Annotated in this window: 40 protein-coding genes and 5 pseudogenes (2 of these 45 cut by a window edge); 21 read left to right on the top strand and 24 right to left on the bottom strand. The window is 70.8% G+C overall.

Annotation, left to right across the window (positions count from 1 at the left end; genetic code table 11):
• On the bottom strand, window positions 1-350 hold the 5' end (the start) of the coding sequence (locus Pflav_RS23165) for an SCO2525 family SAM-dependent methyltransferase (RefSeq protein ID WP_173038148.1). The gene continues 424 nt to the left of window position 1, outside the view; 350 of the gene's 774 nt are visible here — the first part of the coding sequence; it begins with the start codon at window positions 348-350; its stop codon lies off the left edge, out of view.
• 112 nt (window positions 351-462) lie between these two features.
• Window positions 463-2,433, bottom strand: a complete 1,971-nt coding sequence (asnB, locus tag Pflav_RS23170; protein ID WP_173038150.1) for an asparagine synthase (glutamine-hydrolyzing) — start codon at window positions 2,431-2,433, stop codon at window positions 463-465.
• A 64-nt stretch (window positions 2,434-2,497) separates the two neighbouring features.
• On the opposite strand from asnB, the gene Pflav_RS23175 reads away from it, so the two are divergent.
• Entirely contained in the window at window positions 2,498-3,940 is a 1,443-nt protein-coding gene (locus Pflav_RS23175) for an aminopeptidase P family protein (protein ID WP_173038152.1), read from the top strand.
• An 884-nt stretch (window positions 3,941-4,824) separates the two neighbouring features.
• Here Pflav_RS23175 and pulA read toward each other — a convergent pair.
• Window positions 4,825-7,830, bottom strand: a complete 3,006-nt coding sequence (pulA, locus tag Pflav_RS23180; protein ID WP_232071804.1) for a pullulanase-type alpha-1,6-glucosidase — start codon at window positions 7,828-7,830, stop codon at window positions 4,825-4,827.
• 206 nt (window positions 7,831-8,036) lie between these two features.
• Here pulA and Pflav_RS23185 point away from each other — a divergent pair, with 206 nt between their 5' ends.
• The 5 genes from Pflav_RS23185 to Pflav_RS23205 all read left to right on the top strand — a co-directional run bounded on the left by Pflav_RS23185 (window position 8,037) and on the right by Pflav_RS23205 (window position 16,733).
• Window positions 8,037-8,951, top strand: coding sequence for a serine/threonine dehydratase (locus tag Pflav_RS23185; RefSeq protein WP_173038154.1), 915 nt, complete (start codon window positions 8,037-8,039; stop codon window positions 8,949-8,951).
• A gap of 302 nt (window positions 8,952-9,253) precedes the next feature.
• A complete protein-coding gene (locus Pflav_RS23190) occupies window positions 9,254-12,058 on the top strand; it encodes an aconitate hydratase (protein WP_173038156.1) in 2,805 nt (934 codons plus the stop codon).
• A gap of 181 nt (window positions 12,059-12,239) precedes the next feature.
• Window positions 12,240-12,899, top strand: a complete 660-nt coding sequence (locus Pflav_RS23195; protein WP_173038158.1) for a hypothetical protein — start codon at window positions 12,240-12,242, stop codon at window positions 12,897-12,899.
• 2 nt (window positions 12,900-12,901) lie between these two features.
• Complete coding sequence (locus tag Pflav_RS23200) at window positions 12,902-16,426, top strand: AAA family ATPase (RefSeq protein WP_173038160.1); 3,525 nt, start codon at window positions 12,902-12,904, stop codon at window positions 16,424-16,426.
• Window positions 16,427-16,481: 55 nt separating this feature from the next.
• The gene (locus tag Pflav_RS23205; RefSeq protein ID WP_197938711.1) at window positions 16,482-16,733 is read left to right on the top strand and encodes a DUF2630 family protein; all 252 of its coding nucleotides are present in this window, start codon (window positions 16,482-16,484) and stop codon (window positions 16,731-16,733) included.
• Between the two features lie 34 nt (window positions 16,734-16,767).
• Here the strand turns inward: Pflav_RS23205 and Pflav_RS23210 are convergent, their stop codons facing one another.
• Window positions 16,768-17,433: an HAD family hydrolase gene (locus Pflav_RS23210; protein WP_173038163.1), complete on the bottom strand. Its 666-nt coding sequence runs from the start codon at window positions 17,431-17,433 to the stop codon at window positions 16,768-16,770.
• A 67-nt stretch (window positions 17,434-17,500) separates the two neighbouring features.
• Window positions 17,501-17,869, bottom strand: coding sequence for a nitrilase-related carbon-nitrogen hydrolase (locus Pflav_RS23215; RefSeq protein WP_173038164.1), 369 nt, complete (start codon window positions 17,867-17,869; stop codon window positions 17,501-17,503).
• Between the two features lie 59 nt (window positions 17,870-17,928).
• On the opposite strand from Pflav_RS23215, the gene Pflav_RS23220 reads away from it, so the two are divergent.
• From Pflav_RS23220 to mug, 6 genes are all read left to right on the top strand, one after another.
• Window positions 17,929-18,501 carry a TetR/AcrR family transcriptional regulator gene (locus Pflav_RS23220; RefSeq protein ID WP_173038165.1) on the top strand — a complete coding sequence of 191 codons (573 nt, stop codon included), beginning with the start codon at window positions 17,929-17,931 and terminating at the stop codon, window positions 18,499-18,501.
• Window positions 18,502-18,524: 23 nt separating this feature from the next.
• Window positions 18,525-19,400, top strand: coding sequence for a TIGR04222 domain-containing membrane protein (locus Pflav_RS23225; RefSeq protein ID WP_173038166.1), 876 nt, complete (start codon window positions 18,525-18,527; stop codon window positions 19,398-19,400).
• Window positions 19,397-20,233 carry an MbnB/TglH/ChrH family RiPP precursor modification enzyme gene (locus Pflav_RS23230; protein ID WP_173038167.1) on the top strand — a complete coding sequence of 279 codons (837 nt, stop codon included), beginning with the start codon at window positions 19,397-19,399 and terminating at the stop codon, window positions 20,231-20,233. Before Pflav_RS23225 ends, Pflav_RS23230 begins: the two co-directional genes overlap by 4 nt.
• Window positions 20,230-20,592: a hypothetical protein gene (locus tag Pflav_RS23235; protein ID WP_173038168.1), complete on the top strand. Its 363-nt coding sequence runs from the start codon at window positions 20,230-20,232 to the stop codon at window positions 20,590-20,592. The genes Pflav_RS23230 and Pflav_RS23235 overlap by 4 nt, the downstream gene beginning before the upstream one ends.
• 96 nt (window positions 20,593-20,688) lie before the next feature.
• Window positions 20,689-21,450: an SDR family oxidoreductase gene (locus Pflav_RS23240; RefSeq protein WP_173038169.1), complete on the top strand. Its 762-nt coding sequence runs from the start codon at window positions 20,689-20,691 to the stop codon at window positions 21,448-21,450.
• On the top strand, window positions 21,447-22,004 hold the full coding sequence (gene mug / locus Pflav_RS23245; protein ID WP_197938712.1) for a G/U mismatch-specific DNA glycosylase: 558 nt from the start codon (window positions 21,447-21,449) through the stop codon (window positions 22,002-22,004). The genes Pflav_RS23240 and mug overlap by 4 nt, the downstream gene beginning before the upstream one ends.
• Here the strand turns inward: mug and Pflav_RS23250 are convergent.
• From Pflav_RS23250 to Pflav_RS23260, 3 genes are all read right to left on the bottom strand, one after another.
• Window positions 21,986-23,923 carry an ABC transporter ATP-binding protein gene (locus Pflav_RS23250; RefSeq protein ID WP_173042592.1) on the bottom strand — a complete coding sequence of 646 codons (1,938 nt, stop codon included), beginning with the start codon at window positions 23,921-23,923 and terminating at the stop codon, window positions 21,986-21,988. The genes mug and Pflav_RS23250 overlap by 19 nt on opposite strands.
• 99 nt (window positions 23,924-24,022) lie before the next feature.
• Window positions 24,023-24,787 carry an enoyl-CoA hydratase/isomerase family protein gene (locus Pflav_RS23255; RefSeq protein ID WP_173038171.1) on the bottom strand — a complete coding sequence of 255 codons (765 nt, stop codon included), beginning with the start codon at window positions 24,785-24,787 and terminating at the stop codon, window positions 24,023-24,025.
• A 46-nt stretch (window positions 24,788-24,833) separates the two neighbouring features.
• Complete coding sequence (locus Pflav_RS23260; RefSeq protein ID WP_085066491.1) at window positions 24,834-25,061, bottom strand: helix-turn-helix domain-containing protein; 228 nt, start codon at window positions 25,059-25,061, stop codon at window positions 24,834-24,836.
• A 139-nt stretch (window positions 25,062-25,200) separates the two neighbouring features.
• Here Pflav_RS23260 and Pflav_RS23265 point away from each other — a divergent pair, with 139 nt between their 5' ends.
• Entirely contained in the window at window positions 25,201-26,385 is a 1,185-nt protein-coding gene (locus Pflav_RS23265) for a hypothetical protein (RefSeq protein WP_173038173.1), read from the top strand.
• Between the two features lie 742 nt (window positions 26,386-27,127).
• On the opposite strand, the gene Pflav_RS23270 is transcribed toward Pflav_RS23265, so the two are convergent.
• On the bottom strand, window positions 27,128-28,726 hold the full coding sequence (locus Pflav_RS23270; protein ID WP_173038175.1) for an ABC-F family ATP-binding cassette domain-containing protein: 1,599 nt from the start codon (window positions 28,724-28,726) through the stop codon (window positions 27,128-27,130).
• Window positions 28,727-28,907: 181 nt separating this feature from the next.
• Here Pflav_RS23270 and ypfJ point away from each other — a divergent pair.
• Window positions 28,908-29,815: pseudogene (gene ypfJ, locus Pflav_RS23275) on the top strand (KPN_02809 family neutral zinc metallopeptidase).
• A 2-nt stretch (window positions 29,816-29,817) separates the two neighbouring features.
• Here ypfJ and Pflav_RS23280 read toward each other — a convergent pair.
• Complete coding sequence (locus tag Pflav_RS23280) at window positions 29,818-30,465, bottom strand: acVLRF1 family peptidyl-tRNA hydrolase (protein ID WP_173038177.1); 648 nt, start codon at window positions 30,463-30,465, stop codon at window positions 29,818-29,820.
• A 27-nt stretch (window positions 30,466-30,492) separates the two neighbouring features.
• Here Pflav_RS23280 and Pflav_RS23285 point away from each other — a divergent pair, with 27 nt between their 5' ends.
• Together Pflav_RS23285 and Pflav_RS23290 are read left to right on the top strand one after the other, a co-directional pair.
• The gene (locus tag Pflav_RS23285) at window positions 30,493-31,167 is read left to right on the top strand and encodes a DNA alkylation repair protein (RefSeq protein WP_173038179.1); all 675 of its coding nucleotides are present in this window, start codon (window positions 30,493-30,495) and stop codon (window positions 31,165-31,167) included.
• 61 nt (window positions 31,168-31,228) lie between these two features.
• Window positions 31,229-34,003: a penicillin acylase family protein gene (locus Pflav_RS23290; protein WP_232071806.1), complete on the top strand. Its 2,775-nt coding sequence runs from the start codon at window positions 31,229-31,231 to the stop codon at window positions 34,001-34,003.
• Here Pflav_RS23290 and Pflav_RS23295 read toward each other — a convergent pair.
• From Pflav_RS23295 to Pflav_RS23320, 6 genes and pseudogenes are all read right to left on the bottom strand, one after another.
• Window positions 33,989-34,621, bottom strand: a complete 633-nt coding sequence (locus Pflav_RS23295; protein WP_173038181.1) for a LysE family transporter — start codon at window positions 34,619-34,621, stop codon at window positions 33,989-33,991. The two genes, Pflav_RS23290 and Pflav_RS23295, sit on opposite strands and share 15 nt — an antisense overlap.
• Window positions 34,622-34,798: 177 nt before the next feature.
• Window positions 34,799-35,671 (bottom strand): carbohydrate ABC transporter permease, encoded by an 873-nt coding sequence (locus Pflav_RS23300; protein WP_173042594.1) that lies wholly within the window; start codon window positions 35,669-35,671, stop codon window positions 34,799-34,801.
• Between the two features lie 20 nt (window positions 35,672-35,691).
• Window positions 35,692-36,690, bottom strand: a complete 999-nt coding sequence (locus tag Pflav_RS23305) for an ABC transporter ATP-binding protein (RefSeq protein WP_173038183.1) — start codon at window positions 36,688-36,690, stop codon at window positions 35,692-35,694.
• Window positions 36,687-38,003 (bottom strand): ABC transporter substrate-binding protein, encoded by a 1,317-nt coding sequence (locus tag Pflav_RS23310; RefSeq protein WP_173038185.1) that lies wholly within the window; start codon window positions 38,001-38,003, stop codon window positions 36,687-36,689. Before Pflav_RS23310 ends, Pflav_RS23305 begins: the two co-directional genes overlap by 4 nt.
• Window positions 38,003-38,814 (bottom strand): annotated as a pseudogene (locus Pflav_RS23315) (carbohydrate ABC transporter permease). The gene Pflav_RS23310 and the pseudogene Pflav_RS23315 overlap by 1 nt, the downstream one beginning before the upstream one ends.
• Before the next feature lie 9 nt (window positions 38,815-38,823).
• Complete coding sequence (locus Pflav_RS23320; RefSeq protein ID WP_173038187.1) at window positions 38,824-41,640, bottom strand: beta propeller repeat protein; 2,817 nt, start codon at window positions 41,638-41,640, stop codon at window positions 38,824-38,826.
• A 242-nt stretch (window positions 41,641-41,882) separates the two neighbouring features.
• Between Pflav_RS23320 and Pflav_RS23325 the strand changes: the two genes are divergently transcribed.
• The 5 genes from Pflav_RS23325 to Pflav_RS23345 all read left to right on the top strand — a co-directional run bounded on the left by Pflav_RS23325 (window position 41,883) and on the right by Pflav_RS23345 (window position 49,110).
• Window positions 41,883-42,224, top strand: a complete 342-nt coding sequence (locus tag Pflav_RS23325) for a CU044_2847 family protein (protein ID WP_197938713.1) — start codon at window positions 41,883-41,885, stop codon at window positions 42,222-42,224.
• Window positions 42,224-43,999 (top strand): VMAP-C domain-containing protein, encoded by a 1,776-nt coding sequence (locus tag Pflav_RS23330; protein WP_173038189.1) that lies wholly within the window; start codon window positions 42,224-42,226, stop codon window positions 43,997-43,999. The genes Pflav_RS23325 and Pflav_RS23330 overlap by 1 nt, the downstream gene beginning before the upstream one ends.
• A gap of 9 nt (window positions 44,000-44,008) precedes the next feature.
• The gene (locus Pflav_RS23335) at window positions 44,009-45,001 is read left to right on the top strand and encodes an AAA family ATPase (protein WP_173038191.1); all 993 of its coding nucleotides are present in this window, start codon (window positions 44,009-44,011) and stop codon (window positions 44,999-45,001) included.
• A complete protein-coding gene (locus tag Pflav_RS23340) occupies window positions 44,991-47,252 on the top strand; it encodes an ATP-binding protein (RefSeq protein ID WP_173038193.1) in 2,262 nt (753 codons plus the stop codon). The genes Pflav_RS23335 and Pflav_RS23340 overlap by 11 nt, the downstream gene beginning before the upstream one ends.
• 61 nt (window positions 47,253-47,313) lie before the next feature.
• Entirely contained in the window at window positions 47,314-49,110 is a 1,797-nt protein-coding gene (locus tag Pflav_RS23345; RefSeq protein ID WP_173038199.1) for a tetratricopeptide repeat protein, read from the top strand.
• Window positions 49,111-50,070: 960 nt separating this feature from the next.
• On the opposite strand, the gene Pflav_RS23350 is transcribed toward Pflav_RS23345, so the two are convergent.
• The 8 genes and pseudogenes from Pflav_RS23350 to sufU form a co-directional block, all read right to left on the bottom strand.
• Window positions 50,071-50,268, bottom strand: a complete 198-nt coding sequence (locus Pflav_RS23350) for a hypothetical protein (protein ID WP_173038201.1) — start codon at window positions 50,266-50,268, stop codon at window positions 50,071-50,073.
• Window positions 50,265-51,830 carry a P-loop NTPase family protein gene (locus Pflav_RS23355; RefSeq protein ID WP_173038203.1) on the bottom strand — a complete coding sequence of 522 codons (1,566 nt, stop codon included), beginning with the start codon at window positions 51,828-51,830 and terminating at the stop codon, window positions 50,265-50,267. The genes Pflav_RS23350 and Pflav_RS23355 overlap by 4 nt, the downstream gene beginning before the upstream one ends.
• Window positions 51,830-52,939: a GTPase-associated protein 1-related protein gene (locus tag Pflav_RS48065; RefSeq protein WP_415624331.1), complete on the bottom strand. Its 1,110-nt coding sequence runs from the start codon at window positions 52,937-52,939 to the stop codon at window positions 51,830-51,832. The genes Pflav_RS23355 and Pflav_RS48065 overlap by 1 nt, the downstream gene beginning before the upstream one ends.
• Before the next feature lie 80 nt (window positions 52,940-53,019).
• Window positions 53,020-54,243 (bottom strand): annotated as a pseudogene (locus tag Pflav_RS48070) (GTPase-associated protein 1-related protein); the annotation flags it as partial.
• The gene (locus Pflav_RS23370) at window positions 54,240-55,292 is read right to left on the bottom strand and encodes a TRAFAC clade GTPase domain-containing protein (protein ID WP_197938714.1); all 1,053 of its coding nucleotides are present in this window, start codon (window positions 55,290-55,292) and stop codon (window positions 54,240-54,242) included. The gene Pflav_RS23370 and the pseudogene Pflav_RS48070, both read right to left, overlap by 4 nt.
• Before the next feature lie 271 nt (window positions 55,293-55,563).
• The gene (locus tag Pflav_RS23375; RefSeq protein ID WP_173038210.1) at window positions 55,564-56,910 is read right to left on the bottom strand and encodes a hypothetical protein; all 1,347 of its coding nucleotides are present in this window, start codon (window positions 56,908-56,910) and stop codon (window positions 55,564-55,566) included.
• Window positions 56,911-57,111: 201 nt separating this feature from the next.
• Window positions 57,112-57,432 (bottom strand): annotated as a pseudogene (locus Pflav_RS23380) (metal-sulfur cluster assembly factor); the annotation flags it as partial.
• 14 nt (window positions 57,433-57,446) lie between these two features.
• Window positions 57,447-57,671 (bottom strand): annotated as a pseudogene (sufU, locus tag Pflav_RS23385) (Fe-S cluster assembly sulfur transfer protein SufU) (it continues 245 nt past the right edge of the window).

Here is a 57,671-nt window from a genome sequence, read left to right on the forward strand (position 1 = left end):
TACCGGCCCTTGCCGGCCAGCTCAGCCCAGTACCTGTCCCAGAGGGCCGAGTAATCCATCACCTCGCGGCGCAGCCAATCCACGTTGGAGCTGGCTCGATCCGAAAGTGTCAACTCCTCGCAGTACGGCAGCATGGTCAGCGCCGGGTAGAGGTTTGCTCCGGTGCCGACGTCGATACCCCGGCCAGCGCCGCCGCAGGTCGCCGCGAAGTGATCGCCCGTTCGATGGATGATCTCCTGGTCGTCGTCGCGCAGCGTCCCGTAGTTGTGGGTCAGATACCAGCCAGTGTCGAAGGCGTCCCAGGGCTGGACCGAATTTGCGCTGGAGGAGTGGGACGCTCTCGACGCCACGCGGCTTCTCCCGTCGCCGGCAACTCAGCTGTCGGCGCGCTGTAACAGGTTGGCCGTGGCTGCCCTCCGTACTCTACCGGTGACCAGGTCGATACGGAACGTCTCGTTGGCGCTACCGCGCCATCGAGCCGATTGCTGGCTTGGCTAGCAGGGCCGACGGGTTGCGCTCGATGCCCGGGTCGATCGAACGGTCGACGAAGACGCCGTACCAGATGCAGAAGACAAGCACAGTCCAGACCTTGCGGGAGTGGTCGGCCTCGCCGCGGCGGTGTTCCTCCAGCAGCTTCTGCGCGTACCCGAGATCCAGCAGCTCCCCCGCCCCAGAGGTGGCCAGAATGTTCCGGGCCCACTCGTACATCTCGCCGCGCAGCCACACCCGGGTCGGCGTGGGGAAGCCCAGCTTGCGCCGGTTCACGATGGGTGGTGGCACCACGCCGTCCAGGGCGCGGCGCAGCGCGTACTTCGTCGCGTTGGAACGTGGTGGCAGCTTGAGCTCGACCGGCAGCGTGGACGCGACCTCGAAGACCTCCTTGTCCAGGAACGGCACGCGCACCTCCAGCGAGTGCGCCATGGAGATCCGGTCGGCCTTGACCAGGATGTCGCCGCGCAGCCAGGTGTGCAGGTCGACGTACTGCATCTTGGTTACGTCGTCGAGTTCGACGCACTCGGCGTAGATCGGGGCGGTGACGTCCGTGTACCGCACCGAGCCGTCGTTGCGCCTCATCAGCTCGCGCTTCTCCGCCTCGGCGAACATGCGCGCGTTGCCGTAGTACCGGTCCTCGATCCGCGTCGTACCGCGTTCCAGGAAGCTCTTGCCCTTGACCCCGCGCGGCATCACGCGGGACACCGCGCGCAGGCCGCGCTGCATCGGGTCGGGCAGCCGCTGGAGCGTGTGGAGTGAGAGCGGCTCGCGGTAGATCGTGTACCCGCCGAAGAACTCGTCCGAGCCCTCGCCCGAGAGCACCACCGTGACGTGCTCGGCGGCCTTCTTCGCCACGAAGTAGAGCGGTACCAGCGACGGGTCGGCGACCGGGTCGTCGAGGTGCCACACGATCTTGGGGAGCGTGTCCATCATGTCCTGCGGGCCGAGCATCGTCGGGATCGTGGTGACGCCGAGGTGGCGGGCCGAGTCCTGGGCCACGCCGACCTCCGAGTACCCGTCGACGTCGAAACCGACCGTGAAGGTCAGGATGTTCGGGTTGAACTCGCGGGCCAGCGCCACGATCGCGGTCGAGTCGATACCGCTGGACAGGAACGCGCCGACCGGCACGTCGGCCCGCATGTGCACCCGCACGCTGTCGCGCAGCGTCTCGCGGATCCGGTCGAAGACCTTCTGCTCGTCGTCGACCGGCGCCGGACGGAAGACCGGCCGGAACCAACGCTCGACCTCGACCTTGCCGCCGGGCGTCCAACGGAGCAGCTCGCCGGAGCCGATGCGCTGGATCCCCTCGTGGAGGGTGCGCGGCTCGGGCACGTACTGAAGCGTCAGGTAATGGGAGAGGCTGGCCGCGTCGACCGGGAGCGTGTCGGCCAACTCCAGCAGCGCCTTCTTTTCCGAGGCCAGGTACAGGCCGGCGGGAGTCTCCATGTAGTACATCGGCTTGATGCCGAAGTAGTCGCGGGCGCCGAACGCCTGCCGCTTCTCGCGGTCCCAGATCACAAACGCGAACATGCCGCGCAGCCGGGTCAGCACCTGCTCACCCCAGTAGTGGTAGCCGGCCACCACGGCCTCGGCGTCGCCCAGGGTCGCGAAGGCCGCGCCGTGCTCTCGGGCCAGCTCCTCGCGCAGCTCCAGGTAGTTGTAGATCTCGCCGTTGAAGGTCAACACGTAGCGGCCGTCGGCGTACGAAAGCGGCTCGTGGCTCGACGCCACGTCGATGATCGACAGCCGCTTGTGCGCGAAAATGGCATCAGCGGAGACCACCGCTGCCCCTTCCGCGCCAGGCTCACGCCGCGCGGAAACCATCTCAATGCCCGTCTCGTCCGGCCCGCGATGGTGCAGGCACTCGAGCGCGCCCGCGATCGCATCCCGATGCGCGCCCGCATCGCCCCGAGTAGAGAAGAAGGCCAGAATTCCGCACATATGCGCCATTCTGGCACCGGGTAACGTCTGACGCTGGAAATCCGGGAATACGGGAGGGTCAGATATGAGCGAGAAGCCCAAAACTGAGTCACACGACCCCGACTACCCGGAGAAGCTCCTGGAGTTCATGCGTACCGGCTGGCGGAACGACCCCATGCCGGTACCCGAGCGGCCGCAGGCGGGCCACCACGCCCGGCGCCGCGCCGCCCTCTCCTCGGCCTTCCCCGGCGAGATCATCGTCGTCCCTACCGGCCACGAGCGGGTACGGGCGAACGACACCAACCACCCATTCCGGCCCGGCAGCGACTTCGCGTGGCTGACCGGCGACTACGACCCCGGCAGCGTGCTCGTGCTGCACCCGGGCGGGGAAGGGGTCCTCTACACCGAGACCCGCGCGTCCCGCGACAGCGACGAGTTCTTCCGCAGCCGCCAGGGCGAGCTGTGGGTCGGGCGCCGCCAGACGCTCGGCGAGAAGGCCACCGAGCTGGGCATCCAGACCGCAGCCAAGTCCGAGCTCACGAGCGCGCTGGCCGACCTGCCGCCCGGGCGGACCCGGGTGCTGCGCGGTGTCGACCACGTGGTCGACGCGGGCGTCCAGCCGTACGACACCGACGAGCCCGGCACCCGCGACGGCGAGGTGGCCCAGGTGATCGCCGAGCTCAAGCTGGTCAAGGACGAGTGGGAGCTCGCCCAGCTGCGGGCGGCGATCGAGGCGACGGTACGCGGCTTCGAGGACGTCGCCCGCGTCCTCCCCGCCGACCGGGCCGTCTCCGAGCGGCTGATCGAGGGGGTCTTCGCGCTGCGCGCCCGGCACGACGGCAACGGTGTCGGCTACAGCTCGATCGTCGGCGCCGGCGCGCACGGCACGATCCTGCACTGGACGCACAACCACGGCGCCACCCTTCCCGGCGAGCTGCTGCTGATGGACATGGGCGTGGAGGGGCACCACCTCTATACCGCGGACGTGACCCGCACGGTGCCGATCTCCGGCACGTTCACCCCGCTACAGCGGCAGGTCTACGACATCGTGTACGAGTCGCAGCAGGCCGGCATCGACTCGATCAAGCCGGGCGTCAACTTCAAGGACGTACACCAGGCGTGCATGCGGGTGCTCGCCGAGGGCCTGCACGCGCTGGGCATCCTGCCGGTGAGCGTCGACGAGGCCATGGACAAGGAGTCGACGCTGTACCGCCGGTGGACGCTGCACGGCTTCGGGCACATGCTCGGCACGGACGTCCACGACTGCGCGCGGGCCCGCAAGGAGAAGTACCGGGAGGGCCAGCTGGACGAGGGGTACGTGCTGACCGTCGAGCCCGGCCTCTACTTCCAGCCCGAGGACGAACTGGTCCCGGCCGAGCTGCGCGGCATCGGCATCCGGATCGAGGACGACGTGCTGATCACCCAGGAGGGCGCGATCGTCCTCTCCAACGGCCTCCCGAGGAGCTCCGACGAGGTCGAAGCCTGGCTCGCCGCCCAGCGCGAGGCCGGCCCCCGCCTGCCCGCCTAAGATCCGAAAATTCCACGACAGACATTGGGCTACCGCGATGTCCGCGGTGGTCCGGACCGCTGCTCCCGCAGCCTCACCCTCCGCGCTTCACAACCACTGCCGGCCTTGCGACCGGCGGCGCGGGCAGACCCGGAGTCGGGGTCATCGATGTGGCTTTGTGAAGACTTGTGGTTGCCCTGGCAGCAACAAGTCTTCCCAAAGCCCGACGAGCCATCCTCGCCGTGATCGTTCGCCCAGAATCCGCGCCACGGTCGGCGTGGCGTGTAGGTATCGGGCGAACGATCACTGGCGAGATCACCACCAGCAGCGACGCCAGTCGCGCACCCTGCACCCACCCTTGTGGTGCCATCCCGGAGGCCGGAGATCCCCGCCGGAGGCAAGAAACGGGGTAACCGCAAACCCTAGCGACGCAGAGCGACCCCACCACCTTGCGATTGTGGCGAAAAATTTCCCCGGAGGGGCAATTTTCGCCACGGACAAAAGCAGAGCATCCAACGATCAAGGCCACGCCCCTCTCTCCGCAGCTCGATCTCGATCCTGCGACCACCATTGTGGACGCCACCAACTTCCCCGACTCCGGAAAGTCTCTAGATCTCTCGGGCTTGACCACTGCGACACCTCCTGTAGGGCGCTTGGCCGGTTTTGTCCGCGTGCCGCAGGCTTCAAATCGGGGGCACGGCGCGGTGCTCCTATTCGGACAGAGCAAATGCGGTCGGCGAGCAATCCAGGCCTGGTCCTGCGCCGGCGGCGCAGTGGGCGCGGCCGCGAGGCCGGGTTGGGTTGTGAATCGCGGAGGGTAAGGCCGCGGGAGCGACGGTCTGGAGCACGACGGGCGTCGCGGTAGCTCAAATCTCCATTGTGGAAGGTCCGCGGAGGAAGATCGGCTAGCGGCGCACGAAGACGGCGACGCTGCGCGGGGGCACTGTGAATGTGCCAGTCGCGGAGTCGAACGTCGCCGTGCGGAGCAACGGGTCGGCGGATCGGCGCAAGATCGGGTGCAGGGACACGTCCACGCCGGGCATGCCCGGGACCGGCTGGGTGACCGTGGCCTTCGTGGCGTTGAAGACGACGGTCACCGCGCCGGCGCCGAGCTGCATCGTGATCACGCCGGGTACCTCCAGCGGGCCGGATAGCGGAAACGCCAGGTTCTTCTGCACCTCGGCGGCGGTACCCAGCGAGAACAGCGGCGACGAGGCGCGGATGCGGAGCAGCTCGGCGTACCGCGCCTGCGCCAGCTCCATCGCCGCGCGGTCCGCTACCAGCGCCGGGTCGGCGAGCAGCGGCCGGGCGTACTCCCACTTGTCCTGGTTGTCCGCGGCTGGCGGGAGCCCGGCGCCGAACCCGTTGCCGTCCGCGCTGTCCCACCGGATGTGGTTGAACCAGTCCCCCGAGTTGTACGAGTTGCGGTCCAGCGACTTCGAGCGCAGCCGCTCCGAGCCCGCGGTGACGAAGCCGATGCCCTGCCCGAGGACGACCGTGGCGAGCGCGAGCACCTGCATGCGAGCCCGGTCGGTCGGGCTGGTCGCCTGCGGCAGCTTGTACGCCAGCGCGTCGTACAAGATCTCGTTGTCGTGCGCGTCGACGTACGTGACCGCCTCGCCGGGCGCCTTCGTGTACCCGGCCGGCGAGCCGTTGTAGTCGACCTCCGCACCGGAGACGAACCTCCCCGACGTGTCCGGGAAGCGGTAGCCGGCCAGGTTGCCGCTCAGCCCCACCTTGATCAGGTCGTGCTGGTGCAGCAGCCGGCGGCGCTGCTCGTCGGCCGAGCCGTTGATCGGGTCGCCGTTCGGGTCGGTGTACAGCCCGGAGGCGAAGCCCTGCTGCCGCGGGTTGGCGTCGAACGGCCCACCGCCGCGCACGGCGTCCCGCAGTCTGTCGTTGAACGTGGCGATCCCGGTGCCGGCCATGTTGGCCTGGGTCGCCTGCGTGAACCGCGCTCCCCCGGCCACCTCGCCGAAGTCCCACCCCTCGCCGTACAGCAGGATCGCCTTGCCGTCGACACCGTCGCGCCGGAGCGTGAGGCGGTCGAGCGCCGCGCGCACCGCGAGGATGTTGCCGCGCGGGTGGTGGCCCATCAGGTCGAAGCGGAAACCGTCCACTTTGTACTTCCGGGCCCAGGTGACGACCGAGTCGACCACCAGCTTGCCCATCATCGCGTGCTCGGGCGCGGTGTTGCTGCAACAGGTGGAGTTGGCGACGGCGCCGTCCAGCAGGAGTCGGTGGTAGTAGCCGGGCACGATCTGGTCGAGCACCGAGCGATCGTCCACACCGGACGCCATGGTGTGGTTGTAGACAACGTCCATCACCACGCGCAGCCCGCTGCCGTTGAGCGCGGCCACCATTTCCCGGAACTCGCGCGTCCGCGCTGTCCCGTGCGGGTCGACCGCGTACCCACCCTCGGGGACCGTGTAGTGCAGCGGGTCGTAGCCCCAGTTGTAGCCGTCCCGGTCGGCGACCCCGGCTACGCACGCCTGCTGCTTGTCCGAGTCTGGCGGCAGGGCGGCCAGGTCGCACGGGGGTGTCGCCTGGTCGGCGCGGCGCTCGGGGATCGTGGCGAAGTCGAACGCGGGCAGCAGGTGCACATGCGTCACCCCGGCCTCCGCGAGCATCCTCAGGTGTGTCGCGCCCACTCCCCCGCCGGTGAACGCCGCGTAGGTGCCGCGCTGCTCGGCCGGCACCGACGCGTCGGCGATCGAGAAGTCGCGGACCGAGAGCTCGGTGATCTGGGTACGGGTAGCGGGTACCGCCGGCGGCTTGCGCAGCCGGCCCCAGCCGGGCGGGCTGAGTGCCGAATCAGTCAGGTCGGCCACGAGGCTGTGCGTCGAGTCAGCCGCGAGCGCGACCGAGTACGGGTCGGTGACCGAGGCGGTGACCACCCGCTGGACGGCCGGCTGCCAGACCTCGACCCGGTACTTGTAGTACTTCCCCTCCCACGGGCCGGTCGCCGACCAGACCCCGGACCTGTCGTCGCGGTGCATCGGCGTGACGCTCGGGGTGCCCGATGGTGTGTCGTACAGCTCCAGCGTCACCGAGCGAGCGGTCGGCGCCCACACAGCGAGCGTGGCCCGGTCGCCTTTGACGGTCGGGCCGAGCACCGCCTTTGTCGCCCTGCCGGCGTAGACGTCGTCGAGCACGCCGGGGAGCTGCACGCCGGTGGCCGCGAGCAGCTTGCCCGCGTGGTCCCGCTCGGTCACCACGACCTGCCCGCGCAGGGCCTCGACGACCCGCGAACGGTCCTTCTTGGAGAGTCCGAGCAACGCGTACCGCCGCAGGTGCGGAAACCGCTCGCGCTGCTTCTCGGTGAGCCCGACACGCTCGGCGGTCAGCGGGATCGTGGTGTACTCCCCAGCCAGCTCATCGTCCACGATGGACAGCCCACCGGCCGGCGCGACCGCGAGCGCGTACCGCTTTCCGTCCGTCGACGGGATCTCCCAGGCGGCGCCGCCCCTGTCGATCCAGTGTCCCCGCGCCTTGGACAGGTCACAGTCCCCGTGCGTCCGCCAGTACTGGACGAGCGCCACGCCACCCTCGACCGGCGACCCGTCCTGGCTGGAAACCCTCGGGTCCCCCTGCCGCACCCACACCTCGCTGTGACTTGTCACGTCGACGAAGCGATCGGCCTCGACGTCCTTCACACCGGCGGAGCTGACCACGAGGAAGCCGACATACTTCGCGCCCGGCCTGAGCTTGACCCAGGCGAACCGCCCGTACGCGTCCTCGCGCACGAATGGCTGCCCAGCCGGCCACCGCGTCTGCCACGCCGGGTCGACGTCCCCCCAGGTGTAGAGGCCCCAGTCGTCGTACCCGCCGGCGGGGCGCTTGTAGTGCACGACAAACCGGTCCGGGCCACCACCCGGCGGGGGTGTGGCCGCGCTCGCCCGGGACCGCACCGGTGCCGTCCTCCCCTCGCCGGAACACGCCACTGCGATGTTCGCAGACCGATTCGACCATGGCCGGCGGCTCACCCTGCCGGGCGTACCGTTGGCGAGCCTGTCGGGAGAACCGCTCCGCTTTCGCGGTGATCTCGTGCTTGGCTGGTAGCGGTGCTTCTTTCCGGCTCGGTCCTCGCCGAGGCGGCGTGTTCCAGGAGGGTTCGATGGTCGAGTTGGTGCTGCCTGTCGCCGGCGATGTGGCGGCGGCTGCCGGACGGATCGCGCCGTACGTACGACGCACTCCCGTGTACCCCACCGTGGTGGACGGCCGGCCGGTGACGTTCAAGCTGGAGCACCTACAGCTCACGGGCTCGTTCAAGGTCCGCGGCGCGCTCAACGCCCTACTCGGCGGCGGGCTTGGCGGTGCCGTCGTCACCGCGTCGGGTGGAAACCACGGTATCGGCGTAGCGACGGCCGCGGCTCGGCTCGGCACCCGCGCCACGATCTACGTGCCGGAGACCGTGCCGCCGGACAAGGCCGCGCGCATCGCCGCCACCGGTGCCGAGGTGGTGCGCCACGGCAGCCGGTACGCCGAGGCCGAGGCGGCCGCCAGGGCGTTCGCGGAAACGCAGGGCCTGCGCTACCTGCCGGCGTACGACGACCCGGAGGTGGTGGCCGGCCAGGGGACGATCGCCCTGGAGATCGCCACGCAGGCCCCGGAGTGCGACACGGTGGGGGTAGCGGTCGGCGGCGGCGGCCTGATCTCCGGCATCGCCCTGGCCTCCGCGCCCGGCACGACGATCGTCGGTGTGGAGCCGGAAAACTGCGCCTGCCTGCACGCCGCGATCGCCGCCGGCGAACCCGTCGACAGCCCGGTCGACTCGATCGCCGCGTCCGCGCTCGGCGCCACCCGGCTCGGCCGCATCCCGCACGCCATCCTCCGCGACGCCAACCTGCACCTCGCGCTTGTCGAGGACAAGCGGATCCTGGCCGCCCGCGACCGCCTGTGGGACGAGTTCCGGCTGGCGGTCGAGCCCGCGGCCGCCGCCCCCTTCGCCGCCTGGCTGGCCGGCGAGGTCCCCGGCGACCACCCGTGCCTGGTCCTCTGCGGCGCCAACGCCCCCTGGACCGCCGCCTGACCGAAGGCCCGGCGACGGTCGGTCGTGGACCGCGGAGGGCGACGCCGCGGGAAAGCACCCCAAGAAAACGCTCCGCTGCGCTCCACGTTTCCCCGGGGACCCCGCGCAGCGGTCCGGACCACCGCGGACGTCGCGGTAGCTCAATATCTCTCGTACCCCCGGGGTGACACCTGCCACGGGCAGGGTAGGCTGGGCCACGCCAACAAGACGGACGTACGGTTTCTAAGGGTTGCCTAATCGCAGCGTTGGGCACCCCCGTGCGAAAGACTGACAGTGGACGACTGGGCAGGAAGGAGCACGACGTGGCGAGTCTCGACAGTTTCGGTGCCAAGAGCCAGCTCGACGTCGGTGACGCGAGCTACGAGATCTTCGCGGTCGACAAGGTGGACGGGCACGAACGCCTGCCGTACAGCCTGAAGATCCTGCTCGAAAACCTGCTCCGCACCGAGGACGGCGCCAACATCACCGCCGAGCACATCCGGGCCCTCGGGAGCTGGGATCCCGCCGCCGAGCCGAGCGTGGAGATCCAGTTCACGCCCAGCCGGGTGTTGATGCAGGACTTCACCGGTGTGCCGTGCGTCGTCGACCTCGCCACCATGCGCGAGGCCGTGCGCGACCTCGGCGGCGACGCCACCAAGGTCAACCCGCTGGCGCCGGCCGAGCTGGTCATCGACCACTCGGTGATCGCGGACCTGTTCGGGCGCCAGGACGCGTTCGCACGCAACGTCGAGCTGGAGTACGAGCGCAACCGCGAGCGCTACCAGTTCCTGCGGTGGGGCCAGACGGCGTTCAACGAGTTCAAGGTGGTCCCGCCGGGCACCGGCATCGTCCACCAGGTCAATATCGAATACCTCGCGCGTACCGTGATGGAGCGCGGTGGCCAGGCGTACCCGGACACGGTCGTCGGCACCGACTCGCACACGACGATGGTCAACGGTCTCGGCGTGCTCGGCTGGGGCGTCGGTGGCATCGAGGCCGAGGCGGCGATGCTCGGCCAGCCGGTCAGCATGCTGATCCCCCGCGTGGTCGGCTTCAAGCTGCACGGCGAGGCGCCGGCCGGTACCACCGCGACCGACCTGGTCCTCACGATCACCGAGATGCTGCGCAAGCACGGCGTGGTCGGCAAGTTCGTGGAGTTCTACGGGCCGGGCGTGGCCGCCGTGCCGCTCGCCAACCGGGCCACGATCGGCAACATGTCCCCGGAGTACGGCTCGACCGTGGCGATCTTCCCGATCGACGACGAGACGATCCGGTACCTACAGCTGACCGGGCGCACGGCGCAGCAGGTCGCGCTCGTCGAGGCGTACGCCAAGCGCCAGGGCATGTGGCACGACTCGGACGTCGAACCCGACTACTCCGAACGGCTGGAGCTCGACCTCTCCACGATCGAGCCGTCGCTCGCCGGCCCCAAGCGCCCGCAGGACCGGGTGCCGCTGGGCAGCGCGAAGACGCTGTTCCGCAGCGCCTTGCAGAGCTACGTGCAGGAGAGTGGCCCGGCCGACGAGGCGTCCGAGGAGTCCTTCCCGGCGAGCGACCCGCCCGCGCCCGGCCACGCCGACGACCCCAACGACCAGCCGCGCGAGCCGGGCGTCCCGGTCGCCGGCGACCCGGTCGTGTCGGCCGCCGCCAGCAGCAACGGGCGCGCCTCCAACCCGGTGCGGGTGACCGGTGACGACGGCACGGAGTTCGAGCTCGACCACGGCGCGGTGGTGATCGCCGCGATCACCTCGTGCACCAACACCTCCAACCCGCAGGTGATGCTCGGCGCCGCGCTGCTCGCCCGCAACGCGGTCGACAAGGGACTGTCCCGCAAGCCGTGGGTGAAGACCACGCTCGCGCCGGGGTCCAAAGTGGTCATGGACTACTACGAGCGGGCCGGGCTCACGCCGTACCTGGAGAAGCTCGGCTTCCACCTGGTCGGCTACGGCTGCACCACCTGCATCGGCAACTCCGGCCCGCTACCCGAGGCGGTATCGGCGGCGGTCAACGAGGCCGACCTCAGCGTGGTGTCGGTGCTCTCCGGCAACCGCAACTTCGAGGGGCGCATCAACCCCGACGTGAAGATGAACTACCTCGCGTCGCCGCCGCTCGTGGTCGCGTACGCGCTGGCCGGCACGATGGACATCGACCTCGCCAACGAGCCGCTCGGCAACGGGTCGGACGGGCAGCCGGTGTACCTCAACGACATCTGGCCCAGCCCCGCCGAGATCGAGGACGTGATCGGCAAGGCGATCGCGAGCGAGATGTTCACCCGGGACTACGCGGACGTCTTCACCGGCGACGAGCGGTGGCAGTCGCTGCCCACGCCGACCGGTGACACGTTCTCGTGGGAGGGCGAGTCGACGTACGTGCGCAAGCCCCCGTACTTCGAGGGCATGGCGCCGGAGCCGGAGCCGGTGACCGACATCGCCGGCGCGCGCGTGCTGGCCCGCCTCGGCGACTCGGTGACCACCGACCACATCTCCCCGGCCGGCTCGATCAAGCCGGACTCCCCCGCCGGAAAGTACCTGGCCGAGCGGGGTGTGGCGCGGCACGAGTTCAACTCGTACGGCTCGCGCCGGGGCAACCACGAGGTGATGATCCGGGGCACGTTCGCCAACATCCGGCTGCGCAACCAGCTCGTGCCGGGCGTCGAGGGCGGCTTCACGGTCAACCACCTCACCGGCGAGCAGACCACGATCTACGACGCCTCGGTGGCGTACCAGGAGGCTGGCCTCCCGCTGGTGATCCTGGCCGGCAAGGAGTACGGCTCGGGCTCGTCCCGCGACTGGGCGGCCAAGGGCACGATGCTGCTCGGCGTGCGGGCGGTGATCGCCGAGTCGTACGAGCGCATCCACCGTTCTAACCTCATCGGCATGGGCGTGCTCCCGCTCCAGTTCCCGACCGGGGAGACCGCCGAGACGCTGGGGCTCGAGGGCACCGAGACCTTCACGATCACCGGGGTGGAGCAGCTCAACGAGGGCACCACGCCGCGCACGGTCAAGGTGAGCACCGACGCGGGCGTGGAGTTCGACGCCGTGGTGCGGATCGACACTCCCGGCGAGGCCGACTACTACCGGCACGGCGGCATCCTCCAGTACGTACTGCGGAAGATGCTGGCCAGCTGACCTGCGATGACGCACGCTGAAGGGCCCGACCGCGACGGCGGTCGGGCCCTCTACTTTCACGCACCAGGCGGCGTTCGGAGGCTAGTCCTTTGCGGCGGCAAATAGATCCCATCGAACGCTATGTCTCGTAACAGTAACGATCCATACTGACCAGCACACTGGCCCTACCGACGGGGGCGCAATGCTGGCGAAACGGTTAATTTTCCTCGTCGTCCCTATCGCTCTGGTGGCCGGCGCCTGCGGCGCCCCCGAGTACGAGTACGTCAAGAACTCCGAGCAGCAGACCTACTTCAAGGTGCCGAGCTCGTGGGGAAAGGTCGACCAGGAGGCGCTCGACGAGTTCGCGGTCGGCGTCGACCCCGACTCGGCCACCGCCCAGCTCCGCGAGCGGCTGATGTGGACCGTCGCGTACGACGCCGCCGACGAACCGTCCGTCTCCCACGTCGCCGCCCCGATGCCCTTCGCCGAGCCGGCCGTGTGGGCCAAGGTCGAGCGGCTCCTGCCCGAGGTCAGCTCCTCGATCTCGCTCGACGTGCTGCGCGACCTCCTCCTGCCGGTGACCGAGGACCGGCGTGAGGCAGCGGCCCAGGCCAACGCCCTCTTCCCCGGGTTCGAACTGCTCCGCGACGACGTGATCGTGCCAGAGAAGGGGCTGCACGGCGTCCGGGTCGTCTACAACTACCAATTTCTTGAGCGATCGACCACGTTCGACCTGACCGCGCTCGTCAACGACGACGCGAGCCTCCTCTACATGCTCCTCATCCGCTGCGCTGCCAAGTGCTACACCGAGCGCGCCGACGAACTCGATGGCATCGCCACATCCTTCACGGTGAGGAGCTGACCATGACCCAGGACACCGCTCCCGTGGAGGGCCTCCGCCCACCGGACGAAGGGCCGCGCGACGACTTCCGCCCGACCCGCCCGAAGCTGCCCCTCTGGGACCGGGTCAAGTTCGTCATCCTGCTCGCGCTGCTGTGGCTGGTACTCGTCTGGGCCGCGATGGCCGACAACCCGCTGCTGCCGTTCCCCGACGCGGCGCGCATCCAGGCGCGTGACTCGCTCTGGATCTTCGTGCTCATCGGGCTCGAGGTGCTGCGGCAGATCCACTTCCTGATCAGCGAACGGTGGTCCGGCTACCACCACTTCTGGACGTACCGCTTCTTCGGCGGCATCGAGCGGCTCACCCACCGGCGGCTCAGCGACTGGACCCGCTTCCGCATCGCGAGGGCGTTCAAGTGGGCGTTCTGGATCGTCGTGTTCGCGCTGGTCGCGGGCGCCGCGCTGGACACCTCGCCATTCCTGGCGCTCTTCCAGGCCCCGGCGATCATCTGGCAGTTTCTGCCGTTGATCATGCAGATCGTCCTGCTCATGTTCGTGCTGATCCTCCAGTTCGTGGCACTCTTCTGGTTCCTGTCCCGGGGCGGCATCGAGACGTACTACCCGGACGACATCAAGACCCGGTTCACCGACGTCTGGGGCCAGGACCACGTGCTCGACCGGATCCGGGAAAACCTGCTCTTCCTGGAAAAGCCGGACGCGATCGAGGCCAAGGGCGGCTATGTGCCGGGCGGCATCCTGCTGTGGGGCCCACCCGGCACTGGAAAGGGCGAGCCGGTCTCGGCACAGATCATGACGCCCACCGGCCCGCGACAGATGGGCTCCCTGCTACCGGGCGACCACGTGATCGGCTCCGACGGCCGGCCCACGCGAATCGAGCAGGTCCATCTGCTCGGTGTCCGCGACCTCTACCGGGTGTCCTTCAGCGACGGGACGTCGGTGCGGGTGACCGAGGACCACCTCTGGGAAGTGCACACACGCTACGGCGGCAAACACGTACTCCCGGTGTCCGACCTGATCGGGCGGCTCACCGAGGCCGACGGGCACGCCCGCTACCGGATCCCGATGGTCCGGCCCGTGGAGTTCGAGGAGCGCGAGCTGCCCCTGGCGCCGTACCTGCTCGGCGCGCTCCTGGGCGACGGCACTTTCCGCCACCACATCGGCATATCCACGGCGGACCCGCTCGTCGTCGAGCAGGTCGAGGTGATGCTCCCCGACGGGGACAGGTTGGTGCGCAAGGGACGCTACGACTACAGCATCGTCGGCGGGACGACCCGCACGATCCTCAAGGAGCTCGGCCTGTTCGGCCGCTACTCGCACGAGAAGTTCGTACCCGACGACTACTTGTGGACCTGCGTCGAGGATCGGCTGGAGCTGCTCCGTGGGCTGATGGACACCGACGGCGCCATCGACAAGCGCGGCGTCGTCGAATACCACACGACGTCACCGGCACTGGCCCAAGCGGTCCGCCACCTGGTCCAGTCGGTCGGTGGCACCTGCACTTTGACGTCACGTGAAACTCGCTACCGCTATGGCGAGGAGGTCCGGCGGGGCCGCCCGATCACGGTCGTGCGGATGGCGCTTCCGCCCGACATAACGCCGGTGAGCCTTCCCCGCAAGCTCGACCGCTACCGCCCCCGCAGCACGTACCTGCCGCAGCGCCGGATCGTCGACATCCGGCCCGACGGTCGCGAAGAAGCGCGTTGCCTGCGCGTGGCGGCCGAGGACCACCTTTACGTGACGGAGCACTTCGTCGTCACACACAACACGCTCATGGCTGAGGCGATGGCGGGTGAGACGGGGCGGCCGTACGTCTTCGTCGACCCGGGCGCCTTCACGAACATGTTCATGGGTGTCGGCATCCTCAAGGTCAAGTCGCTCTTCCGCAAGCTGCGCAAGCTCGCCCTCCGGTACGGCGGCGTGATCGTCTTCTTCGACGAGGCCGACTCGCTGGGCCGTCGCGGGGCGCTCGCCCAGGGCGGGCCGGGCTTCCCGCGCGGTACGCGGCCGGCGCCGTTCGAGGACGCGTGCCACGGCTTCTCGTACCTCTCCGACGACTCCAAGTGGCTGCTCACCCGCAACGCGATGGCCGCGGCGAGGCCCGCTCCGGACGATCCGCGCGCCGGCCGCAACCTTGTCGTGATGGGCAACATGGGGATGGGCGGCGGCGGGGACATGGGCACGCTCCAGGCGCTGCTCAGCGAGCTGTCCGGCCTGAAGAAGCCGCGCGGCATCGTCAACCGGTACGTACGGCGACTGCTCGGCATGCGCCCCAAGCCGCCACCGAAGTACCGCATCCTCACGGTGATGGCGAGCAACCTGCCGGAGGCGCTCGACGAGGCGCTGTTGCGACCGGGCCGCATCGACCGGATCTACAAGGTCGGCTACCCGAGCAAGGCCGGGCGGGTGCGCACCTATCAGGGCTACCTCGACAAGGTGCGGCACGAGCTGACCGAGGACGAGATCGACAAGCTCGCGGTCATCACCCCGTACGCCACCGGCGCCACGATCAAGGACCTGGTGAACGAGGCGCTGATCATCGCGATCCGGGACAACCGCGAGGTCATCGAGTGGCGCGACGTGATGCAGGCCAAGCGCCTCAAGCAGCTCGGACCGCCGGAGGACGTCGAGTACATCGAGCGGGAGCGGCACGCGGTCGCGGTGCACGAGGCGTGCCACGCGGTCGCCGCCTACCGCACGCGGTACCACATGGAGATCGACGTCGCGACGATCGAGAAGGGCGCGGAGTACCTCGGCATGGTCGCGAGCATCAAGCCGGAGGACCAGTTCACCAGGTGGCGCACGGAGTACGAGGCGGACATCTACGTCTCCCTCGCCTCGCTCGCCGGTGAGCGGCTGTTCTTCGAGGGCGACAGCTCGTCCGGCGTCTCCAGTGACCTGGAGCAGGCCACCGCGGTCGCCACGCAGATGGAGGGCTTCTGGGGGATGGGCTCGACGGTCTCGTCGTATGCCACCTCGGCCCAGATCGGCACCGGTACTCCCGGCGGTCGGGGTCAGGGGCATCGCGAGGACCCCGAGGACGTCGCCCGCCGCGCGCTGGCCGACCGGATCGAGGACAACCTCGGCGCGTACCTGGACCGCGTCGCCGACCTCCTCAAGGCCAACCGGCGCGAGATCCTGACGCTCGCCCACGCGCTGGAGACGAACAAGACGCTCACCGGCGAGGACGTGGTGGCGGTGCTGGAGCGGCGGCAGGGCCCGCTGGTCGACGGCACCGTGTACCAGCGTGAGGAGCTGCTCCGCGAGATCGAGGAGTACCACCGGGCGGCCGTGGTCGCGCACCGCGGGCACGCCAAGGTGTCGATCACGCTCCCGGCCGTACCCGCGGTCACGGTTGGGCCCGACTCGGCGTGGCGCCCGCCGACCGCGATCCTCGCCACGCCCGCCAGCGCGAACGGCGCGGACGAGCCCGAGGTCACGGCCGCCGAGCCGCACCCGAACGGCGCGTCCGAGTCCCCCAAGTCCGGCGAACCGGACACAGACGCCACCGCCGAGCCCGAGCGAAGCTGAGCCCCGGCGCGGCGGCGAAGGGCGGCGCCGCCGGGCGGTGGACTCTCGTAGGCTCATGGTCATGGAAGACACGACGATCCTGTCCGAGATACACAAGCTGGTCGAAGAGGAGCACAAGCTCCGCTCGCAGGTGCAGCAGGGCCAGATCTCGTCCGACGACGAGCGCACCCGGCTGCGCGAGGTCGAGGAGTCGCTGGACCAGTGCTGGGACCTGCTGCGCCAGCGCCGGGCCGCACGCGAGGCGGGCCAGGACCCGGAGGGCACGCAGGCCCGTCCCAAGTCCGAAGTGGAGGGTTATCTCCAGTAGGCGGGGCCGCGGCGAGGGCGCCGGCCCGCACGCGCTACGCGTACCGGGCGACGCCGGCCGCGGCCAATACCGTGGCCACCGCGGGGATGATGCCCTCGGCTGTGCGGGTCGGGCGGAAGCGCTCTTCCATCCAGCTGCGGCCACGGTGCAGCCACACGCTCGGCAGGCCCATCGCGGCCGCGCCGCCGATGTCGGCTTCCGGGCTGTCGCCGACCACCCAGGCGCCCTGGAGGCGCATGCGGACGCGTTGCGCCGCCATCGCGAAGATGCGTGGGTTGGGCTTGCTGACGCCGGCGTCCTCCGAGATGACCCAGTCGGCCACGTAGCGGTCGAGGCCGGTGCGCCGGATCTTGATGTCCTGCTGCCGGGTCGTCCCGTTTGTCACCACGACCGGCACCCAGCCCGAATCATCGGCTATCCGCAGCGCGCAGGCGACCAGCGGGTCGAGCGTGAGCCGCTCCATCAAGCCCTCGGTGAGCTCGTCGACGAGGTCGATGGAGGAGATGCGCAACCGGTACCGGTCGCGGATCGCGTCGGCGACGTCCCAGCGGTTGGTCAAACCGTCGGCGTCGATGGAGAGCAGCCACTGGAGGTCTTCCGGCGGGGCGCCGACCTCCGCCAGAAAGTCCTCTGCCCACGCGCGAAACGTCCCAGCCCGATCGAGCAGGGTGTTGTCGAGATCGAGGAGCAGGAGGGGCACTCGCGCACCCTATGTGATTGGACACACCCTGGAACAGCCCCGTTTCGTAAACAAGCCATGTAACTGACTAACCGCTCAGCAAGCAACGATCGGTCCCGAGATCCGCACGGTGTTCGGCGAGCATCTGGTGCGCCCCGCGGACCCGCTCGACCTCGGCCACATCGAGGGTCGCCACGCGTTCGGCGGCGGCCGCGCGGAGGGGGTCGAGGCGCGCGTCGGCCACCCACCCGCCGTCATCGGCCGCCACGTCCGTCGTGGCCGGGCTCGCCCGCAGCGCCGGCGGGTCATAAGCCGGCAGGAAAAGCTCAGGTTGTACGACGACAGTGGCCCCCTGGTCGGCGGCGATCCGTGCCCAGCGGGCGGCGCGTGCCGCGTTGCCCGCCACGTCGCCGGGGGTCGCCTCGGCCTGGACCGCGGCCACGGTCAGGGGGCGCATGTCACCAAGCCGTACGTACGGATTGCAGCTCCGCCGGTCACCGTGCCACGATCGGTCACGTGCCCAGAGTGAGCCAGGACCAGCTCGACGCGCGGCGGCAGGAGATCCTCGCCGCCGCCCGCGCCTGTTTCGCTCGGCACGGGTACGAGGGTGCCACGGTCCGCCGCTTGGAGGAAGAGACCGGCCTCTCGCGCGGCGCGATCTTCCACCACTTCCGGGACAAGGAGTCGCTCTTCCTCGCGGTGGCCGAGGACGACGCCGCCGCGATGGTGGAAACCGTCGCGCGCAACGGCCTCGTGCAGGTGATGCGCGACCTGCTCGCCCGCGCCGACTCGACCGAGACGGCCGGGTGGCTGGGTAGCCAGCTGGAGGTGTCGCGGCGGCTGCGCACCGACCCGGCGTTCGCGAAGCGGTGGGCGCAGCGCTCGCAGGCCATCACCGACGCCACCCACGAGCGCCTCCGGCGCCAGCGCGACGCGGGCGTGCTCCGCGAGGACGTACCGCTCGACCTGCTGACCCAGTTTCTCGAGCTGGCGTACGACGGGCTGGTCCTCCACCTCGCCACCGGACGGCCACCGGGCGACCTCGGAAGGGTACTCGACGTTGTCGAAGAGGCCGTACGGAAGGCGTGACAGCCTGCTCCACACTGGGGCGCATGGAGACGGTTCTCGCCGCGGCGGGTGACACCTGGGGGATTCCCGGGTCGACCTTCGCGGCAAGCTTCGCCGGCGCCGCCGCCGTACTGTTGATCGCCGCATTGATCCACCGGATCGTGCTCTTCTCCGGCCGCCACACCCCCGTCGACCGGCTCGGCCCCCAGCAGGCCGCATACCTCAACGGCGGCGACAAGCTCGCCGTCTACTCCTCCCTCGCCGGCCTCCGGGCTACCAACGCGATCGCCGCCCTCCCCGGCCGTACGCTCGTCGCGTCCGGCCCGATGCCGCCCAACGTCACCCCGCTGGACCAGGCCGTGTACCACGCCGCCAGCCAGCACGTCCGCGCCCGCGACGTGGTAAACGACCAGTGGGTGCGTACGGCGCTCGCCGAGCTCCGCGACGACCTGGAGCGGCGCGGCCTCGCCAGGGACCGGCACACGCGGAAGGCCGCGCGGGCGGTGCCTTTCCTGATGCTGGCGCTGGCTGGCCTCGGTGGGGTGCGGATGATCGCGGGCGCCGCGAACGGCAAGCCGGTGGGTATCCTGGCCGCCCTGGTCATTGTCATGGCCTTCCTCGCGTTGTTCTTCATCGGCTCGATCCGTCCCGTTACCCGCGCGGGCGGGCGGACGCTCGGCGAAATGCGCCGCCAGCACGCGTACCTCTCTCCCTCGATGACACCGGCCTGGGCCACTTACGGGGCGGCTGGGCTCGCTCTGAGCGTCGGCCTGTACGGTTCGACGACCCTTTGGCAGGCGGATGCCGCCTTCGCCAAGGAAGCCGAGGTTCAGCGCTACCTCGCTTCGGGCGGGGGCAGCGGCGGCGGCAGTTGCAGCGGTGGCGGCGGTTGCGGCGGCGGAGGAGGTTGCGGCGGATGACCGGCTCTACCGGCGAGGCCGGCTCGTACGGCGTCGGGATCGGGTGGCGGCCGGAGATCGCCGGGTTCGTGGCCGCGCTGCCCGGCCTCCGCTTCACCGAGGTGATCGCCGAGTCGGTGCCGGCCTCCGGGCCCGTGCCGGCTCCGCTCGCCACCCTGCGCGAGGCTGGCACCGCGGTCATCCCGCACGGCGTACGGCTCTCGCTGGGCGGTGCCGAGCCCGTCGACCCCGCCCGCGTCGCTCATCTGGCCGCCGCCGCGCGGCAGCTTGACGCGCCGCTGGTGAGCGAGCACATCGCGTTCGTCCGCGCGGGCGGCCTCGAAGCCGGTCACCTGCTCCCCCTCCCCCGCAGCCGCGAGGCGGTCGACGCCGTGGTCGCCAACGTGGCCCGTACCCAGGCCGAGCTGCCGGTGCCGATCGCCCTCGAACCGATCGCCGCCATCTTCGACTGGCCCGACGACGAGCTGGACGAGGCGGCGTTCCTCAGCGAGATCCTCGACCGCACCGGCGCGCTGCTGCTGCTCGACATCGCCAACGTGTACGCCAACGCCCGCAACCGGGGCGCCGAGCCCACCGACCTGCTCGACCGGCTGCCGCTCGACCGCGTCGCGTACGTACACGTGGCCGGCGGCGCCGAGCACGACGGCATCTACCACGACACCCACACGCACGCGGTACCGCAAGAGGTGCTCGACCTCGTCACCGAGCTCTGCGCCCGGCACCGCCCCCCGGCCCTGCTGCTCGAACGCGACGGCCACTACCCGCCCGCCGACACCCTCCGCACGGAGCTCGACGCGATCGCGACCGCCTCCGGCTACCCGGTGGTGACGTGACCCGCCCCGAGGACTCACTCGCCGAGCGCCAGGCCGCCCTTGTCGCCGCGCTCGTCGCCGGCGCACCGATCCCGGACGGCTTCGACCCGCGCCTGATCGACACGGCCCGGCGGGCGTTGCTGCGCAAGCGTTCCAGCGAGGTGGCCCGGCACTGGCCGATGCTCGCCGCCTCGTTCGGCGAGCGGTGGCCAACGGTCTTCGCCGAGTGGGCCGAAGCCCGCCCAACCCGAGGCTCCTTCCAAGACGGCCTAGCCCTAGCCCGCTCGCTCCCCCTAACCGACCTCGCCGCAGAAGAGCTAGCCGCCCACCAGTCCACCCCTTGGACCCGCCTCCTCCGCCGCCTCCGCCCCCGCCCCTGAAAGTTGATCAGGGAGTTCGTGGGCGTGTCGGCCGGCGCGTCGCCCCACCAACTCCCTGATCAACCCCCGCACAAAACAGATGGCAGGATCGACCTCGTGGATCTGGGGCTTAACGGGCGTGTCTATGTGCTTAGCGGGGCTTCGCGGGGGCTTGGCTACGCCACCGCTGAGTGTTTGGTTGCCGATGGGGCTTGCGTTGTGATCTCGGCGCGGTCTGTTGAGGCCGTGACAGCGGCGGTCGAGCGGCTGGGCGTGCCGGACCAGGCGATGGGCGTGGCGGCCGACCTCGGTGACCCCCTGGCCGCCGAACGGTTGGTGACGGCGGCGCGGGAGCGGTTCGGGCGGATCGACGGGGCGCTGATCTCGGTGGGCGGGCCGCCGCGGGGCAGCGCCGCCGCACTGGAGGACGCGCAGTGGCGGAAGTCGTTCGAGACGGTGTTCCTGGGCACGGTGCGATTGGCCCGCATAGCGGCCGAGGCGATCGGGCGGGACGGCGCGATCGGGCTGGTCCTCTCCACGTCGGTACGCAGCCCGATCGCCGGTCTCGGCCTCTCCAACGGCCTGCGCCCCGGCCTGGCCGGCGTGGCCAAGGACATGTCGGACGAGTACGCGCCGCGCGGCATCCGCGTCTTCAGCCTCCTGCCCGGCCGCATCCTCACCGACCGCAACCGGGAGCTCTTCGAGGCGACCGGCGACCCGGAGCGCGCCCGGCTGGAGGCCGAGGCGGCGATCCCGATGGGCCGGCTGGGCGAGGCCGCCGAGTTCGGGCGGGTGGCCGCATTCCTGCTCTCACCGGCCGCGAGCTACGTGACGGGCATATCGATCCCGGTCGACGGCGGGGCCGTACGCTCGCTGTGAAGCCTACGAAGGAGCAGCTTGCCGCCGCGATCGACCGGACGCTCCCGGACGTGATCGCGCCTGGGCTGGCTGTGCTGTTCAGCGGCATCAACCCCGGCCTGTACTCCGCCGCCACCGGCCGCCACTTCGCCCGCCCGGGCAACCGCTTCTGGCCCGCGCTGCACCGCTCCGGCTTCACACCCCGGCAGCTGCGCCCGGACGAGCAGGAGGAGCTGCTCGGGTACGGACTGGGCATCACCAATGTCGCCGACCGCGCCACCGCCCGCGCCGAGGAGCTGAGCACACCGGAGCTGATCGCCGGCGCCGAGCTGCTGACCGCCAAGGTGCGGCAATACCAGCCGGTGTGGCTGGCCGTGGTGGGCGTGACCGCGTACCGGACCGCGTACCGGCGTCCGAAGGCGACGTTCGGCGTGCAGCCCGAGACGATCGGCCCGACCCGGATCTGGGTGCTGCCCAACCCGAGCGGCCTCAACGCCCACTACACGCCGAACGCGCTGGCCGCGGAGTTCGCCCTGCTGCGCCATGCCGCTATGCCTCAGGAGTCGGTGGCGTAGTCGCGGGGTGGGACGGTGACCGGCTCGGCGTGGTCGGTCTCGACGTACGGCATCGGCGAGTCGGCCACCGCGAACTGCGTGCGGTACAGCTCCGCATACAGCCCGCCGACCGCTACAAGCTCGTCGTGGCGGCCGCGCTCCACGATCTTGCCCTCGTCCAGCACCAGGATCTGGTCGGCGTCGCGGACCGTGGAGAGGCGGTGGGCGATCACCAGCGCGGTGCGGCCGGACAGGGCGACCGACAGGGCCCGCTGCACGGCCGCCTCGGACTCGGAGTCCAGGTGGGCGGTGGCCTCGTCGAGGATGACGATCGACGGCGCCTTGAGCAGGAGGCGGGCGATCGCGATGCGCTGCTTCTCACCGCCGGAGAAGCGGTAGCCACGCTCGCCGACCATCGTCTCTAGGCCGTCCGGCAGCGAACGGACCAAATCCTCGACCTGGGCGCCGCGCAGCGCGGTCCACAGCTCGTCGTCGGTGGCGTCCGGCTTGGCGTACCGCAGGTTTTCCGAGATGGTCTCGTGGAAGAGGTGCGAGTCCTGGGTGACCACGCCGATGGTGTCGCGCAGCGACGCGAGCGTGGCGTCGCGGACGTCGACGCCGCCGACGAGCACCTGGCCGTCGGTCACGTCATACACGCGGGAGACCAGCATCGACGTCGTGCTCTTGCCGGCGCCGGAGGGGCCGACAAGCGCGACCATCTGCCCCGGCTCGACGGCGAACGACAGGCCGCGCAGCACCGGCTCGGAGGTCGTGCGGTCGAGGGTCACCACGTCCTCCAGCGAGGCGAGCGAGACCTCGGCGGCGGACGGGTAGCGGAACCGCACGTCGCGGAACTCCACCTGACCCGCGCCGGCCGGGATGGTGACCGCGTCCGGCTTTTCCGCGATCGACGGCTCCAGATCGAGGACCTCGAAGACCCGCTCGAACGAGACGAGCGCGCTCATCACGTCGACCCGCACGTTGGACAGTGCGGTCAGCGGCCCGTACAGCCGGGTGAGCAGCAGCGCGAGCGTCACGACGGTACCGGCGCTGACCGCGCCGCTGACGGCGAGCCAGCCGCCCAGCCCATACGTGAGGGCCTGGGCGAGCGAGGCGACGAGCAGCATCGCGACGAAGAACGTGCGCGAGTACATCGCGGACTGGATGCCGATGTCGCGCACCCGCTCGGCCCGCTCGCCGAACCGCTTTGCCTCGGTGTCCGGCTGCCCGAAGAGCTTGACCAGCAGCGCGCCCGCCACGCCGAAGCGCTCGGTCATCGTGGCGTTCATCTTCGCGTCGAGGTCGTAGCTCTCCTTGGTGATCTCGGCGAGCCGCTTGCCCACCCGGCGCGCTGGGATGATGAACACCGGCAGCATGACCAGCGAGATCGCGGTGATCTGCCACGACAGCGTGAACATGACGGCGGCCGTGAGCACGAGCTGGATCACGTTGCTCACGACGCCGGAGAGTGTGGACGTGAACGCCCGCTGGGCGCCCATCACGTCGTTGTTGAGGCGGCTGACCAGGGCGCCGGTCTGCGTACGGGTGAAGAACTGGAGCGGCATCCGCTGCACGTGGTCGTACACCTTCGTACGCAGGTCGAGGATGATGCCCTCGCCGATGCGTGCCGAGTACCACCGCTGGGCGAGCGAGAGCAGCGCGTCGAACACCGCGAGGCCGGCGATGAAGAGGGCCAGCCGCACCACCGTGCTGCCGGCGTCGCCACCGCCACGGGTGATCGTGTTGACCACGTCGCCGGCGAGGACCGGGGTGGCCACGCCGATGCCCGCGGAGATCACGACGGTGATCAGGAATACGACGATGTCCCGGCGGTAGGGCCGGGCGAACGACGTGATGCGCCTCGCCGTGCCGCTGGCGAGCCGGTGGCCGGCCACCTTGTCACGGGCACGCAGCGCCCGCAAGGTCTCCCAACCGCCCATGCCATACGACACGCGTCACCTCCGCCTCAGCCTGGGACAAGTCTCCGTCCCCGGTATGACAGAACCCGTCACGTAAGCGGAGTGTTCCCGGACGGCCCCTTACTCGCCAACTCCGGCGAGATCGCGGAAGCGGCGCACCTGCGCCTCCCGCTCGGCAAGGTCCTGCTCCTCGTACGTGCGGTCGGCGGCGGCCGCCAGCAGCGCCTTGACCTCCACTACCGCGTCCCGCGGGGCGGTCAGGAGGGCGGCGGCGAGGTCGCGCGCCGCCACGTCGAGATCGGCGCGGGGCACTACGCAATTGGCGATGCCGATCCGCTCGGCCTCCGCGGCGCTCATGCGGCGCCCGGTGACGCAGATTTCAAGTGCGCGTCCGTACCCGACGAGTTCCAGCAGCCGTTTGGTACCGCCGAGATCGGGTACGAGGCCGAGCGTCACCTCGGCCATGGACAGTTGTGCGTCGTCAGCGAGTACGCGCAGATCACACGCCAACGCGAGCTGGAATCCGGCGCCGATCGCATGACCCTGGACGGCCGCGATGCTAAGGATGTCAGGGCGCCTGAACCACGTGAATCCCATTTGAAAAGCGTGAATGCGATCCATGCTTTCCGCTGGAGTGAGGCGGGCCATCTCCGTGAAAGAATTCGTCCCATCACTCGTCACTAGCGAAAGGTCCAACCCCGCGGAGAAGGCCCGTCCCTCGGCCCTCACGATTACGACCCGCACATCACCGGGCAGGTCGCGGGAGAACTGGCACAACGCCGTCCACATCGCTGGCGTTTGCGCGTTGAGCACGTCGGGCCGGCACAACGTCACGGTCGCGACCGGCCCGGCGCATTCCAGCCGAACACCACTGTCGGCGGTCATCGGGGGGATTCCGACAGCGGCAGGGTGCCGAACAGGCGAAAGGGAGTCACGCCTTCTTGCGGCGACGCGCGCCGCCGCGCTGGCGGAGTTGCACGCCCGACTCCGTCAGCACCCGGTGTACGAACCCGTACGAACGGCCGGTCGAGGCCGCCAGAGCACGAATGCTCTCGCCGGACGTATACCGCTTGACCAGGTCTTTAGCGAGCGTCTGCCGCTCGGCCCCGACGATCCGGCGACCCTTCTCAGTGCTGGTGGCTGTGCCGGTGGCTGCCATGTTGATTCCTCACGTCCCAGACTGTGCGGTTTCTTTGCGGTCCTGTCTATTAGACCGCCTCGAACGATCATGCGCTAGATATCAACCCTTCGCCAAGCGACACGCACACCTTGTCGCCTACCCGATACCGTGGTGGGCCGTGACAAGCGAAGCGCGGGTGACGCGCTGGGACCTGTTCGTGTGGCTGGCTCTAGCCGCCACCGGACTCGCGTTCACCTGGCTGGCCGTACGGTTCGCCTCCCCACTCGGTACCGATGCCGCGCCTTTCCTAGGGACCTACCGGTCTAACGTCGGACCGGCGTCCTTGGTCGCGCCCGCGGTGGCGGCGACGGTACTCACAGTGGCCGCGCGCGGGTGGTGGGACCGCGCTCCGTGGCCAATTGTGCTGCTCACCGGCTATCTAGCGGGGCTAATGTGGACCTTTGCATTGGCCGTTGTCAACGGTGAGCGCGGCTTGTACGGACCGGCGAACCACCCCGGTGAGCCACCCGGCCCGGCCCTGGTCCTGCGGTGGATCCACCGCGCCGGGGTCACCGACCCGCTCGCCGTGGGGCTGCTGCTGACCGCCGTCGGCGCCCTCGTGGTGCCCCTGGTCCTGGCGGCGGTACGCAACGGGTGCGGCGACCTGGAGGCCCGGCGCTACCTACCCGTTGTGGCACTCGCCCCGTACGCCATCTGGATGGCCGCCAGCCTCGACGCCCTTGTCGCGGTCCTGGTCGCGGCCATGGTGACCGCGGGTGCCTGGGCCAGCGACCACCGGCGCACCGGACCGAAGGCGGGGCTCGGGGCGGTCACGGCCGGGCTGCTGCTGGGCGTGGCGGCGATGTTCTCGTTCGCCGTACCATGGATGGGCTTTTCTCTGGTTTGTCTTTATTTTGCGCGGCGGCGGGCCGCGCTGAACTTCTTCACCGGCCTCGGCGCCCTAGTACCGGTCGGCGTGGCGCAACTGCTCGGCTTCCGCTGGGTCGACGGCCTACTCGCCGCGCAACGCGAGCGGCCGGTGATCTGGTGGGGCGTGATCAGCCTGCTGGTCCTGCTCCTGGCCGCCGGGCCCGCGCTGGTCGCCAGCCTGCGAAAGATGCGCAACACACCCGGGTGGCCCTACCTGATCGGGTCAGGTGCGGCCATACTGTCCACCGTGCTCGCAGGGCTGGCCCGGGGCGGGGTGGAACACGCCTGGCTGACATTCTTCCCATGGCTGACGGTCGCCGCCACCGCCCCGGCACGCCAGGCCGGCCCGCCCGTACCCGGCCCACTCCTGCTGGTCGGCGCGGGCGCCGCGACCTCCATCGTGATCCGCGCCATACTCGTGCCCGCCAGCTAGACGACCAATCCAAAGAGAAATATCAGAGCTACCGCGACGTCCGCGGTGGTCCAGACCGCCGCTCCCGCAGCCTCACCCTCCGCGTTTACACAACCACACGGCGCCAACCTCCGCGGGCGGACCCGCGCGCCCTACGCGGACCTCTCAAGCTGGGCGCACCAATGCGCCCAGACCTCGGCGGGCCGGGACGCTCTGCGTGGGCCGGCGACCGGCGACCGGCGACCGGCGAGGGAGGGTGAGGCGGCAATGAGCAGCGGTCCACCAGCCGCCAAAGCGCATCTCTGACGATTTGTCCGTTGACCGCACGGCCAGAGCAAGCCGTCCAACAGATCATGGTACGCAGCTGCCCCTATCGAGGCTGTCGCAAAATCGCCAGATTCGCATGAAGTGAGGGTCGCGTTGACCCTCACTGGCCGCCGTTCGGCGGCCAGCGGCGGACACAGCCGTGTTTTTCTACGCACACGCTGTAGTCGGGCAATTTTGCAACAGGCTCTATCACGGCAGTTCCGTACCACGATCTGCTTTCGCCGCCGCGAAAGGCGGGCATTTCGGTCGCGCTCGCCGCGTCGAGGTGGCCTACGCTGCGACTCGCCGCCCCGAATGCCCTTTTGGGGAGACCTATGGCTGCTATGGCAGCAAGAAGGGGTAACCGCAACCGGGCGCGGAGGGTGAGGCCGCGGGAGCAGCGGTCCGGACCACCGCGGACGTCGCGGTAGCTCAAATCTCTCTTTTTGCGCCGGATCTACGCGAGCTCGACCAATTCCAGCAGGTCGTCGCTCCAGGCGTCCTCGTCGCCGTCGGGCAGCAGGATCGCGCGGTCGGGCTTGAGCGCTTGTACCGCGCCCGGGTCGTGGGTGACCAGCACGATCGCGCCGGGGTAGCGGGCGATCGCGTCGAGTACCTGCTCGCGGCTGACCGGGTCGAGGTTGTTGGTCGGCTCGTCGAGCAGCAGCACGTTGGCACCCGAGCAGACCAGCGTGGCCAGCGCCAGCCGGGTCTTCTCGCCGCCGGAGAGCACGCCGGCCGGCTTGTCCACGTCGTCGCCGGAGAAGAGGAACGCGCCGAGGATCTTGCGGAGGTCGGTGTCGGACTGCTCCAGCGCGGCGCTGCGCATGTGGTCCAGGACGCTGCGCTCCACGTCGAGGGTCTCGTGCTCCTGCGCGTAGTACCCGATCCGCAGCCCGTGCCCCGCGACCACCTCGCCGGTGTCCGGCTGGAGCAGCCCGCCGAGCATGCGCAGCAGCGTGGTCTTGCCGGCGCCGTTGAGGCCGAGGATCGCCACCCGGGAGCCGCGGTCGACGGCCACGTCGACGTCCGTGAAGATCTCCAGCGAGCCGTACGACTTGGAGAGCCCCTTCGCGGTCAGCGGCGTACGCCCGCAGGGTGCCGGGGTCGGGAAGCGCACCTTGGCGACCTTGTCCGAGACCCGCTCCTCCTCCAGGCCGGTGAGGAGCTTCTCGGCGCGGCGGGCCATATTCTGCGCGGCGACCGTCTTGGTGGCCTTGGCCCGCATCTTGTCCGCCTGGGCCATGAGCGCGCCGGCCTTCTTCTCGGCGTTGGCCCGCTCTCGCTTGCGCCGCCGCTCGTCGGTCTCGCGCTGCTCCAGGTACTTCTTCCAGCCCACGTTGTAGATGTCGACGACCGAGCGGTTGGCGTCCAGGTACCAGACCTTGTTGACCACCGCGTCGAGCAGGGACACGTCGTGGCTGATCACCACGAGCCCGCCCTTGTGCGCGGCCATGTACCCACGCAGCCACGCGATCGAGTCGGCGTCGAGGTGGTTGGTCGGCTCGTCGAGCAGCAGGATGCCGGCGCCGTCCTCACCCGCGTCGCGGAAGAGGATGCGGGCCAGCTCGATGCGCCGCCGCTGGCCGCCGGAGAGGGTGCCGATCGTCTGGGCGAGCACGCGGTCGGGCAGCCCGAGGTTGGCACAGATGCGGGCGGCCTCGGCCTCGGCCGCATACCCACCCAGGGAGGCGAACTGGTCCTCGAGCGCGCCGTACTTGCGCAGCGCGCGCTCGTCGTCGGCGAGCTTGCCCTCCATCGCCTTCATCTCGGCGAGGAGGGTGTCCAGCCCGCGGGCGGAGAGCACGCGGTCCCGGGCGGTGACCCCGAGGTCGCCGGTGCGCGGGTCCTGCGGCAGGTAGCCGACGGCGCTGCGCCGGTCGACGTTCCCCGTGTACGGCATGCCCTCGCCGGCCAGCACCTTGAGGGTGGTGGTCTTGCCGGCGCCGTTACGGCCGACGAGGCCGATCCGGTCGCCCGGCTGCACGCGGAGCGTGGCCTCGGACAGCAGGATCCGGGAGCCGGCGCGGAGTTCCAGGCCGCTGGCGGTGATCATGGTGGAAACTCACTCTCGTGGTCGAAGGCTGACTCATGGACGCGCTAAAGCGCCGGCCGGTCATCGACCCGGTCGGCGCGGAGAAGCTCAGCCTTCGCAGAGCAGCACGCCGACGATTCTACCCGGCGCCGCGTTGGGTCCCAACCGAGTAAGGATCAAGATCACTGGGTACGGTGCCGCCGTGGAGCTGAACGAAGGTGCCCGTATCGATACGAGCCAGGTCGAGGACCGGCGCGGATCGGGCGGCGGAGGCGGCCTCGGCGGCCTCCCGCTGCCCAGCGGCAAGGGTGGGTGGATCGGCCTCGTCGTGGCACTTCTGGTGGCATTGGCCGGCGGCGGGGTGGGCCTCAACCAGATCACCGGCGGGGGCGAGGAGCAGGGCGACAACACCGCACTCGAACAGAAGTGCGCGGCCGAGAACGCGCTCGACCAGCTCGACTGCCGCAACACGCTCTACGTCAACTCGATCCAGGCGTACTGGCAGGCGGCACTCCCCCAGCGGTTCGGGAAGCCGTACGAGCAGGCCGACACGGTGATCTTCAGCCAGGCGGTAAGCACCGGGTGCGGCGCGGCCAACTCGGGCGTGGGGCCGTTCTACTGCCCGGCGGACGACCACGTGTACATCGACCTGACCTTCTACGAGCAGCTCGCCGACCAGCTCGGCGCGCCGGGCGAGTTCGCGCAGCCGTACGTGCTGGCCCACGAGTACGGACACCACGTGCAGGACCTGGTCGGCACCGAGGCCCAGATGCGCCGCCAGCAGCAGCGCGACCCCGGCAGCGCCAACCAGCTCTCGGTGCTGCTGGAGCTCCAGGCGGACTGCTACGCGGGGCGTGGGCGAGGAACGCGACGGGTACGACCGACGCGAGCGGCCAGAAGATCTTCAAGAGCATCAGCCAGCAGGACATCCAGGAGGGTCTGGACACCGCGGCCGCGATCGGCGACGACACGCTCCAGAAGAAGTCCGGCGGCCGGATCGACGAGTCGCAGTTCACGCACGGTACGTCGGCGCAGCGGCAGGAGTGGTTCGGCCGGGGGCACGAGACCGGGGACCCGAAGTCCTGCGACACGTTCGGCAACGCGCTCTGACGCTAAGCCTCGGGTGGGAGGTGGATGGCGACCGCACGGGCGGCACGGGCGGCGTCCACCAGCACGGCGTGGCGCGGGTCGGGGACCTGGAGGTGGCGTTCGGCGCGGATCGCGGCGAGCGGGGCGAGCCTCCGGTCGGCCAGGATCGTGTCGACGGTACGGCGGTCGCCGCCGCAGACCAGGGTGGCCAGCGACGCCGCCTCCGGCAGCAGTACCCGTACCGCCAAATCGGACGCGTCGCCGGCCGCTGCCTTGGCCTGGTTTTCCCGGCGGCGGGCGAAGCGCTGCTGGGACCAGCCGCCCGCGGCGGTGCGGCTCTGCACGTACGAGGTGTCCACCTTGGACGCCTCCAGCCGGTCGCCGAGCGCGATGCCGAGCGCCACCGCGCCCTTGCGGGCAAGCAGCAGCCCCAGCCGGCGCGGCTCCAGCGCAGCGGCCAGAAACGCGGGCAGGTCGGCGTAGCCGGTCACGCCGGGCGGTGCGTGGAGCTCGGCCGAGGCGCCGTCGGGGGCGTGCAGCGAGATGCCGTACCCGGTGATGGTGGCGTCCGGCTGGCCGTGCCGGTCCGCGAAGCCCTCGACCCACCGCGCCAGGCGCTCGGGATCGACCTCGACCCAGCGCCCGCCACCCACGGCCGGTCGACTGCCCATGGGCCGACGGTACGGCATGATCAGCCTATGACACCGCTCGCCACCGAGGTCCTGGGCCGCCTGGCCCGGGTGTACGGCGGTGCGCGCGACCCGGAGCGGAGTCCCGCGATGGCGGCGTACATGCGGGACAAGTTTCCATTCCTCGGCATCCAGTCGCCGGTACAGCGGAGGCTCGCGCGGGAGGTGCTGGACGGGCTGCCCCGGCCCACCGAGGACGACCTGCGGGACGTGGCCGAGGGGTGCTGGGCGCTGCCCGAGCGGGAGTACCAGTACTTCGCCTGCGACCTGCTGCGCCGGTACGCGCGGGTCTGCTCGGCCGGCTTCCTGGAGACGGCGCGCTTCCTCGTCGTGACCAAGCCGTGGTGGGACACTGTGGACGCGCTGGCGGCGCACCTGGTGGGGCCGCTCGTCTCCGCCCACCCGGCCCTGGTGTCCACGATGGACGAGTGGGTGGCCGGCGAGGACCTGTGGCTGGTCCGCACGGCGATCCTGCACCAGCTGCGGTACAAGGAGCGGACGGACGCGGCGCGGCTCTTCCGGTACTGCACGCGGCAGGCCGGGCACCCCGACTTCTTCGTGCGCAAGGCGATCGGGTGGGCGCTGCGGGAGTACGGCAAGACGGACTCGGTGGCGGTCCGCGCGTACGTGGCGGGGCACCGGCTGGCTCCCCTGTCGACCCGCGAGGCATTGAAGAACCTCTAGGCACGGCGGGGCCGGAGAAGTTACCATCCGGTACACGAATGTTCCTCACATATTAACAGTCATGAGGATCGCCATGCGCAGACCCGCCACTCTCCCGGCCCTCGCCGCGGCGCTGCTCACCGCGACGACCACCCTCATCGTCCCCACGCCGCCCACCAGCGCTCAGGCCGCCGCGGCGCAGGCGGCCCCCACCGACTACTGCCTGGAGCAGTGCTCCGACATCCTCCCGCCCGGCCAGAACGGCAACGCCACGCTCGTCGAGATCCTCGCCCACCAGGCGCTCGGCACCCGCCCGGCGCACTCGGCGGACCAGCTCGACGAGTACGCGAACCTGGTCTACAACTACGCCGGGCTCACCGACGACCAGATCAACAGCTACTTCAACGACGCCTCGTTCGGCGTACCCGCCGGGCAGGCCGAACGCACGTACCAGCCGCGCTCCGACGTGACCGTCGTGCGGGACCGGGCCACCGGCACGCCGCACATCACCGGCACCACGCGCTCCGGCACGATGTTCGGGGCGGGGTACGCCGGCGCCGAGGACCGCCTCTTCACCATGGATCTGCTGCGGCACGTCGGCCGGGGCACGCTCACCCCGTTCGCCGGCGGCGCGCCCGGCAACCGCGCGCTGGAGCAGAGCGTCTGGCGCAGCTCGCCGTACACCGAGGCGGACCTCCAGGCGCAGGTCGCCGCGCTGCGCCAGCAGGGGCCGCGGGGTGACCAGCTGTACGCGGACGTCGAGGCGTACATCGCGGGCATCAACGGGTACATCGCGGCGTGCATGGCCGGGCGCTACTGCCCCGGCGAGTACGTGCTCACCGGCCACCTCGACGCGATCACCAACGCGGGCGGGCCGGAGCCGTTCACGATGACCGACCTCATCGCGATCGCCGGCGTCGTCGGAGGGCTCTTCGGTGGTGGCGGCGGCAGCGAGATGCAGTCCGCACTGGTCCGCATCGCCGCACGCGCCAAGTACGGCCCGACCGAGGGCGACGCGGTGTGGCGGGCGTTTCGCTCGCAGAACGACCCGGAGACCGTGCTGACCCTCCACGATGGGCAGAGCTTCCCGTACGGCTCGGCACCGGACGACGCGCCCAGCGTGGTGATGCCGGACGCCGGCTCGGTCCGCCCTGAGCCGGTGGTCAGGGACCAGACCGGATCCGCGACCGACGGCGCCGTCGCCCTCGCCGAGCTGGCCATCGGCTCGGCCCACCGGGGCATGTCCAACGCCGTCGTCGTATCCGGCCGGCACACCACGTCGGGCCACCCGGTGGCGGTGTTCGGGCCGCAGACCGGCTACTTCTCCCCGCAGCTGCTGCTGATGCAGGAGCTGCAAGGGCCCGGGATCAGCGCCCGCGGCGTCGCGTTCGCCGGGGTCAGCCTCTACGTGCTGCTCGGGCGCGGCCAGGACTACGCGTGGAGCGCCACGTCGTCCGTCCAGGACATCACCGACACGTACGCGCTGCCGCTGTGCACCACCGACGGCTCGGCGCCGACGCTCGCCACCAACCGGTACCTCCACGGTGGGCAGTGCACGGCGATGGAGGAGCTGTCGCACGTCAACTCCTGGCACCCCACCGTCGCCGACAGCACGCCCGCCGGCTCGTACCGCATCGTCGCCTGGCGCACCGCGCTCGGCCTGGTCGCCTGGCGGGGCACCGTGGGCGGCCAGCCGTACGCGTTCACCCAGCGCCGCTCCACGTACGGCCGAGAGGCGCACTCGGCGATCGGCTTCCAGATGTTCAACGACCCGGCGGTGATGGGCAGCGCCGGTGACTTCACCACCGCAGCGTCCAACGTGGAGTACGCGTTCAACTGGTTCTACGTCAACTCGACCCAGTCGGCGTACTTCAACTCGGGGCGCAACCCCGTCCGCGCGGCGGGCTCCAACCCAAACCTGCCGATGGCCGCGCAGTACGAGTGGACCGGCTTCGCCCCGGCCTCGGCCCACCCGCAATCCGTCGACCAGGACTACTACATCTCCTGGAACAACAAGCAGGCCCGCGACTTCGGGGCAGCGGACGGCAACTTCAGCTTCGGCTCGGTGCACCGCGGCGAGTTGCTGGACGTGCCGGTGAAGGCCGCACTCGCCTCGGGGCAGAAGCTCGACCGGGCCGGCGTGGTACGCCTCGTCGAGAACGCGGCGACCGTGGACCTGCGCGGCAAAGAGGTGCTCGACGACCTGCTTCGGGTCGTCGAGAGCCAGCCGGTCACCGACGCCGGGCTCGCCACCGCCGTGAGCCAGCTCAAGGCGTGGCAGCAGGCGGGCGCCAACCGCAAGGAGACCTCGGCCGGGTCGAAGGCGTACCAGCACGCGGCCGCGATCCGGGTCTTCGACGCGTGGTGGCCGCTGCTGGTGAACGGGCAGTTCAAGCCCGGCCTCGGCGCCGACCTGTACCAGGCGCTGGTCAACGCCATGCAGATCAACGAGTCGCCGTCCGGCCACCAGGCGGGTGACGTGTCCAGCCTTCCCTCGTCGGCGAACGAGGCCCAGCCGCACAAGGGCTCCGCCTTCCAGTACGGCTGGTGGGGCTACGTGGACAAGGACATCCGGCGGGTGCTCGGCGAGCCGGTACAGGGTGGGCTCGGCCGGGCGTACTGCGGCAACGGCGACCTGGCCGCCTGCCGCACGGTGCCGCTCGACACGCTGCGCGCGGCGGCCGCCCAGCCGGCGTCCACTGTGTACCCGGGTGACGAGCACTGTGCCGCTGGGGACCAGTGGTGCGCCGACGCGATCGTGCACTCCCCGCTCGGCGGCATCACCTCGCCCATCATCGCGTGGCAGAACCGGCCCACGTACCAGCAGGTGGTGTCGTTCCCATCAGATAGACCCTGAGGCGGTGTTCGCCGCCAGGGCGACGATCAGCGCGCTCGACACGAGGGCGGTTGCCAGCCGGCCACGCGGCCCGGTGAGCAGCCGCCCTACGAGCGTGCCGCCGCCCGCGATGACGAGTTGCCAGCTCGCCGACGCCAGGAACGCGCCCGCCACGAAGAGCGCCTCTCCCCCGGCGCTCAGGCTGTCCGACGCCTGCCGGCCGAGCACGAGCGCTCCGAAGTAGACGATCGTCATCGGGTTGAGGAGCGTGAGCCCCAGCAGCCCCGCGTACGCCCGTGGCGGTGAGGCGAGCCCGGCATCGGAGCGCGCCGCGCGGGCCGGGTCGCGGTGGTGCCGGACCGCCGTGTACGCGGTACGCGCGGCCAGCCCGAGCAGCACCGCCACGGCCGTCCAGCGTAGGGGCGTCGCGGCTGGCTCGATCACGCCGGCCAGGGCCGCACCCCCGACCACGGCGGCGATGGCGTAGAGCCCGTCGGCGGTGGCCACGCCCAGGGCCGCGGCCGCACCGACGCGGAACGACGTGCGGGCCGCCAGTCCCATGATCAGAATCGCGATGGCGCCGACCGGTATGGCCACGCCGTACCCCGCGATCACGCCGTCGACGAACGCGCCCGTCATGACGGTGGGTGAGCGATCGCGGCCGGCAGCCCGCCGCGCTGCTGTCGCGTGCCGGCGAGGGCGGCAGCGACAGGGACGCGGGAGGTTTTCGGCTCGATCACGCTGCCAGTCTGGGCCATCCGCCGGTGGGCGGCCAACGAATATTCGTCGCGCACCGTGACCGGCACGGCCAGGCGATCAGCCTCGCGCCCGGAGGTGTTGCCACCGGCGCAGCAGCCGCCACTGGAGGATGACTGCCGCGACGGTCACGAGCAGCATCACCACGGTGGCCGCCGAGGCATAGCCGTAGCGCAGGTATTCGAACGCGTTGCGGTAGACGAACAGCGACAGGTACGTGGTCGCGTAGGGCGGCGGGCCGCCGTCGGTCACCACCAACGCCGGCACGAACGACACCTGGAAGCTCAGGATGGTATCCCGCACCAGCAGCAGCCCGAGCACCGGCGCGATGAGCGGCAGCGTGACGCGGCGGAAGACGTCCCACGGTGTGGCGTCCTCTATGGACGCGAGCTCGTACACCTCGGGCGGCAGTACCAGCCGCGCGGCGAGCAACACCAGGAACGACTCGCCGACCGTGAAGAGGCTCATGATGATGATCGCGGCGCGGGCGTCGGTCGGGTCGGTCAGCCACTGCGGCGGCGTACGGCCGAGCGCGGTCAGGCCGTTTTCGCCGCCGACCCGCAGCAGCTGGTTGACGGGACCGTAGAGGGGATTGAAGAGCCAGAGCCACAGCAGGCCGTACGCGACCTCCGGCACCGCGGTGGGCAGGGCGGCCACGGTCCGCGCGGTGCCGACCCCGGGGGCCCGCCGGTGCAGCAGCAGGGCCAGGCCCAGGGCGACGAGCAGCCGCAGGGGTACGGCCACCGCCGCGAACACGAGCGAGTTGAGCAGCGCGGTACGGAAGATGCCGTCGCCGGCCAGCTCGGTGAAGTTCGCCGTACCGGTCCACTGTGGTGGCTGGACGAGGTCGTAGTCGGCGAACGCGAGCACCAGCGTCGCGGCGGCGGGCAGCAGGACGAGCCCGACCAGCCCCACGACGTACGGGGCGAGCATGAAGCCGAGCTGCCGGCGGCTCATACACGCTTTCCGGTGGTGGGGTCGAATACGTGCACGTCAGCGTCCCTGGCCATGACGTGCGTTTCGGAGCCGGTGGCCGGCCGCTCCGCCGAGGGGATCCGGGCTACGGCTGAGTGCTCGCCCAGTCGCAAGTAGACGTGGGCATCCTCGCCGACGACTTCGACCCGCTCCACCGACGCGACGGCGCCCTCGGAGCCCAGCCGGAGCGCACCGGGGCGGATGCCGATGAGCCTGCCGGGTGGGGCGAGGCCGGGCAGCGGCCCGTCGGCGGGGAGCAGGTTCATCGGCGGCGAGCCGACGAAACGGGCCACGAACGTCGTCGCCGGCGTGCTCCAGATCTCGTCCGGCGTGCCGATCTGTTCGATCCGGCCGTCCCGCAACACCGCGATCCGGTCGCCGAGCACCAGCGCCTCGACCTGGTCGTGGGTGACGTGCAGCGTGGCGCCGCCGACCCGGGCGTGCAGGGCCTTCAGCTCGGCGCGCATCTCCACCCGCAGCTCGGCGTCGAGATTGGACAGCGGCTCGTCGAGCAGGAAGACGTCCGGCTCGCGGACCAGCGCGCGGGCCAGCGCCACCCGCTGCCGCTCGCCGCCGGAGAGCTGCCCGGGGCGCCGGTCCAGCAGGTGTCCACAGCCGACACTGGCCGCCGCCTGTCGGGCCCGCTCGGCCGCCGCCGCCTTCGGCACGTCCCGCACGATGAGGCCGAAAGCGATGTTCTCGGCGGCGGTCAGGTGCGGGAAGAGCGCGTACGACTGGAAAACCATTGCCACGTTGCGCTGGCCGGGCCGCAGCCGGGTGACATCCCGCTCGCCGATCGCCACCCGGCCGGCCGAGACGGGTGTGAGCCCGGCGACCGCACGCAGCAGTGTGGACTTGCCGGCGCCGGACGGGCCGAGCACCACAAGCAGCTCGTCGCGGGCGACGGTGAGGTCGACGCCGTGCAGCACCTCGTGCGCGCCGTGCGCGACCCGGACTCCCTCCAGCGCCAGCGTCACGGGGACACGCCGCGGGCGAAGATGGGGCGGGTCTGCTCGTCGAGCTGGCGGATCACGTCGTCCAGCTTGTCACCCCGGTAGAGGGCGTTTTCCAGGATGCCGCCGGTGGCGTCCTCGATCTCCGGCCAGGTGGAGATGGTCGGCACCCGCCGGATCGTCGGCACCGCGTCGAGGAAGACCTGCGCGTTCCGCGGTGGCTGGGTCGGGTCGAGGAACGCCGGCGACTTCGAGACCTCGATGTTCGACGGCACGGTCCGCCCGGTGGAGGCGAGGATCCGCTGCCCCTCCGCCCCGATAGCGAACTCCAGGAAGCGCCAGGCCGCGTCCTTGGCCTTGGACCCGCTCGTGATGCAGTACGCGTCCGAGTGCAGGATGCCGGCAGGCTGCTTGCCGTACAGGGGCATCGGCGCGACGTCCCACTCGAAGTCCTTCACTGTCCGGAAGGTGGTGGTGACCCGACGCGACGACAGCAGCATCGCCAGCCGCCCGTTGCTGAACCGGCTCTCGTCGTTTTCCGCCTCGACCTCCTCGTCGGTCGGCACCACGCCGTACGCCAGGCGCAGCGCCACGAAGTCGCGCAGCGCGTCCCTCGCCGGACCCGCCTCGAACGTGAACCGGGTCGGCTTGCGCTCGTCGTCGACGATCTGCCCGCCAGCGGACCACACGAGCGGGGCGACGCGGATAAGCGTGGGCTCGACGCCGAGACCGTACACGGCGACCCGCGCGCTGCCGCCCTCCGACTCCGTGCCGCGCACGATCGTCCCGCTCGCGTTGCGGGTCATCGCCGTGGCGGTGGTGATCAGGTCGTTCCAGGTCCAGCCGGCCTTGGGCTCGGCGACGCCGAACTTCTGGAAGAGCGTGCGGTTGTAGTACACGACAAGGCTGGAGACGTTTTGCGGCAGGCAGAGCTGGCGCCCCTGCCACCGGAACGCCTCGACCGCCTGCGGATACAGGTCGGCGAGCTTGACCACTGTGGACTTCGCGAGCCGGTCGTCCAGTGGCTCGACGGCGTTCTTGGCCGCGAACTGGCCGTAGAAGCGGTAGTTCATGAGGAACAGGTCCGGCGGCGACCCACCAGCGATCGAGGTGGAGAGCCGGGTGATGAGGTCCTCCCGGTCGCTCGCCTCGACAAGCTGTACCCGGGCGCCGGACGACACCTTGACGTACTCGTCGACGAGCGTGCGGTACGACTCCAGCTCCTCCGGTGCGCCGAAGACCAGCAGGCGCACGGTCGGCGGGGTGTCCGCGGTCTCGGCGCCACCACACCCGGTGAGGAGGATGGCCGTGGCGAGTATCGCGGTCAGCTTGCGCATCAGGTCTCCCGATACTGGTGGACGCGGAGGTGGCGGAGGGCGTGCCGCTGCGCGAGTGCGAAGACCACGAGCGGCGGGATCGTGGTCAGCACCGCACCGGCCAGAAAGACCGGAAAGTTGGTCGGGTCCAGCGTGGACAGTGAGCGGAGGGCCAGCGGCAGCGTGAAGAGCTCGCGGTCGTAGAGGTACACGAGCGGGTCGAGGAAGTTGGACCAGGTGAGCACGAACGTCAGCGCCCCGACCGCCGCCGTCACCGGCCGCACCAGCGGCATCGCCACCCGCCACCAGGTGCGCAGCGGCGAGAGGTCCTCCAAGCGGCAGGCGTCGTAGAGGTCGGCGGGGAGCGCCCGGAACGCCAGGTAGAACACGAGCGGGTAGAGCGGCGACGTGGCCAGTAGCGCCGGCGCGATGAGTGGGGCGAGCGTGTCGGTCAGGCCGAGCGTCCGAAACAGCGCGAAGCGCGGCACCAGCAGCGCGGTGGCCGGCGCCGCCAGCGCGGCGAGCGAGGCGACCACGACCGCGGTGGTGACCCGCCGCGGCAGTTGGGTCATGGCGAACCCGGCCAGCGACGCGACGAGCACGCTGGCCGGTACCGCGATCGCGGCCACGATCGTGGAGTTGAGGCCGGCGCGCAGGAGACCACCGAGATCGACCGCTCGGCTGTACCCCTCGGTGGAGAGCGGGTCGGGGACGAGCTGCGGACCCGGCGGGGCGGCAGCCCCGGCTCGCGGAGTGACCCGGCCACCAGCATGAGCAGTGGCGGCAGGAACACCGCGACGACGGCTACCGCCCCGACGGTGCGGACTCTCATCCCTTTGGGTCAGCCAAGGTTGAGCCGCCACGCGGACAGGCCGTGGGTGGCCGCGTACAGGATCCGTTTGCCCGGCAGGACGGTCAGGCCGGCCACCTCGACGTTCGGCATGCCCGGCGCCGCCTTCGTCCAGGTCGCCGTGCCGGCCGCGTTGCGCAGCACGCCGAAGTCGGTGGACGCGTAGAGGTCGCCGCTGACGTCGTCGCGCACCAGGTCGGTGACCGGGATGTCGCCGAAGTCGTACGACCGGTCGACCCACGTGGACGTGCCCGCCACCGGGTCGAACGTGACCTCGAAGACGTGCCCCGGCGTCGCCGCGGTGTTGACGTTGTAGCCGCTGTACGAGATCCAGGCGTGGTTGCCGTTCTTCGGGTCGACGTAGATGCTGCTGACGAACCGGCCGGGCGCCGGCGCGTCGTCGTCGATCCGGGTCCAGGTCACGGCCGACGCCGGCTCGGCGTCCACGTTGGACGTCACGAACACCCGTCCGGCCGTCGTGGCGGCCCAGGCGCTCGACGTGTTGAGCGTCGTGCGCTCGATCGCCGCGACCGCGCCGCCGGCCCGGTCACCCCAGAACGGGTCGACGAGCCGGTTGGGCCCCAGCTCCGCCCAGTCGCCGCAGGTCGCCTCGAAGGTACCGGTCCAGGTGTTGCAGATCCGGTTGGCCTCCGCGAGCGTGCGGTCGCCGAGCCCGAACGTCTTGGTCCGGTACGCCGTGCGTCCCGTACCGGCGAACATCGTGCCGCTCACCTTCGGGTCGCTGATGACCGGTGAGTAGAACTGCGAGTTCGCCTGCCCGGCCAGCGGATCGGCCGTGTAGATCCAGTCCGCCGTGGCACCGTTGTTGAAGTTCACTTCGGGTGTCGTGTCGTTGTACGTGTGGAAGCGGAACTTCTTGTCGGTGACGTCGAAGCCGGACTGCCCGCCGTCGCCGATGATGGTGTTGAGCCACAGCTGGCGGTTGCCGTAGTTCTCCCAGGTGCCGTTGTCCTGCGTGCCGCCCTGTAGCAGCTCGTGGTCGTGCGGGCTCACCGACAGGCTCATAAACTGCAATGTGGACAGTCCAGCGTTGATCCCGTCCAGCTTGGCCGGGATCCGGGACAGCATCTGCCGGCACCGCTCCAGCTGGGCCGCCGTGTTCAGCGCCCGCCGCGGGTTGTCGCACCAGGCCGAGCGGTCGACGAACGTGCCGCTGGAGCGCATCACGCCGCCGTCGTTGGTCTCGAAGAACTGGAACGGGTTGCGCGGGTTGGTGACGATGTCGTGCTGGTCGGGGTGCAGTCCGTTCGGGTGCAGCTCGTCGGTGCCGTCGAAGGTCATGTCGGTACCGGTGAGGCCAGCGTCGGTGGAGAGCACCACCGCCCGCTTGTTCGCGATCGTCTCGCCGTACGAGTACGACCCACCCGCGTACACGATGTCGGGGTGGCCGTCGGGCGTGTGGACGAACACGTCGTACCAGCACTGCGCACCGCAGAGGTTGTACCAGGCGAAGCCCGGGTCGGCCACGTTGGCGCTGGTCAGGTCGGTGAAGGTGGGCGCCCCGGTGGCGACGTCGTCGCTGCGGAACAGCCGCGAGTACGGCGTGCCGGTGTTGCCCTCGTAGATGTACATGCGGGTCTTGCCGTTGGGCAGCCGGGTGACGTCCATCGCCGGGCGGCTCTGGATGATCGCCGGGTTGATCGACTCCTTGATCTGCGTCCAGGTCGCGCCCGCGTCGTTGGAGCGCCAGACCCCCCGCGCGAACGAGGAGGCGTACACGATGTTGGAGTTGGCGGGGTCGAGCTCGACGTTGCGCACACCGCGCGGCGAGCAGATCGTGCCGTTGGCGAACTCGGTCGCGCTGCCGGTGCAGTCGGCCACGTTCACCGAGCCGTTGTGCACGAGCGTGAAGGTGCGGCCGCCGTCGGTCGTCTTGTAGAGCCCCCACTTCGCCGCGCCGGGCGTGGGCCGGGTGATGCCGGTGCAGCAGACACTCGACATGCCGGTGAGCGCGGTGGTCGTGGCGATGTACAGCGTGCGGGGGTCGCCCGGCTTGACCACGATCTCGCCGATGCCCTTGCCGCCCAGCTCAGCCTTGCCCAGCGGCCCGATCCAGGAGCGCCCGCCGTTGGTCGACTTGTACAGGCCGACGCCCGCACCGCAGCCGGAGGCGCAGATGTTGGCCTCACCGGTGCCCAGCCAGATCGTGTTGCGGCTCGGGTCGTTCTTGTCGATCGTCACGGCACCCGCGGTGTTGATGTCGAGCGGTCCGGCCAGGTACGCCCAGCTCGGCTGCTTGCGCAGGATGTCGTCGGTGCGCCAGACACCGCCCCCGGCGGGCGTGATGTACGCCCGGCAGTCGCCCGGCCGGCACTTGTCGCTCACCGCGATCGAGGTGGTGCGCCCACCCGCCACGTACTCGTTGGGCACGTAGTTGAAGGAGTCGCGCAGCGGCGTGTCCGGGTACAGGGCGTGGCTCGGCCCGACCGGCTGCCACGTGCCCTTCTTGGCCTTGCCGCGCGGGAAGCCACGGTTGTGCGAGGTGGTGAACGCGCGCTTGGCTCCGTCGATCTCGCCCACCGCGATGGCCGAGTCGGGGTAGGCACGCTTAAGGTACTCGGCCGCCGCGGCCGAGCCGGGCCCTTCGAGTGCCATACCGCTGTTGCCCGGCATCGCCTGGCGGCGCCGTTCGAGATGCATGGCAAGCGCGGTCGGCGCCTCCGCCTCACCCGTCGCGGCTGCGGGTGCAGCCGGCGCACCGGCGAAGTGGAGCGCGACGAGGCCGGCCGAAACGACCAGCACGCCGACGGAAAGAGCTGCGAGAGACTGACGACGTCTTCGGGTCACGGAGGTCCCCTTCTCTGCTGCCGCCGCCGCGTAGCGAGCAGCCGAGATCGTCAGCCGTCACTGGCAGCGCTACCCAGCAATCTCCCAGAGAAAAACCAGCCGAGACAAGAATGTAGATGTAACGATCTAAATTCGCACGCACGGTGTTCTAGGCCCTCGTGTCATCAGTCGGCTAGCCGATAGTGTCCAGCGGTTCCACGGTGGATGCTCGGACGACCGGTTGGCGGCGAGGGGAGACATTGGTGGCCAGCGGCCTGCTGCGAGTCGAGTCGGAGCGCGGCGAGGGCATCGTCGTGGAGGTCGCGTACGACGAGCCCGGCTTCCAGGCGGTCTCCAGGAAGACGGGGATCGCGGAGGCGAAGAAGACGTTCGAGGAGGCTCTCGGCAAGATCCACAACGCCGCTGACCGCGCGCTCGCCGTCTTCCGCGATGGCGCGCTCGCCCCGGACAGCGTGGAGCTGGAGTTCGGTGTCCGCTTCAACTACGAGGTCGGCGCGGTGCTGGCGAAGACCGCGACGGAGGGCCACCTGACGGTGAAGCTGACCTGGAACAGGCAGCCGGCGCAGACCCAGCCGCCGGGCTGATGGGTGAGCCACGCTGGCACGCCCGGGTGGACGTGCCTGACTCGGTCGAGGGCGGTGGCTCCGGCCTGCTGATCGACGAGCGGCACGTGCTGACCTGCGCGCACGTCGTCGAGCCCCCCGACGCGGCGGTGCTCGTGTCGTTTCCGAGCGCCGCCATCGCGGACGTGCCCGCGACCGTGGTCCACCGAGGCCCGTGGCAGCCGGAGACAACGGGCTCGGGCGACTTCGCGATACTCCAGTTGGAGACCGCGCAGGCGATCACGCCGGCCCGGTTCGCTCCGTTCACGACGATCGCCACCCGGAGTCAGGAGTCGTTCTACGCGCGCGGCTTCCCGGACGGTTACTACTCCGAAGGCACCACGGCGATGCTGCGGCTCGTGCCCGGCGGCCTCGGCCCGGAGACCCGGCAGCTCAAGCCCTGGGACAGCACCTCCAAGGACCTCACTCCCGGCTTCAGCGGTGGGGCCGTCGTCCGGGAGGCCACCGACGAGGTGGTGGGCATCGTGACCGCGGCGGATCAGCACCGCCAAGGGGCGATGCTGCCGATCGAGAAGATCTGCGAGCATTGGCCGCAGCTCGCCGAGCGCATCGAGCTGGGACCGTTCGGCCCAGCGGCGTACCAGGACCTGCGGTCGATCCTGTCCACAGTCGACCTGCGGGTGCCGGGCTGGCTGCTGCCGACAGTGCTGGGCGCCCAGGATTCCACGTTCGCCCCGGACCCGCCCCGGCTCAGTACCGTGCTCGAGGTGGCGGAGTGGCTCGCCACGGAGACCAATTTTCAGGACGAGCGGGTCAAGCAGCTGCTGGCCACCCTGTTGTTGCAGGTCGCGTTCCTCCGGCCGGCCGTGGAGCACGACGCGATGGACTGGATCAAGCAGTACACCCTCGGCGGTCCGACCCCACCGAAAAGGGGGTCCGAGGCCGCGTCGGCGTCCGTGATCGTCCGGATCGCGCCGACCGCGGGCGGTGCCGCGGAGGAAGAGGCGTGCCACGTCACGATGTGGACGGTGACCGGGCCGGACGCCGAGTTCAGCGAGCCGATCATCGACGAGCGCGTGCCGACACCGCAGGTCCGTGACCTCGTCACCACCTCGCTGCCCGACGCTGTCGAGCAGGTGCCGATCGTGCACAAGGACGTCGTGGTCGAGTTCGTGCTGCCGCGCCGGTGGCTGTCCTGGCCGGTGGACGAGTGGACGGTGTACCACGGGGAGGAGGTGCTGCTCGGTGTCACCTGGCCGGTCGTCGTCCGTGACCTCGACTGGTTCGACCGGGAGGACGCCCGCGAGCTGGAGCGCCGGGCCCACGACCTGCGCGACCACGCCAAGGACCTCGCCGCCCTGATGAGCTGGAAGGATTGCGCGGCCCAGCTCGCTCCCCCGCGCGGCTTCCACGCCTGGCTGCGCGGCCGCGAGCGCCCGCTCGCGCTGGGTCTGGCCGGTCACTGGGCCCAGCAGGACCGGATCGAGTCGGCCGTGGCCGCCGGGGTCCCGGCCGTGCTGTGGCCGCGACGCTCGTGCGGCCCGGACGTGGCGGCGTGCGGGGCCGACCTCGGCGACCAGCCCGGGGAAGCGCTGTGTCCTGGCCGGATGTTCCGGCGCGACATCGTCGAGAGCCTGCGGGACATACGCGCGGAGCGGCTGCCGGGCTGGGCGCACGAGCTGCGTGGCCAAGCGGAAGAGGCCGACGACCCGGACACGCACTGTGGCGCGAAGATCTCGGTGCTGTTGGACGACCCGCGCCGCAAGTTACCCTACCAACTCGGCTTCGCGAGCTGAGGAGAGACCGTGTCCGACGTCCCCGGATGGTGGATCTACCAGGGCAGCCGCACGCCGCACGACGGGCTGGACCGCCAGCTGCCCCCGCCGCCGCCGTGGCGCAAGTTCGACCGCGAAGCCGCGCCGGTCGCCCCACACGTGCCCGGCAACGCCATGGAAGCGGCCATCGGCGACAGCTACCGGGCCGACCCGGAGACGATCGACCTGGTCAACGCCGCGCTCTACCTACGCCGGCCGCTCCTGGTCACCGGCCAGCCCGGCACCGGCAAGTCCACCCTGGCCACGGCGATCGCGCACGAGCTGAAGCTGGGCAAGGTCCTGCGGTGGAATATCACCAGCCGGACGACCCGGCAGGACGGCCTCTACCAGTACGACCCGATGGCCCGGCTGCACGCGGCCAGCCGCGGGGCGAGCGGCGACGACGAGGAGGTCGGCCAGTACGTCCGGCTCGGGCCGCTCGGCACGGCTCTGCTGCCCGGCGCCCGGCCCCGGGTGCTCCTGATCGACGAGATGGACAAGAGCGACCTCGACCTGCCGAACGACCTGCTCACGGTCTTCGAGGAGGGCGCCTTCGAGATCCCGGAGCTCGTCCGCCAGGCCGACCGGTACGCCGACGCACGGGTCATGACGGCGGACAGCAGTGAGCGGGTCGTCGTCCACAAAGGTGAGATCCGCTGCCGGGACTTTCCGGTCGTCGTCATGACCAGCAACGACGAGCGCGAGTTTCCGCCCGCGTTCCTGCGCCGCTGCGTGCCGGTGCGCCTCGAGCAGCCGGACGGTCACAAGCTCACCGAGATCGTCAACGCGCACCTGGGCGACGACCTGGCGCAGCGCAGCGCAGACCTGATCGACCAGTTTCTGAGCCGGGACGCCGTCGCGACCGACCAGCTCCTCAATGCCATCTACCTGACGAACCATGCGGCTCGGATGGGTCCCATCAACAGGCGCAAGCTCGCCGGAAAGATGATGGAACCCCTCACGCGACGACCCGATGACAGTTGAGCGCCTCGCCGACCTGATATCTCAGCTCGGCGCTGAGCCGTCGGCGAGCGACCTCGCGGAAACGCTCTGGCTGGCGTGCCACCTCGCCGAGGCGCCGCCACGCCGAGCCGCCGCTCCCCCGCCCGCATCGCCGCCGCCCGAGCCGGCACCATCGCCACCGCCCACACGGCGGCCGGCCACACCCCTTCCGCGGGTCCCACCTCCGCCGCCGCCCGAGCCGGCGCGCACCGGACTGTTCAGCCCGCCGGACGAACCAACCGGCGAGGTGGAGTCGCGCGAGATCCCGGTACCCGAGGCCGCCGCGCTGCCCGACCGGCTCGGCCTACAGCGAGCGCTGCGACCGCTGAAGCGCCGGGTGGCGGTCGGGCCCCCGACCCTCCTCGACGAGGAGCGGACCGCGCGGAACATCGCCGACCAGGGCTGGCCTGTGACAACGTGGGCGCCCAGCCGGGTCCCGCCGCTCGAACGGTGGCTGGACGCGGCGGTCGTCGTCGACGTGACCGACTCCATGGCGATCTGGCGGCGGCTCGCCCAAGGGGTCGGCGACGCACTCGCGGAGTCCGGCATCTTCCGCAACGTCTCCCGGTGGTACCTCGACGCCGCCGACCAGGGCTGGAGAGCCGTACTGTCCAGCGCGCGCGGGGTACCGCACAACCCGCGCGAGCTTGTCGACGCCACGGGACGGCGGGCCATCTTCGTGCTCAGCGACGGTGTACATCCGATGTGGCACCGGGGCGGAGCTACCGCCGTGCTGGACCTGTGGGCGCGGCACGGCCCGGTCGCGCTCCTCCAGCCGCTGCCGGAACGCCTGTGGTTCCGCACCAGCATGCGCACCGTCGCGGGCGAGCTGCGCGCCGCACGCCCCGGCTCGCCCAACACCCAGCTGCGGCTGGAGCCGTACGGCGGCCAGGAAACCCCGGACGAGAGCATGGTGCCCGTACCGGTGCTGGAGATCTCCGCGCCCTGGCTGCGGCGGTGGGCACGGGTGGTCGGTGGCGCGGTGGCACCCGCGGCGGTCACGTACGTCGGCAGCCGGACCGCGAGCAGCGGCCGTACGGCGGCACGGTCGTCGGCGACGGCGGCGCAGCGGGTACGTCACTTCCGGGCCGCGGCCTCACCGGAGGCGTTCCGGCTCGCCGGGTACATCGCCATGACCTCGCCGAGCCTGCCAGTGATCCAGCACGTCCACCGCGCGATGTTCTCGCCTGTGGAGCGGGCCCACCTGGCCGAGGTGCTCCTCAGCGGTCTGCTCTACGCGGTCGACGCACGAGCGGGGCGGTACGCGTTCGTGGACGGCGTGGAGGACCTCCTGCTCGACACGCTCACCCGTACCGAGACGATCCAGATCGGCCGCCTCCTGGAGCGGGTGTCGGCGAGCGTCGAGGCGCGGATCGACGTCGCGGCCGAGCACTTCACGGCGCTGACGCCCGGTCCCGGAGGGCAGCGGCTGGATCCGGAGAGCCAGCCGTTCGCGACCATCTCGCCGCACGGCAAGCAACGGCTGCTGCGGGCGGTACGGGCGCACCGGCCGCCCACACAGCTCACGCCGGCGACCGGCGGGACGTCCTCCAACGGTCGGCAGGGGAAGACCGAGGCGCCGCGGCCCGACCACCCACCACAGGTCGCCGACCTGCTCAGCCCGGCTGCTCGTACCGTCCGCTTCACCGGGCGCGAGCGGGAGCTGCTAACCCTCGAGGCATGGTGCGCCGGGGAAACGCCGAGCCTGCTGCTCGCGGGCGGCGCCGGTACCGGCAAGACCCGGCTCGCTCTGGAGCTGGCCGCCCGGATGGGCGCCGCCGGATGGGTAACCCACTTCGTCGAGGGTGACGCCGACCCCGCCGCCGGCTGGCCGCCGCAGTCGGGGCGCGCCACGCTGCTCGTCCTGGACCGGGCCGACGCCCACCCGGACGCGGTCGCCGCCCTGCTGGCGCGCCCGCCGGCCGGGGCGGGACCGCAGCGCCTGATGCTCGTCAGCCGGTCGACCGGCGTGTGGTGGCGGGACGCGCAGCAGCGCGACCGGCACGGATGGCTGCGCGGCGCCAACGTACAGGAGCTGGGCCCTCTCGCGTCCAACCCGGCGAGCCGGCGGGAGGCGTTCACGGGGCGGCACAGGACCTCGCCGCCGCCCTGGACGCGATGGCGGACACAGTGGAGGGTCCGGGGCCGGGTGGCTGGGGAGCGGTCGCCGCCGCCATCACGCCACCCGGCCTCGTCGAGCCCCGCTTCGGCCAGCCGCTGGACCTCCAGATGATGGCTCTGGCGCTGCTGGTCCGCCGCTCCCCGGCAGCGGCGCCAGGAGGATCGAGGCGGCGGTGCTGGGATCGCTCTTTGGTCGCGAGCGCCGGTACTGGGAGCGGACCGCCGTCGCGGCACAGATCTCCTACACATCGCCGGCGGTCCTGGACGAGGCCGTGGCGGTAGCCGCCCTCTACGGGGCGAAAGCCGCCGAGGAGGCGCACAACGTTATCCGCCGCCTGATGCACCTCGACGGGCGTGACGGCGGTATCGCCCGGCGGCTGTCCGGCTGGCTGCGCGAGCAGTACCCCGGCGGGTCCAACCGCTACTGGGGCAGGCTGGCTCCCGTCGCGCTCCGCGAACGGATCGTGGTGAACGCCGTCGCGGTCAACCCGACCATGGTCAGCGCCATCCTGCCGCACGTGACGACCGACCAGGCCCGCCGCGCCCTCCCGCTCCTGGTCCGCGCCTGCGCCCGGCACCCGGACCTCGCGGCGCCACTCTGGACGGCGGCGCTCCACACGCAACAGCTCATCACGCTGCTGCTGGACACGATGGCGGCGACGCCGTCCGGGGTGCCGGACGCGCTGACCGACGAGATCCGCGCCGCCCTGATCAGGCCGCAGACCCCGGTCGACACGGCCCGGTTCATCGCCGACCGCATCCGCGACCAGTCGGGCCTTTTCGCCGGGCAGGGCCCAGCCGTGGCAGGGCAGCTCGTCAACGGCTACCGCCGGCTGGCCGCCGATCGGCGTGAGTACCGTCCCGCGCTGGCCGAGGCGCTGCGCCACCTCGTCGCGAGCCAGGTTGCCGAGGACCAGTACAGCGCCGCGCTCGACACGGTCAGCGAGGAGGTCGACCTGCGCCGCGCGCTGGCGGAGGCGGCCCCGGCCGACGCGACGGAGGTGTTCGAAGGGCTGAACGCGGCGCTGTTCACACAGGCTGACCTGCTGGACCGGGAGGGCCGGCCGGTGCACGCGCTCGCCGCCGTGGCGGCCGCGGTCGACGGGTACGAGAGGCTCGGCGCGGCGAACGACAGCGGGTTGCGGGAGCGGTTCGCCGCGGCCCTGTCGCTGCACGGCCGCCTCCTCGACGAGACCGGCCGCCCGGAGGAGGCGCTCACCTCGACGGCGGCGGCCGCCGCGCAGTACCGGCTGCTCGCGGAGGACGAGCCGGAGCGCCACCTCGGGTCGCTCGCGTCCGCCCTCACCGAGCTCTCGTCGCTGTATCGCGGCCTTGGCCAGCACCGGCCCGCGCTGGAGGCCAGCACGGAGGCCGTCGACCTGCTCCGGCGTAGGGGGGACCCGGACGGCTTCGAGCTGGCCGCGGCCCTCCAGCGCCAGGCGACGGACCTCGGTGACCAGGGCTCGCACCAGGCGGCGCTGGACCGGATCGCCGAAGCGATCGGCATCTACGAGCGCGCGTCCACGGACCAGTCCCTCGCCGGTATGGCCGCCGCCTACCACGCGCGGGCGACGCATCTCAGCGATCTCGACCGTGCCGACGAGGCACTCGACGCGCTCGACGACGCCGTGACCGCCTACCGCGTGCTCGCGGCCCGCTCGCCGGCCGAATATCGGGAGGTGCTCGCCATCGCGCTGACCCACCAGGCCGCGCAGCTCGACGACCTGGGACGCCGCCACGACGCGGTGAACGACCTGGCCGCCGCGACCGACATCTACCAGTCCGTGGTGACGGAAAACCCGCTGGACCTCGCGGCGCAGCGCCGATTGGGTGCCTACAAGATCGAGCTGGGACGCATGTGGGCCGCCCTCGGCGACACGCAACGCGCCGCCCGCCTCCACCGCGACGGCGAGCTGCTCATCCAGCACGCCACAGAGACCGAGGAGTCCGGCGGCACGGCGACCGGCTAGAGCTCTTTGACGGTCGAGATGAATATAATTCCCCGGTCCGCGCCAGTCGCAGACCGTATGCTCCCGCGGGCACCGCGCAGGTCGGCGGCTCGCTGGCGCTCGCCGAAATCCCCGACCCGCGCTGCCAGGTCCGCGCTTCAAGCCCAACCCGACTCGGGCTGGCGCATACGAGAGATCGTGGTATCCAACTGCCTCTCCAGAGCCTGTCGCAAAATTGCCCAACTACAGCGTGTGTCGAGAAAAACACGGCTGTGTCCGCCGCTGGCCGCCGAACGGCGGCCGGCGAGGGTCAACGAGACCCTCATTTCAAGCGAATCTGGCGATTCTGCGACAGGCTCTCCAGGGGCAACTAAGTACCACGATCTGCCAGACAGCGGGCCGCCGTAGCGTCGATCAAGGCAAACCGAGCGCCCTTGGGCGTGCCTCTGCTGTGGATGGCCCCCGCCCAACCGCCGAGCTAGGTCAAAGGTTGGGCTTGGAGCGCGGACCCGGCAGCGAAGGTCGTGGTCGGCCGACCTGGGGTGAGCTTGCCCCACCGCGAAGGGCGAGGCCGCGGAAGCGACGGTCCGGACCACCACGGACATCGCGGTAGCTCGATTCCTAGGCGGCCGATCGATGCCGTGGCCGCGGATTTCCTTGATCGACGCAAGCAGCACGGTGTCGCGTCGCGTCCGTGGCGAGAAGTTACCCTTCCAGGGGCGATTCTTCGCCACGGACAAGCAGAGCACCCACCGACCAAGGGAAACAAGCGGTCAGATTTGCCAGCTCTATGCATCGCGCGCCAGGTGGGCCTAGGCCTCACTGCCGGCCCGGGGTTTGGTCGTGTACCGCGGAGGGTGAGGCCGCGGGAGCGACGGTCCGGACCACGACGGACGTCGCGGTAGCCCAAATCTTTCACCAGGCGACAAGCCCGCACCCACCACTGTAGACGGACCCCGATCGCCCTGCATCCAAAGCTTTTCAGAAGGGCCAGACGTCTTCCGCCCACTGGTCCACGCTTCGCAGCCCGTCGAAGAGGTCGGCGGCGGCGCCCGTGGCGACGGCGAGTGCCACCACCGCGGTGGCCAGGCCGACGAAGACCACGAGCACAAGAAGCCGGGCCGCTAGGTACGCCGGCGGCAGCGGCTCCGAGCCGGCGTCGTCGTCCGGCTCGCTCACAGCGCGACGCCTTCCCGGGCGAGCAGCCAGCGTAGCGGCGCCGCCACCTCGCTCTCGTCGGTCGTGGCGGCCCGGCCGAGGAAGTACCGGACCGTGCGGAAGTCCCGCTCGGCGGAGAGCACCAGGTTGTCGAGCCCCTGGGCCCGCAGCCAGTCCCGTATCGACCGGGAGTTTGGCTCCAGGTCCTGGCCGGCCGGGAGCATCGCCACAAGGTCGCCCTTGGTCAGCACGAACGCCAGGCGCTGACCGCCTGTTTCTACACCACGCCGCTGAAGCGCGGTCACCAGCGCCTGGTACGAGTCCTCCGGGTCGTGGCTCGCGATCCGGTCTCCCGTGGTCAGATGTCCGGGCGCGGTCGCATGCTGTGCGCGTACCTGCGTGATCGAGCACGCGTCGAGGACGAAGAGCAGGCCAGCGGCCACGTCGAAGTAGTGATAGCGGCTGTTCCGCGCCGGATCGACGAGGGCGGCGCCCGGCGCGTCGAAGATGTGCACGAGCGTGGGCCGCCGCCAGCGTTTGATCCGGAGCGTTGTCGCGCGGGCCGAGCCGACTCCCGGGGTGCCGCCGTTTCCGGTCACATGGTCGACCGTCGCGCCGCCCTTCGACATCGTGAGGTCGCGCACCGCGGCCTCGACGAGTCGTGTCTTGCCCGCGCCGGCGGCACCGAACACGCCGATCCGCAGCTCGGTGGCCCAACCCGCGCCGTCCGGCAGCGGAGCGTCGCACTTGGGACAGCGCGCCCTGAGGGTACGGCCGGCGCGGATCCGGCTCGCGGGCAGCCGCGTGTCACAGCCGCAGCGCCGGTACACGACGCCCAACCGGCCCGGCCGCAGGTCGCGGTGCCGGTCGGACTGCCTGGGCAGCGTGGCGTCGTGCTCGTTCGGGCATTGGTACACGGGCAGCTCGGCGGGGAAGAAGCAGTGGGCGCAACAGGGGGTGCTGCGCTTCGCCCACCGCCACCACCGCTCCGCGGCCCGCTGGACGGCGATCGCCAGCCAGCCCAGCGCCCAGGCGAACGCTGTGACGAACGCGCCGCCGGCCAGCAGCAGGACCAGGGCGAACAACCCACCTAGCGTCAGCCCGACCAGAAAACCGCCGGGAATGGCGAGCACCGGCAGGCCGAGGAGCGCGACAAGCGGCCGGTCCACATGGTCTGCACCGCCGTCGCGAGACCGGTAGACGAGCTGGTGCGGCAGCCGCAGTGGCGGTATCCGCCGCCATGCCGCGCGCCACAGCCAGAGGGTGTCCCCGTTGGCGCGGTTCATGATGGCGAACAGGTCCAGCCACACCTGGTGGACGAAGTACTGCGGCCAGGCGAAGTCGTGCAGGTCGCGGCGGGACTGGCCGGGACGGGGGCCGAGATACCCGTCCGCCGGTCGTTGCAGCGGCGAGGACGCGTGGCTGGCCAGCACCAACCAGGCATGAAATGTGACCAGCAACAGTCCGGCGGCGAGGCCGAAGACGAACGCCCATCCGGTGTAGGGGATCGCGATGAGGAACGTCAGGAAGAGGTAGAGGACGCAGAACGCGATGAAGGCGAGCGCGAATAGGGCCCCTTGCATCAGCGCAGGGGCCTCGGGACCAGGCGCCGCCAGCCGCGCGCCCGCCGGGTGTTGCGGACCAGTTCCCGCCACAGGGCCATCCACTGTGGACCCAGCAGGTCGACCTGGGCCTTCGCCTCCTCCAGGCGCCCGTCCGAACAGCGCGCCACCCAGGTGGTGACCACGGCGCGCAGCTCCTCCCGGGACCGATCGTCCACCTCCTTCGCCATGTCGGGGCCGATCTGGCGTGGATGGATCAGCACGAACGCGATGACGACGTGCGGAATCTGCGGGTTCTTCCGCAACTTCGGATAGAGCTGCTGCGCGAACCGGCCGGTCAGTATCGGTGCGGCGCTCAGCACCGCATACGCGGCGGCGGCCACGCTGGTCTCCAGCAACCGCTCGATGGTCGGCTCCGCGCGCGCCGCGATGGCATCCATGCCGATCCGGGGCATGGTCAGCGTGATTTCCACGTAGTCAGGATTCTGCCGGGCGAGCTCGTTCAACACCCAGTCGAGACCCAGCCCGCCGACAAGCATGTGCTCCATGTTCGTCTCGGGCACCCACAGCCGGCGCCCGGTGAGCAGCCGCGCGACCGCCATGTCCTCGTCGCCGGGGCGCATCCCGTCCAGCAGCCGGCGGCCCAACGAGGCGAACACCATGCTGTCCAGCGCCAGACCGGGCGGGGCCAGCTCGGCCAGCACCTCCGCCTCCGGCAACGTGGGCGGCGTGCTCAGCCAGAGCCCAGCCGCAGCACGGTGCAGCGCGGCGGCGACGTCAGGGGCGCGCATCGCCGACTCCAGGCACTCGCGGACGAGCTCGAGCCGGTATGGCACCGCCAGATGCCGCATCGCGGCCGAGACGGCGGCCGCGTCAAGGCTGTTTTCGACCCGCATCGGATGGCGCAGCAGCACCTGCCACCAGGTGTCGCCCAGCTCGTGCACACGCTCCGGGTCGGCGGCCAGCCGGCGTTCGAGCTCGCCCCGGAGCAGCCCTTCGATCTCCGCCCGGCAGGGCCAGAGCTCCGACCGGTAGCCACGCTCGGGGTGCTCGGCCCAGTCCGCCACGAAGCGCCGGACGGCCGGCTCCACGGCGGCCACCGGTACGGGCAACCCGAAGCGCCCGGCCACGCGCAGTACCGCCTCGAACTCCGCCGCGCGGGCCGACCGCAGGGCCTCGGCGATCTTGTCGGCGGCCTCCTTCGCCTCCGGCGCCCCCAGCCGCCGGCAAGCGGCGGCGGGATCCTGCCAGACCCCACCCCGCCGGTGGTGCGCGCCAACTCCAGCTCCGCGGCGAGCAGCGAGAGCCGTACCCGCGCCGCCTGCTCGGTGAACCCGCCGCGGCGGGTCGCCTCGTCGAGCACGAAGAGCGTCGCCGGCGGCCAGTCGGCCGCGGTCTCCACGAAGAGGTCGAGCATCGGTCCGCCGTACACGCCGACGAGCGACTGCGGCCCGTCGCGCAGCCACGAGGCGACGACCTGCGCGCCCGCGCGGGTCGGCTTGCGCCGCAGCACCGCGGTCACCGCCACCGTCGCCGCCGCCTCGTCGGGCAGCCGGGTCGCCGCCGTGACCTCCACGGCGTCGACCACGTCGTACGGGTCTTCGGCGAGGAAGAGGGCCACCCAGCGGCGCGCGGGCGCGGTGGAGTCCACCTCGCTCCAGACGTGCCGCACGAGATCGAACACCGTGTACCCGTGATCGTTGTCGACCGCCGCCTCGGAGACGCCCCAGTCCGGGTGCACGGCGAGCACCTGCTGGTCGGCGTAGGCCGGGTTCGCGGTAAAGATTTTGAAGCCGACCCTGAGCGCGGACCGCTGCGGCATCAGCAGCGTCGCAGCGGTGAGCCAGCGGAGCACGAGGACGGGATCGCGGGCCACGAAGAGTATCCGCCGCGCCTTCGCCTTGCCCGATGCCAGCCGCTGGAGCGCGGACAGCAGCGCGCGGAGCAGGTCGGCGCCCTTGTCCTGGGACCGTACGAACTCCTGCGCCCGCACCGCGTCGAACGGGCCCGGCTCCCACCCGGCATCAAGGGTCGGGCAGGTGGTGCTCTCCGCCGGCTGGGTACGCCAGAACGGTGCCTGGAACATCTGTGCCGGGCGGACCAGCCCGTACGCGGCCGGCTCGCGGGTGACGATCGAATGGGTGAGCTGGTTTCCCTCCCGGCTGCCGTTGGTCTCCTTGCCGAGGTAGACGCCGGCCGAGGTGGCGAACACTCCTTTGTGGATGTGGGCGAGGGAGGGCGGGTAGTCCTCGACCGGGCGGCGCTCCCGCATCCAGCGGCCGGGCGGCTCGTAGAGCAGGCTCTTGCGGACGATGTCCATGGACTCGCCGTCGACGCCGGGCGACCGTGCCTGGAACTGGAAGCCGGCGGTGCCCTGAAGCCCTTGTCCGGGCCGGCAGTCGGTGTAGATGAGGGTCTCGAACTGGCCTGTCACCGGGGGTCCTTCGTCGGCACGACGCCGAACTTGGCCAGCAGCCAGACAAGTGGCTCGTCGACCCGGAAGGGCTGGACACCGTGCTCGTCCTCAAGAGTGGCGGTGTCGTAGTTCGGCGGGGCGCCGAGGGCGGAGACGAAGAAGTAGCGAAAGTCCTCGTAGCTGTACTTCAGGTGGATGTCGATGTCGTCGCCACGCCAGTTGCTGAGCAGCTCGCCAACCCGCTTGTGCGTATCCTGGCCGAGCCGCTCGTCGTAGTACGGCGTCGCCTCCGGCGGCTGGCGCAGCGGGTGGTCGCTGCCGAGCGCGCTGAAGAACGCGTCCATCTTGGCGAGCACCACAGCCACCGGGATCTTGATCCGCCCGCCGCCCGGGATGCCGTGGGCGGACCGCAGATTTTCCGTCACGCGGTGCACAACGTCCACGGTCGACTCCTGGGACATGATCGCCGACCCGGGCAGGTTGAGGCGGTCCCGCGCGGCAGGCAGCATGAACGGGTCGAGCAGCACGATGAGCGCGTCCGCGGCCCCGATGTACTCCAGGTCGTGGGTACTGGGCTGGCTGCTCAACGTCTCACCGGCCGTGTCGTAGAACGACAGGAAGCTCGTCCGGTACGTAGGCTTGCGGGCGAACCTGGGGTGCTCCCTACGCCACTGGAAGACCAGCGGTAGACGGTGTCCGTTCTCCGCTGGCGGTGTGGTGGGGAAGAGCTGCCGCTCGGTGAAGAGTCGCTCGACGTTCTGGTCGAGCCACTGCCTTGGCGACTGGGAGCCGGCCTGACTGTCACCGCTCATGCGCACGTCGGCCTCGAACCGCCGGCGCAGCCCCGCGTTGAGCTCGCGCGCCAGCACGGTCAGGTAGACCGTCTTGCCCGTGCCCTTGGCGCCGACCATCGCGATCAGCCGGCTGTTACCGCCGAAATTCGCCGAGAGCGGGGTGTGGCAGTGCGGGCAGGCGCGCACACCCGTCTCGCCCCCGCAGTCGGGGCACTCGGCCTTGCGCTGGTGGTAAAGCTGCTGCCCGCGCGGCGGCGGGAACACCGGAAGCATCGGCTCCGAGAACCCGGTCGCGTGGGCCCGGACCGCGTCGTGCTCGGGCTTGCATCTATCTCCGTTCCGGCCGCCCTTGCCCAGGCATTGGAAAGCGAGCTCGGAACTTCTCACGCGCTTGTAGCAGAACGGGCAGCCCGGAGTATGCATCAGGTCACCTTCATCGTCTCGACCGGAGGGTCGGTCAATGTGTGCGGAAGGTCCGTCGTGACAAAGCATCGCAGCCAGTACGGGCGCTGGCGATGCACCTCCTGCGGTATCACCACCTCGATCACCCGCGGCTCGCCAGCGGTGAGCGCCAGCGCGGTGAACGAGCCGACCACGGACCCGTCTTCCGCCGTCTCGGGCCGGTCGCGGCCCGCCGCCACAACGACGAGGTCGAGAGCTGGACAGTCCACGTCGGACTCGATCGAGACCGTGAAGTGGCGGGGACGCCACCGGGGCTGGACCGGGCGACCGTGTAGCCGATCCGAGCCGGGCGGGGATCGAGCGCCACCGCGCGGACCGGCGAGATCACCTCTGCACCCGCCACGAGGCTGATCGCCGAAACCCGCGCCACACCGCCGGCGCGATCCACCGGCAGCCGCAGGCCGTAGTCCTCCGTGTACTCGGTGCGGCTGATCCGGTGGCTCGCCGCGATGCCGTCCGCCGATGTCCACTCCACCTCGGCGAGCGTGGCGTCCTCCGGCCAGACCCAGGTCAGGAAGGCCCGGTCGCCGAGCCACTCGACCTCGAGCTGGCGGACCGGCTCGGCGACGCCATGCCCTACGAGACGCCCGACCGTCGCCCGCCCGTCCACTATCAGGAACGGCACGTAGACGTGGTAGCCAGCCGGCAGCTCCGCCTCCAGCGTGGACCGTCCACCGGCGAGGCCCGCGACGCCGGACAGCTCGGACCCGAATCTCTCGATCTCATCCGCGCCGACCACGGTGCCGCTGCTCCACGGCGGCGACTCGGTCGACCACCGCACCCGCACCTCGCCGCCGGTCACGGTCAGCCATGAGCACCGGACCCGGCAATGCCGTCCGCTGGCCGACACGAGGCCGATCGCCAGCTCGACGACGCCGGTGGGTACGGCAGTGTCCGGCGTGGACGGTTCAGCCTCGGGTGCCCGCCGGGGACGTACGGTACGACCGCGTGCCGGCGCTGGGGCCCTCGTCGCGATCCGGCGGTCCAGCTGGGCTCGGACGATGTCCCGTGCCTCGGCACGCCACCGCTCCGCCAACGGCTGTGCCTCGATTGGCGGGCTTGTCGGTGCCTTGCGCGGCGTAGGTGGCCCCGGCCGGTGAGTCGGTGGTGCCTCGGGCCGGCCCGCGGCGGTGCCAGGGCGTGCCTGCTCCCGCCACCAGGCCGGATCGTGCATCGCCTCACCGGCTGTGCGCTGAAGCTGCTCGTCGGCGGCGAGCAGGAGCCGGCAGACCTGCGCCCGGCTGTCCGGCCCGCTCGCACGGCGGCGCCAGTACGCGCGCACAGTGGACAGATGCGCGGCGATCTGGGCCGAGCCGAGACCGGGCTCCATGGCGTATCGGGCCCAGAGGTCACCGGCCGGAAGTCGCCCGTGCGCGCCCCGCAGGGCTGTAATCACGTCCCGGTCGTACCGAGCCGCGTCAAACGCCATGGCGTCAGGCGCGAACGGGACCGGCGGCCGCTGACGGCGAGGGGGACGTCAGTGCACTATTCATGACGGACTCCGGAGGGGCCGATGTGGTGGTGCTTGTGGCACGCACACCATCACACCCGCACGATCCAGCGCAAGCAAATGTCCATTCACTGACGGTTACCCGGCTGGAACCGTCCTGAATGGCGGGCGGACGACCGCTCAGACGTTGAAGCCGAGCGCCCTCAGCTGGTCCCGGCCCTCGTCCGTGATCTTGTCCGGGCCCCACGGCGGGAGCCAGACCCAGTTGATGCGGAAGTCCTTGACGAGGCCGCCGCCCGGGCCACCGGTCAGCGCGGAGCGGGTCTGGTCCTCGATCACGTCGGTCAGCGGGCAGGCCGCGGACGTCAGGGTCATGTCGAGGGTGGCGACGTTTTCGTCGTCGATGTGGATGCCATACACCAAACCGAGGTCGACCACGTTGATCCCCAGCTCGGGGTCGACGACGTCCTTCATCGCTTCTTCGACGTCGGCGACCGCGCTGCTTGTCACGTCGCTCATGCCTTAACCTCCGAACCGGACGGGGAAGCCCCCGCCACACCGGCGCGCACCGCCGCGTCCTTGAACGCCATCCACGGTAACAACGCACACTTCACGCGGGCCGGGTAGCGGGCGACGCCGGCGAAGGCGATGCCATCCCCCAGAAGCTCCTCGTCGGGCGTGACCTGGCCACGGCCGCCCATCAGCTCGACGAAGCCGTCCATGATTTCGAACGCGTGCCC

The sequence above is a fragment of the Phytohabitans flavus genome, assembly GCF_011764545.1.
Taxonomy (GTDB): Bacteria; Actinomycetota; Actinomycetes; order Mycobacteriales; family Micromonosporaceae; genus Phytohabitans; species Phytohabitans flavus.

What these genes read in the sequence shown, in the direction of transcription:
- Pflav_RS23215 (WP_173038164.1), bottom strand. Translation starts at nt 17,869, where the DNA reads ATGCGCCCCCTGACCGTGGCCGCGGTCCAGGCCGAGGCGACCCCCGGC.
- Pflav_RS23225 (WP_173038166.1), top strand. Translation starts at nt 18,525, where the DNA reads ATGGAGACGGTTCTCGCCGCGGCGGGTGACACCTGGGGGATTCCCGGG.
- Pflav_RS23175 (WP_173038152.1), top strand. Translation starts at nt 2,498, where the DNA reads ATGAGCGAGAAGCCCAAAACTGAGTCACACGACCCCGACTACCCGGAG.
- asnB (WP_173038150.1), bottom strand. Translation starts at nt 2,433, where the DNA reads ATGTGCGGAATTCTGGCCTTCTTCTCTACTCGGGGCGATGCGGGCGCG.
- Pflav_RS23230 (WP_173038167.1), top strand. Translation starts at nt 19,397, where the DNA reads ATGACCGGCTCTACCGGCGAGGCCGGCTCGTACGGCGTCGGGATCGGG.
- Pflav_RS23310 (WP_173038185.1), bottom strand. Translation starts at nt 38,003, where the DNA reads ATGCGCAAGCTGACCGCGATACTCGCCACGGCCATCCTCCTCACCGGG.
- Pflav_RS23285 (WP_173038179.1), top strand. Translation starts at nt 30,493, where the DNA reads ATGACACCGCTCGCCACCGAGGTCCTGGGCCGCCTGGCCCGGGTGTAC.
- Pflav_RS23330 (WP_173038189.1), top strand. Translation starts at nt 42,224, where the DNA reads ATGGGTGAGCCACGCTGGCACGCCCGGGTGGACGTGCCTGACTCGGTC.
- Pflav_RS23205 (WP_197938711.1), top strand. Translation starts at nt 16,482, where the DNA reads ATGGTCATGGAAGACACGACGATCCTGTCCGAGATACACAAGCTGGTC.
- Pflav_RS23270 (WP_173038175.1), bottom strand. Translation starts at nt 28,726, where the DNA reads ATGATCACCGCCAGCGGCCTGGAACTCCGCGCCGGCTCCCGGATCCTG.
- Pflav_RS23195 (WP_173038158.1), top strand. Translation starts at nt 12,240, where the DNA reads ATGCTGGCGAAACGGTTAATTTTCCTCGTCGTCCCTATCGCTCTGGTG.
- Pflav_RS23340 (WP_173038193.1), top strand. Translation starts at nt 44,991, where the DNA reads ATGACAGTTGAGCGCCTCGCCGACCTGATATCTCAGCTCGGCGCTGAG.
- Pflav_RS23260 (WP_085066491.1), bottom strand. Translation starts at nt 25,061, where the DNA reads ATGGCAGCCACCGGCACAGCCACCAGCACTGAGAAGGGTCGCCGGATC.
- Pflav_RS23255 (WP_173038171.1), bottom strand. Translation starts at nt 24,787, where the DNA reads ATGACCGCCGACAGTGGTGTTCGGCTGGAATGCGCCGGGCCGGTCGCG.
- Pflav_RS23280 (WP_173038177.1), bottom strand. Translation starts at nt 30,465, where the DNA reads ATGGGCAGTCGACCGGCCGTGGGTGGCGGGCGCTGGGTCGAGGTCGAT.
- Pflav_RS23300 (WP_173042594.1), bottom strand. Translation starts at nt 35,671, where the DNA reads ATGCTCGCCCCGTACGTCGTGGGGCTGGTCGGGCTCGTCCTGCTGCCC.
- Pflav_RS23295 (WP_173038181.1), bottom strand. Translation starts at nt 34,621, where the DNA reads ATGACGGGCGCGTTCGTCGACGGCGTGATCGCGGGGTACGGCGTGGCC.
- Pflav_RS23200 (WP_173038160.1), top strand. Translation starts at nt 12,902, where the DNA reads ATGACCCAGGACACCGCTCCCGTGGAGGGCCTCCGCCCACCGGACGAA.
- Pflav_RS23290 (WP_232071806.1), top strand. Translation starts at nt 31,229, where the DNA reads ATGAGGATCGCCATGCGCAGACCCGCCACTCTCCCGGCCCTCGCCGCG.
- Pflav_RS23250 (WP_173042592.1), bottom strand. Translation starts at nt 23,923, where the DNA reads ATGGGCGGTTGGGAGACCTTGCGGGCGCTGCGTGCCCGTGACAAGGTG.
- Pflav_RS23375 (WP_173038210.1), bottom strand. Translation starts at nt 56,910, where the DNA reads ATGGCGTTTGACGCGGCTCGGTACGACCGGGACGTGATTACAGCCCTG.
- Pflav_RS23185 (WP_173038154.1), top strand. Translation starts at nt 8,037, where the DNA reads ATGGTCGAGTTGGTGCTGCCTGTCGCCGGCGATGTGGCGGCGGCTGCC.
- Pflav_RS23355 (WP_173038203.1), bottom strand. Translation starts at nt 51,830, where the DNA reads ATGCAAGGGGCCCTATTCGCGCTCGCCTTCATCGCGTTCTGCGTCCTC.
- Pflav_RS23370 (WP_197938714.1), bottom strand. Translation starts at nt 55,292, where the DNA reads ATGCTTCCGGTGTTCCCGCCGCCGCGCGGGCAGCAGCTTTACCACCAG.